The sequence below is a fragment of the Qipengyuania sp. SM2507 genome, from assembly GCF_053714505.1.
Window position 1 is genome coordinate 1,477,098 of the sequence record NZ_CM132307.1, and the last position, 56,813, is coordinate 1,533,910.

Annotated in this window: 55 protein-coding genes, 1 tRNA gene and 1 pseudogene (2 of these 57 cut by a window edge); 20 read left to right on the plus strand and 37 right to left on the minus strand. The window is 64.0% G+C overall.

Annotated features, from left to right (window positions below):
* The 5 genes from ACWIKC_RS07200 to ACWIKC_RS07220 form a co-directional block, all read left to right on the plus strand.
* A protein-coding gene (locus ACWIKC_RS07200; protein ID WP_454596837.1) for a TonB-dependent receptor crosses the window boundary here: on the plus strand, positions 1 to 441 show its final stretch. The gene continues 2,061 nt to the left of window position 1, outside the view; the window shows 441 of its 2,502 coding nt (coding positions 2,062-2,502); its start codon lies beyond the left edge, outside the window; the stop codon is at positions 439 to 441.
* 10 nt (positions 442 to 451) lie between these two features.
* Positions 452 to 1,462, plus strand: a complete 1,011-nt coding sequence (locus ACWIKC_RS07205) for an alpha/beta hydrolase (protein WP_454596838.1) — start codon at positions 452 to 454, stop codon at positions 1,460 to 1,462.
* Positions 1,459 to 2,775 carry an MFS transporter gene (locus ACWIKC_RS07210; protein ID WP_454596839.1) on the plus strand — a complete coding sequence of 439 codons (1,317 nt, stop codon included), beginning with the start codon at positions 1,459 to 1,461 and terminating at the stop codon, positions 2,773 to 2,775. Before ACWIKC_RS07205 ends, ACWIKC_RS07210 begins: the two co-directional genes overlap by 4 nt.
* 496 nt (positions 2,776 to 3,271) lie before the next feature.
* Positions 3,272 to 3,733, plus strand: a complete 462-nt coding sequence (locus ACWIKC_RS07215; protein ID WP_454596840.1) for a hypothetical protein — start codon at positions 3,272 to 3,274, stop codon at positions 3,731 to 3,733.
* A 5-nt stretch (positions 3,734 to 3,738) separates the two neighbouring features.
* Positions 3,739 to 4,071, plus strand: coding sequence for a hypothetical protein (locus tag ACWIKC_RS07220; protein WP_454596841.1), 333 nt, complete (start codon positions 3,739 to 3,741; stop codon positions 4,069 to 4,071).
* Here the strand turns inward: ACWIKC_RS07220 and ACWIKC_RS07225 are convergent.
* The gene (locus ACWIKC_RS07225) at positions 4,065 to 5,795 is read right to left on the minus strand and encodes a hypothetical protein (protein WP_454596842.1); all 1,731 of its coding nucleotides are present in this window, start codon (positions 5,793 to 5,795) and stop codon (positions 4,065 to 4,067) included. The genes ACWIKC_RS07220 and ACWIKC_RS07225 overlap by 7 nt on opposite strands.
* A 381-nt stretch (positions 5,796 to 6,176) precedes the next feature.
* Here ACWIKC_RS07225 and ACWIKC_RS07230 point away from each other — a divergent pair.
* Positions 6,177 to 7,133 (plus strand): annotated as a pseudogene (locus ACWIKC_RS07230) (recombinase family protein); the annotation flags it as partial.
* A gap of 69 nt (positions 7,134 to 7,202) precedes the next feature.
* On the opposite strand, the gene ACWIKC_RS07235 reads toward ACWIKC_RS07230, so the two are convergent.
* From ACWIKC_RS07235 to grxC, 5 genes are all read right to left on the minus strand, one after another.
* Positions 7,203 to 7,409: a hypothetical protein gene (locus tag ACWIKC_RS07235; RefSeq protein WP_454596843.1), complete on the minus strand. Its 207-nt coding sequence runs from the start codon at positions 7,407 to 7,409 to the stop codon at positions 7,203 to 7,205.
* Positions 7,410 to 7,700: 291 nt separating this feature from the next.
* Positions 7,701 to 7,777 (minus strand) — tRNA-Arg (locus ACWIKC_RS07240).
* Positions 7,778 to 7,852: 75 nt separating this feature from the next.
* Positions 7,853 to 8,320, minus strand: coding sequence for a DUF1178 family protein (locus tag ACWIKC_RS07245; RefSeq protein WP_454596844.1), 468 nt, complete (start codon positions 8,318 to 8,320; stop codon positions 7,853 to 7,855).
* A 9-nt stretch (positions 8,321 to 8,329) separates the two neighbouring features.
* The gene (locus ACWIKC_RS07250; RefSeq protein WP_454596845.1) at positions 8,330 to 9,145 is read right to left on the minus strand and encodes a carbon-nitrogen hydrolase family protein; all 816 of its coding nucleotides are present in this window, start codon (positions 9,143 to 9,145) and stop codon (positions 8,330 to 8,332) included.
* A gap of 10 nt (positions 9,146 to 9,155) precedes the next feature.
* Entirely contained in the window at positions 9,156 to 9,419 is a 264-nt protein-coding gene (grxC, locus tag ACWIKC_RS07255; RefSeq protein ID WP_454596846.1) for a glutaredoxin 3, read from the minus strand.
* Between the two features lie 176 nt (positions 9,420 to 9,595).
* Here grxC and ACWIKC_RS07260 point away from each other — a divergent pair, with 176 nt between their 5' ends.
* Positions 9,596 to 10,072, plus strand: coding sequence for an Hsp20 family protein (locus ACWIKC_RS07260; protein WP_454596847.1), 477 nt, complete (start codon positions 9,596 to 9,598; stop codon positions 10,070 to 10,072).
* Between the two features lie 355 nt (positions 10,073 to 10,427).
* Here ACWIKC_RS07260 and ACWIKC_RS07265 read toward each other — a convergent pair whose 3' ends face one another.
* From ACWIKC_RS07265 to tpiA, 3 genes are all read right to left on the minus strand, one after another.
* Complete coding sequence (locus tag ACWIKC_RS07265; protein WP_454596848.1) at positions 10,428 to 12,062, minus strand: CTP synthase; 1,635 nt, start codon at positions 12,060 to 12,062, stop codon at positions 10,428 to 10,430.
* A 104-nt stretch (positions 12,063 to 12,166) separates the two neighbouring features.
* Positions 12,167 to 12,565: a preprotein translocase subunit SecG gene (secG, locus tag ACWIKC_RS07270; protein WP_454596849.1), complete on the minus strand. Its 399-nt coding sequence runs from the start codon at positions 12,563 to 12,565 to the stop codon at positions 12,167 to 12,169.
* A gap of 83 nt (positions 12,566 to 12,648) precedes the next feature.
* Positions 12,649 to 13,410: a triose-phosphate isomerase gene (gene tpiA, locus ACWIKC_RS07275; protein ID WP_454596850.1), complete on the minus strand. Its 762-nt coding sequence runs from the start codon at positions 13,408 to 13,410 to the stop codon at positions 12,649 to 12,651.
* Between the two features lie 201 nt (positions 13,411 to 13,611).
* Between tpiA and ACWIKC_RS07280 the strand changes: the two genes are divergently transcribed.
* The 9 genes from ACWIKC_RS07280 (at position 13,612) to lexA (ending at position 22,757) form a co-directional block, all read left to right on the plus strand.
* On the plus strand, positions 13,612 to 15,549 hold the full coding sequence (locus ACWIKC_RS07280; protein WP_454596851.1) for a peptidyl-prolyl cis-trans isomerase: 1,938 nt from the start codon (positions 13,612 to 13,614) through the stop codon (positions 15,547 to 15,549).
* A gap of 9 nt (positions 15,550 to 15,558) precedes the next feature.
* Positions 15,559 to 17,073 (plus strand): anthranilate synthase component I, encoded by a 1,515-nt coding sequence (trpE, locus tag ACWIKC_RS07285; protein WP_454599461.1) that lies wholly within the window; start codon positions 15,559 to 15,561, stop codon positions 17,071 to 17,073.
* Positions 17,070 to 17,927 (plus strand): phosphodiester glycosidase family protein, encoded by an 858-nt coding sequence (locus ACWIKC_RS07290; RefSeq protein ID WP_454596852.1) that lies wholly within the window; start codon positions 17,070 to 17,072, stop codon positions 17,925 to 17,927. Before trpE ends, ACWIKC_RS07290 begins: the two co-directional genes overlap by 4 nt.
* A complete protein-coding gene (locus ACWIKC_RS07295; RefSeq protein ID WP_454596853.1) occupies positions 17,927 to 18,526 on the plus strand; it encodes an anthranilate synthase component II in 600 nt (199 codons plus the stop codon). The genes ACWIKC_RS07290 and ACWIKC_RS07295 overlap by 1 nt, the downstream gene beginning before the upstream one ends.
* Complete coding sequence (trpD, locus tag ACWIKC_RS07300; RefSeq protein ID WP_454596854.1) at positions 18,523 to 19,521, plus strand: anthranilate phosphoribosyltransferase; 999 nt, start codon at positions 18,523 to 18,525, stop codon at positions 19,519 to 19,521. The genes ACWIKC_RS07295 and trpD overlap by 4 nt, the downstream gene beginning before the upstream one ends.
* The gene (gene trpC / locus ACWIKC_RS07305; RefSeq protein WP_454596855.1) at positions 19,518 to 20,315 is read left to right on the plus strand and encodes an indole-3-glycerol phosphate synthase TrpC; all 798 of its coding nucleotides are present in this window, start codon (positions 19,518 to 19,520) and stop codon (positions 20,313 to 20,315) included. Before trpD ends, trpC begins: the two co-directional genes overlap by 4 nt.
* A complete protein-coding gene (moaC, locus tag ACWIKC_RS07310) occupies positions 20,312 to 20,788 on the plus strand; it encodes a cyclic pyranopterin monophosphate synthase MoaC (RefSeq protein WP_454596856.1) in 477 nt (158 codons plus the stop codon). The genes trpC and moaC overlap by 4 nt, the downstream gene beginning before the upstream one ends.
* A complete protein-coding gene (locus tag ACWIKC_RS07315) occupies positions 20,785 to 21,981 on the plus strand; it encodes a molybdopterin molybdotransferase MoeA (RefSeq protein WP_454596857.1) in 1,197 nt (398 codons plus the stop codon). Before moaC ends, ACWIKC_RS07315 begins: the two co-directional genes overlap by 4 nt.
* 86 nt (positions 21,982 to 22,067) lie before the next feature.
* Positions 22,068 to 22,757 (plus strand): transcriptional repressor LexA, encoded by a 690-nt coding sequence (lexA, locus tag ACWIKC_RS07320; protein ID WP_454596858.1) that lies wholly within the window; start codon positions 22,068 to 22,070, stop codon positions 22,755 to 22,757.
* A gap of 21 nt (positions 22,758 to 22,778) precedes the next feature.
* Here the strand turns inward: lexA and ACWIKC_RS07325 are convergent, their stop codons facing one another.
* Positions 22,779 to 24,959: a ComEC/Rec2 family competence protein gene (locus tag ACWIKC_RS07325; protein WP_454596859.1), complete on the minus strand. Its 2,181-nt coding sequence runs from the start codon at positions 24,957 to 24,959 to the stop codon at positions 22,779 to 22,781.
* A gap of 28 nt (positions 24,960 to 24,987) precedes the next feature.
* Between ACWIKC_RS07325 and gltX the strand changes: the two genes are divergently transcribed.
* Both gltX and ACWIKC_RS07335 read left to right on the plus strand, forming a co-directional pair.
* Positions 24,988 to 26,439: a glutamate--tRNA ligase gene (gene gltX, locus ACWIKC_RS07330; RefSeq protein WP_454596860.1), complete on the plus strand. Its 1,452-nt coding sequence runs from the start codon at positions 24,988 to 24,990 to the stop codon at positions 26,437 to 26,439.
* A gap of 17 nt (positions 26,440 to 26,456) precedes the next feature.
* A complete protein-coding gene (locus ACWIKC_RS07335) occupies positions 26,457 to 27,743 on the plus strand; it encodes a citrate synthase (protein WP_454596861.1) in 1,287 nt (428 codons plus the stop codon).
* Between the two features lie 54 nt (positions 27,744 to 27,797).
* Here the strand turns inward: ACWIKC_RS07335 and ACWIKC_RS07340 are convergent, their stop codons facing one another.
* The 4 genes from ACWIKC_RS07340 to ACWIKC_RS07355 all read right to left on the minus strand — a co-directional run bounded on the left by ACWIKC_RS07340 (position 27,798) and on the right by ACWIKC_RS07355 (position 31,859).
* Entirely contained in the window at positions 27,798 to 29,243 is a 1,446-nt protein-coding gene (locus ACWIKC_RS07340; protein WP_454596862.1) for a sensor histidine kinase, read from the minus strand.
* A gap of 3 nt (positions 29,244 to 29,246) precedes the next feature.
* Positions 29,247 to 30,203 (minus strand): hypothetical protein, encoded by a 957-nt coding sequence (locus tag ACWIKC_RS07345; protein ID WP_454596863.1) that lies wholly within the window; start codon positions 30,201 to 30,203, stop codon positions 29,247 to 29,249.
* A 41-nt stretch (positions 30,204 to 30,244) separates the two neighbouring features.
* Positions 30,245 to 31,468, minus strand: coding sequence for a hypothetical protein (locus ACWIKC_RS07350; RefSeq protein ID WP_454596864.1), 1,224 nt, complete (start codon positions 31,466 to 31,468; stop codon positions 30,245 to 30,247).
* Positions 31,469 to 31,547: 79 nt separating this feature from the next.
* Positions 31,548 to 31,859, minus strand: coding sequence for an Hpt domain-containing protein (locus tag ACWIKC_RS07355; protein ID WP_454596865.1), 312 nt, complete (start codon positions 31,857 to 31,859; stop codon positions 31,548 to 31,550).
* Between the two features lie 66 nt (positions 31,860 to 31,925).
* Between ACWIKC_RS07355 and ACWIKC_RS07360 the strand changes: the two genes are divergently transcribed.
* Positions 31,926 to 34,553 (plus strand): ATPase, encoded by a 2,628-nt coding sequence (locus tag ACWIKC_RS07360; RefSeq protein WP_454596866.1) that lies wholly within the window; start codon positions 31,926 to 31,928, stop codon positions 34,551 to 34,553.
* 1 nt (position 34,554) lies between these two features.
* Here ACWIKC_RS07360 and ACWIKC_RS07365 read toward each other — a convergent pair whose 3' ends face one another.
* From ACWIKC_RS07365 to ACWIKC_RS07475, 23 genes are all read right to left on the minus strand, one after another.
* Entirely contained in the window at positions 34,555 to 34,827 is a 273-nt protein-coding gene (locus ACWIKC_RS07365) for a DUF1467 family protein (protein WP_454596867.1), read from the minus strand.
* 4 nt (positions 34,828 to 34,831) lie between these two features.
* Positions 34,832 to 36,484, minus strand: coding sequence for a ribonuclease J (locus ACWIKC_RS07370; protein WP_454596868.1), 1,653 nt, complete (start codon positions 36,482 to 36,484; stop codon positions 34,832 to 34,834).
* Entirely contained in the window at positions 36,481 to 37,272 is a 792-nt protein-coding gene (locus ACWIKC_RS07375; RefSeq protein WP_454599462.1) for a type III pantothenate kinase, read from the minus strand. The genes ACWIKC_RS07370 and ACWIKC_RS07375 overlap by 4 nt, the downstream gene beginning before the upstream one ends.
* 9 nt (positions 37,273 to 37,281) lie before the next feature.
* Positions 37,282 to 37,995 (minus strand): biotin--[acetyl-CoA-carboxylase] ligase, encoded by a 714-nt coding sequence (locus ACWIKC_RS07380; protein WP_454596869.1) that lies wholly within the window; start codon positions 37,993 to 37,995, stop codon positions 37,282 to 37,284.
* Entirely contained in the window at positions 37,992 to 39,452 is a 1,461-nt protein-coding gene (gene nuoN, locus ACWIKC_RS07385; RefSeq protein WP_454596870.1) for an NADH-quinone oxidoreductase subunit NuoN, read from the minus strand. The genes ACWIKC_RS07380 and nuoN overlap by 4 nt, the downstream gene beginning before the upstream one ends.
* On the minus strand, positions 39,452 to 41,011 hold the full coding sequence (locus ACWIKC_RS07390; RefSeq protein WP_454596871.1) for an NADH-quinone oxidoreductase subunit M: 1,560 nt from the start codon (positions 41,009 to 41,011) through the stop codon (positions 39,452 to 39,454). The genes nuoN and ACWIKC_RS07390 overlap by 1 nt, the downstream gene beginning before the upstream one ends.
* Positions 41,011 to 43,071 (minus strand): NADH-quinone oxidoreductase subunit L, encoded by a 2,061-nt coding sequence (gene nuoL / locus ACWIKC_RS07395; protein ID WP_454596872.1) that lies wholly within the window; start codon positions 43,069 to 43,071, stop codon positions 41,011 to 41,013. Before nuoL ends, ACWIKC_RS07390 begins: the two co-directional genes overlap by 1 nt.
* Positions 43,072 to 43,077: 6 nt before the next feature.
* Positions 43,078 to 43,383: an NADH-quinone oxidoreductase subunit NuoK gene (gene nuoK, locus ACWIKC_RS07400; protein ID WP_454596873.1), complete on the minus strand. Its 306-nt coding sequence runs from the start codon at positions 43,381 to 43,383 to the stop codon at positions 43,078 to 43,080.
* Positions 43,380 to 44,003, minus strand: coding sequence for an NADH-quinone oxidoreductase subunit J (locus ACWIKC_RS07405; protein ID WP_454596874.1), 624 nt, complete (start codon positions 44,001 to 44,003; stop codon positions 43,380 to 43,382). Before ACWIKC_RS07405 ends, nuoK begins: the two co-directional genes overlap by 4 nt.
* 39 nt (positions 44,004 to 44,042) lie before the next feature.
* Complete coding sequence (gene nuoI, locus ACWIKC_RS07410; protein WP_067607882.1) at positions 44,043 to 44,528, minus strand: NADH-quinone oxidoreductase subunit NuoI; 486 nt, start codon at positions 44,526 to 44,528, stop codon at positions 44,043 to 44,045.
* Positions 44,525 to 45,571: an NADH-quinone oxidoreductase subunit NuoH gene (nuoH, locus tag ACWIKC_RS07415; RefSeq protein ID WP_454596875.1), complete on the minus strand. Its 1,047-nt coding sequence runs from the start codon at positions 45,569 to 45,571 to the stop codon at positions 44,525 to 44,527. Before nuoH ends, nuoI begins: the two co-directional genes overlap by 4 nt.
* Entirely contained in the window at positions 45,568 to 47,577 is a 2,010-nt protein-coding gene (gene nuoG, locus ACWIKC_RS07420; protein WP_454596876.1) for an NADH-quinone oxidoreductase subunit NuoG, read from the minus strand. The genes nuoH and nuoG overlap by 4 nt, the downstream gene beginning before the upstream one ends.
* The gene (locus ACWIKC_RS07425; protein WP_454596877.1) at positions 47,577 to 48,188 is read right to left on the minus strand and encodes a hypothetical protein; all 612 of its coding nucleotides are present in this window, start codon (positions 48,186 to 48,188) and stop codon (positions 47,577 to 47,579) included. The genes nuoG and ACWIKC_RS07425 overlap by 1 nt, the downstream gene beginning before the upstream one ends.
* Positions 48,189 to 48,217: 29 nt before the next feature.
* Positions 48,218 to 49,510 carry an NADH-quinone oxidoreductase subunit NuoF gene (gene nuoF, locus ACWIKC_RS07430; RefSeq protein ID WP_454596878.1) on the minus strand — a complete coding sequence of 431 codons (1,293 nt, stop codon included), beginning with the start codon at positions 49,508 to 49,510 and terminating at the stop codon, positions 48,218 to 48,220.
* A complete protein-coding gene (locus tag ACWIKC_RS07435; RefSeq protein ID WP_454596879.1) occupies positions 49,510 to 49,647 on the minus strand; it encodes a hypothetical protein in 138 nt (45 codons plus the stop codon). The genes nuoF and ACWIKC_RS07435 overlap by 1 nt, the downstream gene beginning before the upstream one ends.
* Positions 49,647 to 50,315 carry an NADH-quinone oxidoreductase subunit NuoE gene (nuoE, locus tag ACWIKC_RS07440; protein ID WP_454596880.1) on the minus strand — a complete coding sequence of 223 codons (669 nt, stop codon included), beginning with the start codon at positions 50,313 to 50,315 and terminating at the stop codon, positions 49,647 to 49,649. Before nuoE ends, ACWIKC_RS07435 begins: the two co-directional genes overlap by 1 nt.
* Positions 50,308 to 50,490, minus strand: coding sequence for a hypothetical protein (locus ACWIKC_RS07445; RefSeq protein ID WP_454596881.1), 183 nt, complete (start codon positions 50,488 to 50,490; stop codon positions 50,308 to 50,310). The genes nuoE and ACWIKC_RS07445 overlap by 8 nt, the downstream gene beginning before the upstream one ends.
* Positions 50,487 to 51,698: an NADH-quinone oxidoreductase subunit D gene (locus tag ACWIKC_RS07450; RefSeq protein ID WP_454596882.1), complete on the minus strand. Its 1,212-nt coding sequence runs from the start codon at positions 51,696 to 51,698 to the stop codon at positions 50,487 to 50,489. Before ACWIKC_RS07450 ends, ACWIKC_RS07445 begins: the two co-directional genes overlap by 4 nt.
* Entirely contained in the window at positions 51,695 to 52,216 is a 522-nt protein-coding gene (locus tag ACWIKC_RS07455; protein ID WP_454596883.1) for a hypothetical protein, read from the minus strand. The genes ACWIKC_RS07450 and ACWIKC_RS07455 overlap by 4 nt, the downstream gene beginning before the upstream one ends.
* A complete protein-coding gene (locus ACWIKC_RS07460) occupies positions 52,213 to 53,073 on the minus strand; it encodes an NADH-quinone oxidoreductase subunit C (protein ID WP_454596884.1) in 861 nt (286 codons plus the stop codon). The genes ACWIKC_RS07455 and ACWIKC_RS07460 overlap by 4 nt, the downstream gene beginning before the upstream one ends.
* Positions 53,074 to 53,081: 8 nt before the next feature.
* Positions 53,082 to 53,678, minus strand: a complete 597-nt coding sequence (locus ACWIKC_RS07465; protein WP_454596885.1) for a NuoB/complex I 20 kDa subunit family protein — start codon at positions 53,676 to 53,678, stop codon at positions 53,082 to 53,084.
* On the minus strand, positions 53,669 to 54,043 hold the full coding sequence (gene ndhC / locus ACWIKC_RS07470) for an NADH-quinone oxidoreductase subunit A (RefSeq protein ID WP_067607903.1): 375 nt from the start codon (positions 54,041 to 54,043) through the stop codon (positions 53,669 to 53,671). Before ndhC ends, ACWIKC_RS07465 begins: the two co-directional genes overlap by 10 nt.
* 105 nt (positions 54,044 to 54,148) lie before the next feature.
* Entirely contained in the window at positions 54,149 to 55,579 is a 1,431-nt protein-coding gene (locus tag ACWIKC_RS07475; RefSeq protein WP_454596886.1) for a coniferyl aldehyde dehydrogenase, read from the minus strand.
* A gap of 83 nt (positions 55,580 to 55,662) precedes the next feature.
* Here ACWIKC_RS07475 and ACWIKC_RS07480 point away from each other — a divergent pair, with 83 nt between their 5' ends.
* Positions 55,663 to 56,813: the 5' portion of a thiolase family protein gene (locus ACWIKC_RS07480; protein ID WP_454596887.1), read on the plus strand. 46 nt of this gene lie beyond the right edge of the window; 1,151 of the gene's 1,197 nt are visible here — the first part of the coding sequence; its start codon is at positions 55,663 to 55,665; its stop codon lies beyond the right edge, outside the window.

A 56,813-nucleotide genomic window follows, 5' to 3' on the forward strand; every position in this document is an offset into this window, starting at 1 on the left:
GCAACCGCCGTGCCGCCACCGAACTGCTCGTTCGTAAATTCGACAACACTCACGCTGCAGCAGGATTATGAAGGACGCGCGCCCGCCCGTTCGCCCGAGTGGGCTGGGAATGCCGGCTTTGCATTCGACATTCCCACTGGCGCCTACAAAGTCGGTGTGACCGGCGACGCCTTTTATAGCGGAAGCTACTTTGCCGCCGACACCTTGGCGCCGCCCAGCCGACAGGACGACTTCTTCCGCTTCAACGCAAGTGTCTCCTTCGGTCCCGAAGATGAGCGCTGGAGTGCAGCGCTGGTAGGACGCAATCTGAGCAACGAATATTACCTGCTGTATGCGGCGGATCGAACCGGTGGCGCCAGCGTACCCGGTGCGATCGGCGAGCAGCGCGGGGTAGTCAGTCGTGGGCGTGAGATAATGCTGCAGGTCGGTTTCCAGTTCTAATGGATTCGTGATGGCGGCAACCAGCGTGAAAGAGGAATACGGCTCAGGCAGCTCGCTCATTCTCGTTGACCCGGAGGTTCGGGCGCTGATCGATGCGTTGCCCTCCGGTGATTTGACACCTCAGTCGCTCGCCGAGACACGGGTGCGTGCACAGGTCGATCCGCGGCTATTCGACATGCGCCTGCAGCCTAGCAAGGTCGAGGTGGAGCGGCAGGATGGCTGTACAGTAAGCGCTCTTCTGTTCGACCCGCCACGCAGCGGGCAGAGACGAGGTGCTATCCTCCACCTCCATGGCGGCGGCATGGTTATGGGTTCGCCCGATATGGCGCGGGTTTCCGGACCGCAAATCGCGCTGGATCATGGCGTCGTCTTTCTTTCCCTCGATTACCGGCTCGCCCCGGAACATCCCTTTCCCGCGCAATTGGAAGACGCAGAGGCGGCTCTTGAGTGGCTGCTCGCCAATGCGAGCTCCCTCGACATTGATCCATCCGCCATCTTTCTCATGGGTGAAAGCGCCGGTGGCGGGCTTGCCGCCGGACTCGCCACCAAATTGCGGGATTGTGGAGGTCCAGGGATCGCAGGGCAAATCCTGACTTATCCGATGCTCGACCATCGCACTGGCGGCCCCTGCGATCCTTATGACCACGGGCCCGCTGGGGAATTTGTCTGGACGCGCGCGCAAAACACCTTTGGCTGGACTTCACTCGCCGGTGAAGCAGCCATCGAATGCGACGCTCTTGCTTGGTTTTCGCCCGCTCTCGCGCAGAAAACAGCCGGATTGCCACCGACCTTTATCGCCACAGGAGCGCTCGATCTTTTCGCCGCTGAAAATCTGCGCTTTGCCGAGCATCTGTGCGGGGGAGGGACGGCGTGCGAACTGCATCTTTACAGCGGGGCGATCCACGGCTTCGACATGCTGCACCGGAGCGCACTTGCCGGCAAATATCGGCATGATCGAGATAGGTGGATCAGCGGGATGTTGGCCAATCTGTGCGCGGACGATCAGAAGGCATCGGCATGACCCCTCAGCGTATCTTGGCGGAAAATCCGATGGGACGGCGGCAGTGGACCGCCGTCGCGCTTGCCATCTTCCTCAATGGTCTCGATGGATACGACGCGGCATCGATCAGCTTCGCCGCTCCTGGAATTGCTGAGAGCTGGGGGCTTGATCCGGCGGCGCTGGGATGGGTGCTATCAATGGAGCTGATTGGCATGGCGGTTGGTTCGCTCGCCTTCGGCATGGCGGCTGACCGCTTCGGGCGCAGACCGTGCATTCTCACCTGTCTTATTCTGATGGCATCCGGCATGCTCGGCGCAACCTTTTCGCAAGACGTGTTGCAGCTATCGACCGCTCGCATTCTCACCGGCCTCGGCATTGGCGGGATGCTCGCATCGCTTACTGCCATCGTCAGCGAATATGCCAATGATCGTTGGCGCCCAGTGGTCATCTCCACCATGATTGTCGGTTATCCGCTTGGATCGGTGCTCGGGGGGTTGGTCGCTCGCCACCTGCTCGTGGTGGGCGAATGGCACGACGTCTTTTTATTCGGCGCAATTGTGACCATCATAGCGCTGCCGCTAGCGATCGCTCTTATACCGGAATCGCCGATTTGGGCCGGCCGGCAGTCGGTAGGAGAAGGACTTGGAAAGGCCAACAAAATCCTAAAAAAGTTTGGCCTTCCCTCTGCCGAAGAGGCGGAAGCAGGAGGCACAACCGGTGGTTCGGCTTCCCTCGCCGCGCTTTTCCGCGGACCGCTCGCCCGCGTCACCATTCTTCTGACCCTCGCCTATGTCGGGCATATGACTTGCTATTACTTCATCCTGAAGTGGATGCCCAAGCTGGTTGTCGATTTCGGATATGAAGCGCAGATCGGGGCCGACATGCTGATCGTGGCCATGCTGGCAGGCTCGTTCGCCGGGCCCGTCTTTGGCTTTGTTGCGAGCCGCATTACCCTTCCCCTGGCATCGATCATCGTGTTGCTTGGCGCAGCATTAGCTGTGAACGTCTTTGCTCAGGTAGGAACCGATCGCCTCGCGCTGATCGGGGCAGCAGCCCTGGTTGGCGTATTCTTCAATTCGGGCGGTGTCGCGTTTTACGCGCTCCTCGCCGAAGCTTTTCCTGCGGAACTGCGCGGACGTGGTATCGGCTTCGGAGTGGGCGTGGGAAGAGCGGGCGCAGCTTTCGGACCCGCTGGTGCGGGGGCGCTCTTTGCTGCAGGCTTCGACCTATCGTCGACCGCTTTCATCATGAGTCTCGGTTCATTCGTTTCGGCACTTATCCTAATGTGGCTTTTTTATCAGAAGAAGCGAACGCCGGAGATGCCGCTCGTTTAACGCTTTCGGGATGGTTTGTACTGGCCCGCTGGCTCCGTCAGAGCAAATGCACATGTTGGTTAAGAGTGTGCGGGCAGAGAGCCTATATGCGTCACGCCGACGAAGATCTTGACCCCGCGAATACCTTTCACCGCATGTGGCTGTTTTGCAACCAAACCACAGCTAAGGGCATCCGCCGTCATATTTAAGAGATGGCAGCTACTTGGCTTGCACAGGTACGGCCGTCCGACCGATTATAGGTTGCTTTGTCTGCCGGCTGCTCCGCGCAGCCTGATCGGCAGCTTCGGTCAGAACCGGACGTTCACCGACGCTAAAACCAACGACTAGGTCTGGGTCGGGAAAGGACCCGGACATTGCCACAGTCGAATGGCAGCTTCGCTCAATCCATCGACCAAGACCGGACAGTCTGAAAGCGGCCCAGAAGCCGTCTTATTGGGTTGTTGGTTTCGCCCAAGCTTTATCGCTTAAATCGCATCGAAAGGAGATTTCGATGTCGATGAACGAGCGCCTCTATGCCTGTGCGAGCCTTGCCGGACCGCTGGTAGACGGCAACCTCGGACACGCCGATGCCAATGCATTTCATGGCCTTCTGACGTTCGAGGCCGCAGAATTCGCCGAGCGCATTTCGCTCGTTCCCGGATGGTCCAAGATGTCCGTGCTCGATCTGATCATCGGCCTAGTGAAGGAAGATCACAGCGATCTTGCGGCTCGCTTCGCCGTCGCGCGATGGGCTAAGCGCAAGGCGGCCTATGATGACGAATGCGCTTCGTGGAAAGCCGCAGCCGACGAAAAAAGTGACGACTGGCGAGCTCAGCCGATGTCTTCGGCACAGCGCTTCCTGATCGCCGACACGGCCAGACTGCTCGAGATCGAGATACCCGAAGCCATGAACAGGGGTGAAGCGGCCGATTGGCTCGATCGCAATGGCGCCCACCTCCTCTACAACCAGAAGGGATAAGTCCGATGAAAAATTACGAAATGTATCGCCCCACTGGCGGAAAAGTGTCGGTAGGAACGACGCTTATGGCGTCCCAGATCAGCCGTGAGTTTAAGGCGACGTCATTGCAGTGTATCGAAAATCTCGGGAAACCCGAACTGATTAGCGACGAATTCTTCGCGTCGTGCGATGCGCTGTTCGCGCGCTGGAACCACAACCACAAGATCATCGAACTGATGAACGCCGACCCCGAATTTCAGGAAGAGAATAGGAGGTCGTCCTACGCTCTGCGCCTCCTCCAGATCGCCGATATGGCGGGCAAGTGCGAGGAAGAAGGTCCGCCGCTCGCCGATCAGTGACGGACGCCGCGCGAGAAGCGTAGAAATGGCGGATCGAGCAGCGCCATCAATTCGCCGATCGTCTTGGGACCGGGTCCGATCATCCCGGCCCTCGCATGCTTTCCCTGTTTCCCCGTAAGGGTGATACCGACCAGTGAACGGGTTCGCTCTTGAATCCGAATCCAGATCGGATCGGTGGAAAGTAAGCTCATGCTGTGGGCGAGATGGCAGAAAATGCGCGTCGAGCGCTCGAGTTTGCCGAGACGGTGAACTTCATGCGTCAGCGAATAGAGATACCGCCGCCCTTCGAGGAACATGCGAGCATTAGGGTCGCGGCTCCAATTCGACGTGACCAGCAGGTTCCACAAGGGTTTGTCTTGTTCAAGATCCCACCAAGTCGAGGCAGCGAAACCAGCACCGTGCCCGAAGTCCCGGCGCTTGCCAAAAGCGAGACGAATGACATGATCCGCGTAAAGGACATGGTGGACACGGCGGTTGGCTTCGCCAGGCTCACAGTAATTCGTCGCCTCGAGCAGGACGTTGGCGAAGTTGGCCAGCCTGTCCGGCATGATCTTTCGCCCAGCAAGCTCGGCGACAGCCTTTGCGACATGAACGGCGATGTCCCTCCCTTCCAGTCCATAGAAGCATGCGAGCTCATCCCTGCGCAGTCCACCCCTTAAGTCGATGCGATTAACAACGGTTGCACTTGATGACGGCCAGAGGATGGGCGGTCGCCCTCCGATCGGTAATCCGAGCCTAGCCTGATCGATGAAATCCTCAACGACGGTCCCCGAATACTCGGTGTCCGGACCGCTTAATCTGGAGAAAGCTGCGAGCGTGCGAAGGTCGCTGTTCTGTTTTTCGAAACGGAAAGCGCTTGGACGTCTTCCCTGCCCATCCGTGTGATAGTCGAGATCAGTGAAAGCGATTTTCCGCAACGCATAAACCGTGTGGTTGGCCCGGCGCAGCAACGCGCACTTTTGATCTGACGAGCGCGCGGCCTTCAGATCCGAAGCGGTGGTCTTCATGACCGACAGTCTGAAGAGATCGCGGGCGGCCAGAACCTTGAGAATGGCGCAGCCGCGGCGGAGGACGCGAAGAATACGAAAAACCGAAGCGATCGAACAGGCGAGATCCGGAAAGTAGTCGGATCGCCAATGGGCTGTCAGGCTCTTTGTGCCCTTCGCATAGTCGAGCGAGGGCAATTTCTCGATCGCAAGATCAAGCTCTTCGCTAAGAAGCAGCAGGAACAGGGCGGGGTGCGTGCCGCGAATATCTGTAAGGAATGTAGCAATTGAGTCGATGTCCACACCAGCGACCAGCCTGAACAGCCGCTCGCCGTAAAACGCGTCCGCCATCGTCGAATGAAGATAGGCAGCAATCTCTCGCTTGGTTTTCGGCAAATGCGGGAGCCGACGATCCTGCCCATACTGCCTCTCGACCTTCGTCAGCTTTCCCTCGTAGAAATGATAGAGGGGCGAGAAATACAGGAGCGGAAGCTTCACGCCGATTGGTGCCGCCTCTTTTCCTGGCTCCAAAGGCGCTCCGATGGTCCGGGCGATATATCGCCCTCGCGCGACGTGGTGGGGTTCAAGGTCGATCGACGAGAGCGCGATCTTGCCGTCCTGCCAATCCATCAGCTGCTGGGCGTAATCTTGAATGTCCGCACGAGCACGGTCGCGATCGCGTATGCGCAGCCGCCGATCTATGTTGATCGCATCCTTAGCAAGGTCGTCATACATCATCGGATCGTCCAGGTCGTTGGGTTCTCGACCTATTTTATGATGAATGACAATTTACGCCAACTTGTGCGTAGTCACTCAGTCGATATTGGGTTGCTGGTTTCGATCTCAGGCTTCGTCGCATACCGGCACCATGAGCCGGAGCGATCCATCTTTCGATGACTGTCAGGCCGCACATGATTCATCGCGGGACGGTTTTGTCGTGCACGATGAACTACTCGCTGACCTGCCTATATTGGATGAGGAACTGCTGTGGCTCAGCGATCTGTTCGCCTCGATCCTTTCGCGCTGCCCCAAGGACACTGACGTACAATGACCGACCTTCTGCCTGCCGCCGGATACATCCGGGTTTCCACCCGCAAGCAGGCAGAAGCCGGAACATCGATGGACGAGCAACAGAACGGCATCGCGCGCAGCGCTGAGCGGCATGGCTACACCATCGTCCAATGGTATATCGATGGCGGCATCAGCGGTCGCTCCGCCAACCGTCCGGAGTTTCAGCGCCTCATTGCCGATAGCTGCTCGAGAACGCGGCCTTACAACGCAGTGTTCATCTACAACTTCTCGCGCTTTTTCCGGGATGATTATGAGACCGAAGGCTACCGCCGCAAGCTGGAGAAGAACGGCGTGGATCTGCTCAGTGCCACGCAGCATATCACCCCCGGCCCCCATGCGCGACTGCAACGGGCGATCATCACGGCAATGGATGCCGCAGCCAGCGATATCAATGCCGAGCAAGTGACGGCGGTCATGCGCCGTAATGCCGAAGACGGCTTCTGGAACGGATCGCAGCCTCCGCTCGGTTACGAAACATACACGGCGGAGATCAGAGGTAAAAAGCACAAGAAGAAGATCAGGGTCGTCCCGTCCGAGGCCGCTACGGTCGAGTATGTCTACGGCGCTTACGTCGGTGCCGGTGGCAAGGCATCGATGGGCATCGGCAAGCTTTCCCAGCACCTCAATGAAAAGGGATTGAGTTACCGTGGTCGCAAGTTCACGCCCGCGCTGGTCCATACGATATTGACGCGCGAGACCTATGTCGGTCGCCACTATTACAACACGAAGGACAGCCGCACTAATACGAAGCGTCCGCGCGAGGAATGGATCGAGGTCGAAGTTCCCGCGATCATCGCGGAGAAAATGTTCGAGAAGGTCCAGGCAATCCTTAAGTCACGCGACCCCAAGATGACGCCTGCGCGCTCGCATTCTAGTCCTGTTCTGCTGTCCGGGCTTGGTCGCTGCGGAAATCCGGGATGCGGCGGCACGATGATGCTCATGACCGGCAAGGGCGGGCAATATCGCTATTATGCTTGCTCCAATGTGCGCAGGAAGAAGGACCGATCCTGCGGCGGCAACAATGTGCCGATGGAGCAGGTCGATGCCGCGGTTCTGAGTGTGCTCGAGAAGCGATTACTCGATCCTTCCCGCCTCGAGAACCTGCTCGCGCAACTTCTCGAACGATCGGCCGGAGCCGACGCCAAGCGAAAGCGCGACATCGTCACGCTGCGCAACGAACGCACTGCCGCCGAAACCGCCATCCAGCGGCTCTTCGAAACGATCGAGGCTGGACTGGTCGATCCGACCGACAAGGATCTCAAGAAGCGTCTCGTGGGCCACCAGTCGAGGCGCGCCGCCCTCGATGAGGAGATCAATCTGCTCGAACGCCAGTGTGGCGACAAGCGGGGACGCATCGACAGCGAAACCATTGCCGCTTTCGCTACTGGGTTTCGGAAGAAGCTCACTGATCCCAGCGATCCCGCGCTCCGAAAAAGCTACGTGCAGGCCTTCGTCAGCGAGGTCGTGATGACCAAGGAACGTCTCACCGTTCGCGGTCCGCTGGCTAGCTTGGTTCAGGCGGTTAGCACGCCCAACGCAATCGATGCGCCGGTGCGTACTTCCATGGTAAATTGGCGCGCCCGACAGGATTCGAACCTGTGGCCCCCAGATTAGGAATCTGATGCTCTATCCTGCTGAGCTACGGGCGCGCCAGCTTCGCCAATAAGCGAGCCTCGGGCGGCTGACAACGGGCGATCAGCGTGTCGCGGTTGATCCGTGGCGGATCAGTTGAGCTTGTCGGGTTCCGCGATCGGAAAGGGCAGCGGGGCCACCGCGATGCCCTCCTCGATCAGCTCCTTGGCTTCGCGCACCGTGGCCTTGCCGTGGATCGCTTCGACCTCTTTCTCGCCATAGTGCATCGCGCGCGATTCCTCGGCGAAACCGTCGCCGACATAGGTGCTCTTGCGCAGCGCCTTGGCCTGCGCCTCGGCGAGAGCGCGCATCGCCTGATGCACTTCGGGCGGGATCTCGCGATTGGTGACCGGCTTGCCGGGCTTTTTGACGATAGCGCCTGTTCGTTGGTTGCCCTTGGCGGAAACGGCGGGAGCCATCGGCGCCTTGCCGACGTCCTGCGAACCGCATTCGGGGCATTCGACCAGTCCGTTTTCACGCTGGTCGGCGTAGTCCGCCGAGGAGCCGAACCAGCCTTCGAAACGGTGCCCTTCGGCACAATGGAGGTCGAAGACGATCATGCGAGCTGGCTAGTTGGCGATTTCGCGGCGATTGGCAAGGCTGGGAACCTGCCGACGCACTTCGGCAATGCGGCCAAGGTCGATATCGGCGAAACCCAGTCCGGGCTTTTCGCCGCCCATGTCGAGCAGCACCTCCCCCCAGGGGTCGACCACCAGGCTGTGACCATAAGTCCGCCGGCCATCCTCGTGTTGGCCGACCTGCGCCGCGGCGACGACATAGGCGCTCGCCTCGATCGCGCGGGCGCGCTGGAGGACATGCCAATGCGCTTCGCCGGTAGGAACGGTAAAGGCGGCGGGGATGGCGATGACATCGCAGCGTGCGCGGCCGAGCGCCTCGAACAGCGCCGGGAAGCGCAGATCGTAGCACACCGTCAGTCCAAGCCGGCCGGCGGGGCTTTCGACCGTCACGACCTCGGAGCCCGCGCGATAGGTGCGCGATTCGCGCCAGCTTTCACCGCTGTCGAGATCGACATCGAACATGTGCATCTTGTCGTAGCGCGCGACGATATCGCCCTGCGCGTCGATCACCAGCGAGCGGTTGGCCCAGCTGCCGTCGCCATTGTCGAGCGCCAGCGAGCCAAGCGCGACCCACAGCCCCTCGCGCGCCGCTGCCTCGCGCACGCGTTTTAGGACCGGATCGTCGGCCTCCGACGAGATCGATTGCGCGGCACGGGTTCGGTTGCGGTCGAGCATCCCGCTCATCTCTGGGGTAAACAGCATTGTCGCGCCACCGGCCTTCGCCTCGACGACGGCGCGCTCGATGGCTGCGGCGTTGGCATCGGGATCGATCCCTGCGGTCATCTGCAGGACGGCGATGCGGGTCATGTGTGCGAGTTCAACCTGCCAGCAGCTTGTCGAGCTTGCCCTGGCGCTCGAGCGAAGCGAGCTCATCCGAGCCGCCGACATGGGTGTCGCCGACGAAGATCTGCGGCACGGTGCGCGCTCCGGGCGCCCGCGCCTGCATTTCGTCGCGCTTGGGGCCGCCCATGGTGATGTCGTGCTCGGTGTATTCGACGCCCTTTTCGTCCAGCAGATGCTTGGCGCGGACGCAGAAACCGCAGGCGAATTTGGTGTAGATGGTGACTTCGGGCTGGGACATATCGAACCTTTAAAAATTGAAATCGCGGGTGCCATACCCGTCTTGACATGGGTCTGCACGAAACTATCTCAAATGTGTTCACAACGGCCCGAACGGGCGTGGTGAACGATCGAGGGGGCGCTGCCGAGCGCAGGCTTCTTCAGTGTATCAAATTGCTCACAGGAGGATTTGTTTCTATGAACCGTATCGATTTGACCCCCTATCGTCGCTCGACCGTCGGCTTCGACCGGCTTTTCGACCTGCTCGAAAGCCAGGCGCGTAACAGTTCGAGCGAGAACTACCCCCCCTTCAACATCGAACGCCGCGACGAGGACTCCTACCGCATCACCCTGGCGGTGGCGGGCTTTCGCAGCGCGGATCTCGATATCGTCGCGCAACAGAACCTGCTCACCGTGCAGGGCCGCAAGCGCGACGAACAACCCGATGGCGAGATGCTGCATGTCGGCATCGCCAACCGCGGGTTCGAGCGTCGGTTCGAACTGGCCGATTTCGTCCGGGTCGCGAACGCAGACCTCGCCGACGGAATGCTGACCATCGATCTGGTGCGCGAAGTGCCCGAGGCGATGAAGCCCAAGAAGATCGCCATTGGCGGCAAGGCCACGCTGGAAGTGGTGCAGGACGACGAAACGGACGACAGCGCCGCAGCGGCGTGATCCCCTGCGCTTGCAAACCAAACTGACCTGAAACGAATAGGGGGCGGAGCTTGCGCTCCGCCCCCGCGACGCTGACGCCGCCAAGCCCCGATGTCGATCGTCCGGGTCGCAGAAGACAACCAACGTCGAAGCAAGCCCCCGCTCGCGCAACAATCTGTCGCGCGGCGCGCAATTCGTTCGCGATGCCGAAAGGCAATGCGGATGCAGGTATTGCAACAACTATGTCAAAAGATAAAGGGGCGATGAACGGCTCGGCGTTGTCGCGCAGCCGGGAGCAGACAGCAGTCGCCCCGCATTGCGTCCCTTTTCAGAATGTTAGAACCGAATTGGGCGGATGGTCCGCCAGCAAAAAAATTCAGACCAGCCGCGCCTGTTCGAGCGCCGCGCCCACGAATCCCGCGAACAGCGGATGCGGATCGAAGGGTTTGGACTTCAGTTCGGGGTGGAATTGCACCCCGACGAACCACGGATGGTCGGGCCGTTCGACGATCTCGGGCAGCAGTCCGTCGGGCGACATTCCGGAGAACACCAGCCCCTGCTTCTCGAGCGGTTCGATATAGGCGCTGTTGACCTCGTAGCGGTGGCGATGCCTTTCCGAGATCGTGGTCGCGCCGTGATAGAGCCGCGAGACATGGCTGTTGCCAGTCAGCACCGCGTCATAGGCGCCCAGCCGCATGGTCCCGCCCAGATCGCCGTCCTCGGCGCGTTGCTGCAGACCCGCCTCGCTCATCCATTCGGTGATGATGCCCACCACGGGTTCGCTGGTGGTACCGAATTCGGTCGAGGAGGCGGCGTCGAAGCCCGCCTCGCGCGCGCCCTCGATGCAAGCCATCTGCATGCCCAGGCAGATGCCGAAGAACGGCACCTTGCGCTGGCGGGCGAAGCGCACCGCAGCGATCTTGCCCTCCGAGCCGCGCTCCCCGAAGCCGCCGGGGACGAGGATGGCGTGCAAGGGTTCGAGCTGCGCGGCGATATCGCCGTCGTCCTGCTCGAACACCTCGGCGTCGATCCAGCGGATGTTGACCTTGACGCGGTGCGCCATCCCGCCGTGGACCAGCGCCTCGTTGAGCGATTTGTAGGCATCGGGCAGGCCGACATATTTGCCCACCACGCCGATCGTGACCTCGCCCTCGGGGTTGGAATAGCGATCGACCACATCGTACCAGCGCGACAGGTCGGGCTCGGGCGCATCGGTGATGCCGAAGCCGCGCAGGACCTCGCGATCGAGCCCCTCGCCGTGATATTGCAGCGGCACCGAATAGATCGAGGGCGCATCGAGCGCGGGGATCACCGCTTCGGCGCGGACGTTGCAGAATTGCGCGATCTTGCGCCGGTCGCTCTCGGGAATGGGGCGCTCGGCGCGGCACAGCAGCATGTCGGGCTTGATGCCCAGGCTCGCCAGCTCGCGGACCGAATGCTGCGTCGGCTTGGTCTTCAGCTCGCCCGCCGCGGCGATATAGGGCACCAGCGTGACATGGATCGACAGCGTTTGCAGCGGCTCGAGCTCGTTCCGCATCTGGCGGATCGCCTCCATGAACGGCAGGCTCTCGATATCGCCGACCGTCCCGCCGATTTCACAGAGGATGAAATCATGGTCGCCCTGGTCGGCCAGCGCGAACTCCTTGATCGCGTCGGTGACGTGCGGGATCACCTGGACGGTGGCGCCGAGATAGTCGCCCCGGCGCTCCCTGGCGATGATCTGCTGATAGATCCGCCCCGAGGTCACATTGTCCGACTGCCGCGCGGAAACGCCGGTGAAGCGCTCGTAATGGCCCAGATCGAGATCGGTCTCGGCCCCGTCGTCGGTCACATAGACCTCTCCGTGCTGATAGGGGCTCATCGTCCCCGGATCGACGTTCAGATAGGGATCGAATTTGCGAATGCGGACCTTGTAGCCGCGCGCCTGCAGCAAAGCTGCAAGCGATGCGGCCATAAGACCTTTGCCGAGCGAGGAGACCACGCCGCCGGTGATGAAAATGTACCGCGCCATGGGAGGTGGCTGTTAGTCGTGCATCGGGAGTCGGCGCAAGCGCATTCGGCAGGTCGTGCGCACCACAGCGCGTTCAATCCACAGAAGTTTGCGCGCCGACAGCCTTACTGCGCGAGCGGATCGCTTGCCGGCGCGGGCGCAGGCTCGACCGGCTGAGCGGGCGCAGCCGGACCGGTTGCCGGAGCGCGAGCGCCTCCGAGCGGGTCGTTGCCAAGCGGATCGCTCCGTTCCACCGGCGCCACATCGCGGTCGAGTGTCGTTTCCAGCGTGTCCGAACCGCCCGAGCTGGCGGCGACGGCGGCCAGCGCGATCGAGAGCGCCACGAACAGCACGGCGAGCCAGCGGGTCGAGCGGGTCAGGAAATCCGCCGCGCCGCGCGCGCTGAGCATTCCGGTCGGGCTGCCGCCGATACCGAGGCCGCCGCCCTCCGAACGCTGCATCAGGATGACGCCGACGAGGGCTGCGGCGACGATCGCCTGGATGATGGTAAGGAAAAGAAACATGGAAATTCCGTATCAGGATGTGCCGTGCGCATCTAGGCGCAGCCGCGCCCCGCGACAAGACCGCGACAAGGGACCGGCGGTTTTTACGCCTCTTCGGCTTCCGAGGCTGCCACCGCGATACCGAGGAAGCTTTCGGCCGAGAGGCTTGCACCGCCCACCAGCGCCCCGTCGACATTGGGAAGCGCGAGGATCTCGCGGGCGTTCTCGGGCTTGACCGAACCGCCATAGAGGATGCGCACCGCCGGGCCCGCCTCTTCGCCATAGGTCTCGACCAGCAGCGCGCGAATCGCGCCATGCATCGCCTCGATATCGTCGAGGCTTGCAGTCTTGCCGGTGCCGATCGCCCAGATCGGTTCGTAGGCGATTGTGACCTTCTCGGCGGCATTGTCGGTTTCGGGAAGGCTCGCCCGAAGCTGGCCAAGGACGAAGGCTTCGGCCTCGCCCGCGTCGCGGGTCGCTTCGCTTTCGCCGCAGCACAGGATGATTCGCAGGCCCGCATCGAGCGCCGAGCCGACCTTGGCCGCGACCATCGCGTCGGTCTCGCCATGCGCGCTGCGCCGTTCGCTGTGGCCGAGGATGACGAATTTCGCGCCCGAATCGGCGACCATCGTCGCGGAGATATCGCCGGTGTGCGCGCCGTCGGGATCGCAGCTGCAATCCTGCGCGCCGACGCCGATCTGCTCGGCTTCGCGATGGACGGCGTGGATCAACGTGAAAGGCGGCGCGATCGCCACCTCCACTTTCATGTTGCGCTGCGCGGCCCGATCGATCGCCCGTGCCTCGGGAAGCATGGCGCGGGTGCCGTTCATCTTCCAGTTTCCAACGATATAGGGCCGTTCGGCCATGCGTTCATCCTGCTGTGGTGTGAGTGGTCCGCCGATATGGGCGTGGCGGGCCGGCTCCGCTAGCCGACCCGGCGTTCCGCGTCAAAACCTTCGCCACCTGTTGCGGCAAGGTCGCAGCGCGGATAAAGCGAGCGGCAACGGCCCCGCCCGGGACCGGCGGTTTCGCCTGCACCTTTGCATTTTTCGGATAGCCTCCCTGTCATGCTTCTTTTTTTCCGCAGTTTCTTCAAGTCGAAATTCGGCCTCGCGATCACCTTCGCCTTCCTTGGCCTGATCGCTTTCGCCTTTGCCAGCAGCGATGTCGCCAATACGGGGATGTTCGGCGGGGTCGCCGGCGGCGATCGCGTGGCCGTGGTGGGCGACGCGCGGATCGACAGCGCCGAGCTGGCGCAATCGGCGACTTCCGCACTGGATCGCCTGCGACAGGAAGATTCCACCCTGTCGATGTCGGCCTTCATCGCGCAGGGCGGGTTGGAGGAAGTGGTCGATCAGCTGATCGCGCGCTATTCGATCTCGACCTATGCCGAAAAATTCGGGCTGCGCGCCGGCGACAATCTGATCAACAGCGAGATCCGGCAGATCGGCGCCTTCCGCGGCGCCGACGGCAATTTCAGCGCCGATGCCTACAATCAGGCGCTCGCCGCGCAGGGTCTGACCGATGCCATCGTTCGCGAGGATATCGGTTCGGGCCTGCTCGGACAGCAGATCCTGATCCCCGCCACCTTCGGCGCGACCATCCCGCGCTCGGTGGCGACCCGCTATGCCCGATTGTTCAAGGAACGCCGAGAGGGCGCGATCGGCTTCCTGCCCTCGGGCGCCTTCTTCCCCGAAGGCGATCCCAGCGCGGCGCAATTGCAGGCCTATTATCAGGAAAATCGTGGCGATTTCATCCGCCCCGAACGGCGCGTGATCCGTTATGCGCTGTTCGGCGAAGACGCCATCGCGGATGCGATCGCCCCGACCGATGCCGAGATCGCGGCGCGCTACCAGGAAAACCGCGCCCAATATGCGGCCAGCGAGACCCGCAGCTTCACCCAGCTCATCGTACCGACGCAAGCGGCCGCGCAATCCATTCGCCAGCGCGTCGCCGGCGGTGCGTCGTTCGAGGCGGTGGCGCAGGAAGCCGGCTTCCGTGCCTCCACCCTCGAGGAACAGTCGCGCGCCGATGTCGCCGACGATGCCTCGCCCGCGGTTGCGCAGGCCTATTTCGGCGCGGCCGATGGTGCGATCACCGAGCCCACGCGCAGTGCGCTGGGCTGGCATGTCGCGCGGGTCGATGCGGTCGAGACGACGCAGGGGCGCAGCCTCGCGCAGGTCCGCGAAGAGCTGGCCACCACGATCCGCGAGGAGAAGCGCGTCCGCGCGCTGGTCGATCTTGCGGCTGAGATCGAAGAGCGGATCGACGATGGCGAGACGCTGACCGCGATCGCGCAGGATCTCGATCTCGAAGTCCGGAACACCCGTCCCGTCACCGCCGATGGCGGTATCTACGGGACGCAGGGCGAGACCATCGCCGAGGAGATCGCACCGGTGCTCGCGACCGCCTTCCAGATGGAAGAAAGCCAGCCGCAGGTCGGCGAGGTGGCGCGCGGCGAAACCTTTGCCGTCTTCGAAGCCGCCGCGATCACCGCTTCGGCCGCCGCGCCGCTGGCGGAGATCCGCGAGGATGTGGTGACCAGCTGGAAGCTCTCCCGGGGTTCGCAGGCTGCCCGCGCTGCCGCTGACCGGGTGCTGGCGCGGCTGCGCGGCGGCACCACGATGGCCAGTGCGCTGGCAGCCGAAGACGTGGCCCTGCCCGCTGCCGAGCAGATCGGCCTGACCCGCGAAGACCTCGCCCGACGCGGCGACCAGCGGATCCCGCCGCCGCTCGCGCTGCTGTTCAGCATGGCGCAGGGGACCAGCAAGCGGCTCGAAGCGGCCAATGATCTCGGCTGGTTCGTGGTCGATCTCGACGATATCGAACTCGGCGAGATGGCCAATGACGATCCGCTGATCGCACAGGCGCAGACCCAGCTTGGCCAGACCGTGGGTCAGGAATACGGCGACCAGCTGGTTGTCGCGATGCGCGAAGCGATGGGGGTCGAGCGCAACCAGACCGCCATCGACGCGGTCGGCCGCCAATTGACCGGCGAGCGCTAGGAGGCGACGCTGACCCAGACGCAAGGCGCAACGCACGCCGCCGCCGAACTGAGCGCCGGACGCCCGGCGCTGGTCTGGCGGAGGGTGCTCGCCGATACCCAGACCCCGGTGGGCGCGGCGCTCAAATTGTTCGAGCCCGAGCGCGGCGATTTCCTGCTCGAATCGGTCGAGGGCGGCGAGGTCCGCGGGCGCTACAGCCTGCTCGGCCTCGCGCCGGACCTCGTGTTCCGGGCCGATGGCAACGGAGCGACGATCAACCGCGACTGGGCGAGGGACCGCGAGGGTTTTGCGCCCTGCGGTTCGGATACGCTCGCCACCTTGCGCGAACTGGTGGCGGAATGCCGGATCGAGGTCCCTGAGGAGCTCCCGCCGGTATTGTCCTGCCTGGTCGGCTATTTCGGCTACGAGACCATCGCGCTGGTCGAGGATCTGCCGAGCGCCACCGCTGGTGGGCTCGACCTGCCCGACATGATGTTCGTCCGCCCGACGCTTATTCTCGTGTTCGACACTCTGACCGACATGCTGTTCTGTGTCGCGCCGCTGTGGTCGAATGTCGATTCGACTATTGCCGAGCAGATAGTGTCGGTCGAAAAGCGCATCGACGAGGCGCTCGAGCGCCTGGCGCAAACGGTTCCGGCTTCTGTGCCGGTCGCGGATATTCCAACCCAGGCGGTTCTAGATCCCCAGCTCGAAGCCTCCAGATACAAGGCTATGGTGCTCAAAGCGCAGGACTATATCGTCGCCGGCGATATCTTTCAGGTCGTCCTCGCCCAACGCTTCTCCTGCCCCTTCCCGCTCCCTCCCATCGAACTCTACCGCGCCTTGCGCCGGGTGAACCCCTCCCCCTTCCTCTATTTCCTCGACCTCCCCGGATTCGCCGTCGTCGGCTCGAGCCCCGAGATCCTTGTCCGGGTCCGCGATGGCGAGGTCACCGTGCGCCCGATCGCCGGGACCCGTCCGCGCGGCGCCACCCCGCAGGCCGATCGCGATGCCGAGCATTCGCTGCTGGCCGACGCGAAAGAACGCGCAGAACACTTGATGCTGCTCGATCTTGGGCGCAACGACGTCGGCCGCGTCGCGGCGGCCGGCAGCGTTGCCGTGACCGACAGTTTCACGATCGAGCGCTACAGCCATGTCATGCATATCGTGAGCAATGTCGTCGGCCGGCTCGATCCTGCGAAGGACGCGCTCGACGCGCTGTTTGCGGGCTTTCCCGCCGGCACGGTCAGCGGGGCGCCCAAGCTGCGCGCCTGCGAAATCATCGCCGAGCTCGAACCCGAAGCGCGCGGCCCCTATGCCGGCGGCGTGGGCTATTTCGCGCCAGACGGCTCGCTCGACAGCTGCATCGTGCTGCGCACCGCGGTGCTGAAAGACGGAATAATGCATGTCCAGGCCGGCGCCGGGATCACCGCCGACAGCGATCCGGACTATGAATTGAACGAATGCATGGCCAAGGCAGGCGCGCTGCGCGCCGCAGCCGACGAAGCCTTTCGCATCGCTAGAGAGAATGGAGACAGCAAGTGAAGCGAAGCCTCTTCGCACTGGCGCTTGCCGCCTGTTCGCTCGTCGGCTGCGAGCAGCAACCCGAAGGCGAGCCGATCGCCCGCGCCGAGATCGGACGCGGCAATTCGACCGGCACCGCAGCGGAGGATACCACTGCCGGGGATGCCGAGGCGACCATTGCCAGCCAGGTCGAATCAGCCTGTCGTTCGGTTATCTTCGAGGACACATCGCTAACCCATTGCCTTGCGGTTCCCTCGCGTCATCGCATCGCCACCGACCTCGCCGGAGCAGATGGCGACATTTACCGCAGCCTCTCAGCTCTTGCCGGCGTCCGCGACCCCGAGACCATCGCCTTCGCGATGAACGCGGGCATGTTCGACGACGAGGGCGATCCGATCGGTTACTACGTCGAGGATTCCGAGCGGTTGAAGACGCTCAACACCCAGGATGGCGAGGGCAATTTCCACCTCAATCCCAATGGCGTGTTCTTCGGCAGCGGCGAGAGCTGGGAAATCCGCACTACCTCCGATTTCCTCGCCAATGTCAGCGAGCGCCCCGAATTCGGGACGCAGTCGGGCCCGATGCTGGTGATCGATGGCAAGTTGCACCCTGAGATTTCAACGGATGGCGAGTCTCGCCTGATCCGCAACGGCGTGGGCGTCGATGCCAAGGGTCGTGCCCATTTCGTGATCTCCAACGCGCCGATTTCCTTCGGCAAGCTGGCGCGATTCTATCGCGACGAATTGTCGGTGTCCGATGCGCTCTACCTCGACGGCAACGTCTCGGCGCTGTGGAATCCTGCGACCGGCCGGCTCGATACCGGCGCGGCGATCGGCCCCTTGATCGTGGTCGAGAAAAGGGCCAGCGCCGAGTAATGATCTTCGTCGTCGACAATTACGACAGCTTCACCTTCAACCTAGTCCATTATCTGATGGAGCTGGGTGCCGAGGTGCGGGTCGAGCGCAATGATGCGCTGAGTGCACGCGAGGTGATCGCGAGCGGCGCACAAGGCGTGCTCATCTCGCCTGGCCCCTGCACCCCCAACGAAGCGGGCATCAGTCTCGATCTGGTCGGCGCCTGCGCGGATGCGCGCCTGCCGCTGCTCGGAGTCTGCCTGGGCCATCAGGCGATCGGCCAGTATTTCGGCGGGCGCGTTGTCCAGGGCGGGTTGATGCATGGCAAGACCAGCGCGGTAACGCATGACGGCTCGGGCGTATTCGCTGGCCTGCCCTCGCCCTTTATCGCCACCCGCTATCACTCGCTGGTGGTCGAGGACATTCCCGCTGCGCTCGAGGTCAATGCGACCAGCGAGACACCCGGCCTCGACGGCACCAGTGCGATGGGCTTTCGCCACCGCGATCTGCCGATCCACGGCGTCCAGTTCCATCCCGAAAGCATCGCCACCGAGCATGGCCATGCGCTGCTCGCCAATTTCCTGCACCTCTGCGGCATGGATGCGAAGGTACCGGCATGAAGCAGCTTCCCTCCGCCGAGGCACGGTTGAACGAGACCGAAGCGGAAGAAATCTTCGGCTGGATCCTCGACGGCGAAGTCGGGGACGACGACATCGCGCGTTTTCTGGTCGCGATGACCGAGCGCAGCGAGACCAGCGACGAAATCGCCGGCGCAGCCCGGGCTCTCCGCGCTCGCCTGGCTCCCATTAGGGCGCCGAAAGATGCGGTCGATTGCTGCGGCACCGGCGGCGACGGCCACCACACGCTCAACGTCTCGACCGCGGTGAGCCTGGTCGTCGCCGCAACCGGGGTACCGGTCGCCAAACACGGCAATCGCGCCGCCAGCAGCAAGTCGGGCGCGGCGGATACGCTGGAGGCGCTCGGGCTCGATATGGAAGCCGCCGGGCGCACCGCGGAAAAAACACTCGCCGAACTCGGTATCTGTTTCCTCTTCGCCAAGAACCATCACCCGGCGATGGCCCGCATCCAGCCGATCCGCCAGCGGCTCGGCAAGCGGACAATTTTCAACCTGATGGGCCCGCTCTCCAATCCAGCGGGCGTCCAGCGCCAGCTGATCGGGATCGCCCGTCCGGGCTACGTGCCGATTTACGCCGCAGCCAAGGCGCGGCTGGGCACCGAGCGTACCTTCATCGCTTCGGGCGACGAGGGGATCGACGAACTGAGCCTGGCGGGCGGAAACGAACTCGCCGACGTTCGCGGCGACGGATTCGAGATGCGCCGGGTGGATGCGAGTATGGCGCAGCTACCCCACGCGCCAGTCGAGGCGATCCGGGGCGGCGACGCGATCCACAATGCCAAGGCGCTTCAGGCGCTGCTGGCGGGTGCGCCAGGGCCCTATCGCGATGCGGTACTGTTCAACGCCGCCGCCACGCTGATTGTCGCGGGCAAGGCCGCCGACTGGCTCGATGGTGCAGAGATCGCGCGTGAGGCGCTCGACAGCGGTGCTGCCGAGAGATTGCTCGACCGCTGGATCGCTTTGGCGGCGGCAGCGTGAACAAGCTGCAGGAAATCTGCGCGGTCAAGCGCGAGGAGGTTGCCAAAAGGCGACAGCAGCACTCGCGTGCCGATCTCGACCGCATGGCCCGCGAACAAACCGCGTCGCGCGGTTTTGCCAAGGCGCTCACGCAGGCGCAGCAGACTGGCTTCGGGCTGATCGCCGAGATCAAGCGCGCCAGCCCATCCAAGGGTCTGATCCGCGCGGATTTCGATCCCGCCGCACACGCCGCCGCCTATCAGGCGGGCGGTGCCGCCTGCCTCTCGGTGCTCACCGATGTGCCCTATTTTCAGGGTCACGATGATTTTCTGGTGGCGGCGCGCGCCGCTTGCGCCCTGCCCTGCCTGCGCAAGGACTTCATGGTCGATGTCTGGCAGGTCGCCGAAAGCCGCGCGCTCGGCGCTGATGCGGTGCTGATCATCGTCGCAGCGCTCGACGATGACGCCATGGCCGATATCGAAAGCGCCGCGCTCGATCATGGCATGGACGTGCTGATCGAGGTGCATGACGAGGCCGAGCTCGAGCGCGCTCTCAAGCTGAACTCGCCTCTGATCGGGATCAACAACCGCGACCTCCGCAGCTTCGAGATCGATCTTGCCACTACCGAACGGCTCGCGGAGCTGGTCCCCGAAGGCGATCTGCTGGTCTGCGAGAGCGGCATCTTCACGTATGACGACTGCCAGCGGATGGCGCGGCACGGGGTGCGCAGCTTTCTGGTCGGCGAGGCTCTTATGCGGCAGGACGATATCGAACTCGCCACCCGCCAGTTGCTGACGGGATCAACCGCGCAATGAACGAGCTCAGCCATCTCGACGCGCAGGGCGCAGCGCAGATGGTCGATGTCTCGGGCAAGAGCGACAGCGTGCGCGAGGCGGTGGCCGAAGGATTCGTGACGATGACACCCGAGGTGATCGCCGCGATCCGCGCGGGCGACATCAAGAAAGGTGACGTCCTGGGCACCGCGCGCATCGGGGGCATCATGGCGGCCAAGCGCACCAGTAATCTGATCCCGCTCTGCCACCCGCTGCCGATCGCCAGCGTCAGCATCGAATTCGACTATGTCGATACCGGCATCCGCGTCGAAACCCGGGTGCGCACCACCGGCAAGACCGGGGTCGAGATGGAAGCGTTGACCGCCGCGAGCGTCGCCCTGCTCACGATCTATGACATGGCCAAGGCGCTCGACAAGGGCATGGCCATCGGCCCGGTTCGGCTGCTCGCCAAGAGCGGCGGCAAGTCGGGTGACTGGGTGGCAGACACGCCGTGAGCGGCTCGGGCCTGCTCCCGCTCGCCGAGGCGCAGCAGCGGCTGCTCGCCCTCGCCCGGCCTGGGCCGATCGTCGATCTACCGCTTGAACGCTGCGTCGGCCATTATCTCGCGCAGCCATTGACCGCCCAGCGCAACCAGCCCGCCGCCGATCTGTCGGCGATGGACGGCTATGCGATACGCTGGGCGGACTTGCCCGGCCCCTGGCGTATCATCGGCGATAGCGCGGCGGGGCAGCCGTTCGACGGGTTGCTCGGTAAAGGTGAGGCCGCGCGCATATCGACTGGCGCGATTGTGCCGGCCGGTGCCGACACGATCCTCGTCCAGGAAGATGCCCAGCGCAGCGGCGACACGCTGCGGCTCATCGGCGACGGACCGCCGCAGCAAGGCACTCATATCCGCCCCGCCGGGCATGATTTCAGCGCAGGCACACCGCTTGCTTCTGCAGGCGCTAAAATAGACGCGCGGCTGATCGCGCTCGCCGCAATGGCAGGGCATTGCACGCTGCCGGTCCACCAGCGAGTGCGTATAGCGATCCTCGACACCGGCAACGAGCTCGTGCCGCCGGGCGCGCCGCTTCCCAGCCCTGCGCATATACCAGCAAGCAATGGCGTGATGCTCTCGGCTATGTTGGCCCATTCGCCGGTCAATGCCACGCGACCGCCCATCGTCCCCGACCGGCTCGGTGCGGTCGCCGAGGCGCTGGCGGGACAGGCGGACGCGGATGTCATCATCACGACGGGCGGCGCCTCGGTGGGAGATCACGATCTGATCCGGCCAGCGCTGACGCAGCTCGGCGGTCGCGTCGATTTCTGGCGGATCGCGATGCGACCGGGCAAGCCGGTGATGGTGGCGCGGCTCGGGCGATCCCTCGTCATCGGGCTGCCGGGCAATCCGGTTTCTGCGTACGTCACCGCCCACATGCTCGTGCTGCCGCTGCTGCGCACCCTCCTGGGCGCGACCGAGGCGCTTCCACGAACCGCTCGGCTGCCCGCTGGCGCACCCTTCCCCGCTGTCGGCAGCCGCCAGGAGTTCGTCCGCGTAAAGGTCGTCGAGGGGGCGGTCCGTCCCCTGGCCAATCAGGACAGCGGCGCTCTCCATGCGCTGTGGCAGGCCGACGCGCTCGCGATCCGCCCCGCCCAAGCCCCCGCTGCCACGCTCGGGGATCCGATCGACTGCATGATGCTTGCCTGAGCAGGCTTGACGACGCCATGTTTGTTTCGTAATTGTTCCGTGTTCGTTCGCCCGTTCCACCGGGCATCTGGCACAAGGACTATGCGATGCTGACCCGCAAACAACACGAGCTGATCCGCTTCATCCAGCTGCGGCTGGAAGAAAACGGCATCTCGCCCTCGTTCGAGGAAATGAAGGAAGCGCTCGATCTGAAGTCGAAATCTGGCGTCCATCGCTTGATAAGTGCCTTGGAAGAGCGTGGCTTCATCCGCCGCCTGCCCAATCGGGCCCGCGCGCTCGAGGTCATCCGGACGCCCGAGGACGCGGTTCCAGCCGGTCGCAGTCCGAAGCCGGCCAATGATACGGTCATCCCGGCGCTTGCCACCAAGACCGTAGCACGCGAACCGGCCAACGACGTGATCGAGCTACCGCTGCACGGGCGGATCGCCGCAGGCGCGCCGATCGAGGCGATCGAGGGACAGTCGAGCCTTCCCGTCCCCGCCGCACTGCTCGGCCCCGGCGATCACTATGCGCTCGAGGTCTCGGGCGATTCCATGATCGAGGCCGGGATATTCGATGGCGATTTCGCGCTCATCCGCCGCACCGACACCGCGCGGGATGGCGAAATCGTCGTGGCGCTGGTCGACAATGAGGAAGCAACGCTCAAATACCTGCGCCGTGCGGATGGGCGGATCACGCTCGACCCGGCCAATCCCGCCTACGAACCGCAGGTCTACCGCGCCGACCAGGTGCAGGTGCAGGGCAAGCTCGCTGGGCTGTTGCGCCGCTACCACTGAGCGCGCTTCGGAGCAGCCGCGTCAATCGCCTTGCCCGCGCCACCAGCCGTGTTCGCCTTGTCCTTGCGCGACGGTGCGGACTTCACCGTCTTCGAGATAGACAAGCGCCCCGCCCTCGCGCTCGAGAAACCGCCGATCTGCCTTGAGCCACAGTGGACGGCAACTGCGCGGCAGAAACCGGTCGGCGACGACGATATGCGCGCGGTCGCAAGCCGCGGCCAGCGCGCGCTCCTCCACCATCTCGCGACCGCGCGCCATCAGCACGTGCCAGTCGCGTTCTCCGCGCCGCAAAGTGATTGCGCAGAATTCGGGCGTGCAGCGCGCGCCCGGCCAGCGTTCGAGCGGAATGACCTCCCCGTCCGATCCGGCCATTTCGAGAAGATTGTCGCGCGCGTAGGAGCTGCGGCTTTCGCGCAAGACCAGCAACCGCTCGTCCTCGCCGACGATCCCGACATGGCGCCCGTCACGGGTGATCAAGAGGTCGGCCTTGGGCGTCGAGAGAAACATCGCCGCTCCCAGAGCCACCGGCACGAGGCCCCAGAGTCGCGCCCGGCCCTGCCAAAGCGCCAGCCAGGCCAGACCCGCCAGAATCGTAATGAGGGTACCGAGCAGCATTTGCGGCATCAGCTTCACGGAACCGGGTTGCTCGGCCACGCCATGCGCCAGTGCGAGGAGCAGGTCGAGCGACCGTCCGACCAGCCACCAGACCGGTGCCCCAAGACCGACAAGGTCGAGCGCCAATGCCAGCGCCAGCAGCGGCATGGTCACAAAGGTCACCAGCGGGATTCCCACCACATTGGCGAAAGCACCGTAAATGCCCGCGCGATGGAAATGGAACAGCACAACCGGCATCAACGCAAATTCGATCAGCAACCCGGTCAGGAACAGGATCGCGGCGCGGCGCCCCGTTCTTGCGACCCAGCTTTCCTCGCGCGCGGCGAGAAAGCGTTTCACCCAGGCGGCACCGCTTAGCGCGACGATGGCGATCACCGCGGAAAAGCTCATCTGGAAGCTCGGCCCGACCAGCGCCTCCGGCCACATGAGCAACACCACGAAGGCCGCCACCGCCACCATCCGCATGGAGAGCGGCTCCCGCCCCAGGCCGATTGCCACCAGCACCAGCAATGCCCCGATGCAGCTGCGTACCGTCGGGACCTCTGCGCCGGTGAGCAGCGTATAGCCGATTCCTGCCAGCGCCCCGATTGCCGCCGCAACCAACGGCAGTCGCACCCGCAGCACCAGCCATGGCCACAGCGCGAGCAGTTTCATCGTGAGAAAATAGGCTGCGGCGATTACCGCGCTGACATGCACGCCACTGATCGATAGCAGATGGTAGAGTCCGGAATCTCGCATCGCGATATCGTCTTCTTCGGCGATCGAGCCGCGGTCGCCGCTCGCAAAGGCTGCGGCAATCGTCCCCGGAGATCCGTCGAGCTTCTCGCGAACATGTGCGCTGAGCCGTCTCTGCGCGACCGCCAGCGCATCCTCTTCAATCGCGGGCTCCACCAGTTCGATATCGCCGACCAGCGCACCCGTCGCCGCAAAGCCTTCGAACCAGGCGGCGCGGGCAAAATCATAGGTTCCCGGCAGGATCGGCGAAGCCGGCGGCATCAGCCGCGCACGTAGTCGGATTCGTGCGCCCTCCTTGAACCCGGACGAATCCTTCGCCAGCGGGACGTTGATCCGCACCTTGATCGCCCGCGCCAATTCTGCATCGCGAACTGCGATTACCAGGCGCACCCGATCCTCTGCGGGCTGCTCATCGCGTTCAAGAACGCGCGCGTCGAGCTGCATCATCTGCGGATAATCGATGGGCTGTGCCCCCACCATCTCCGAGCGGGTCCAGATCACGGCGAGCCCCGTAGCCAGCATGATGCAAATGGAAATCACGGTCACCAGCAGACGAATGCGATCGTCGCGCCCGCGCCATACGGCCAGCGCTGCCATTGCCACAAGCAGACAAAGCGCGGCAAAGCCAGCCCACTGCCAGGCGGTGTCGAGCAGGAACCACGTCCCGATCCCGCTTGCGAAGGCCACGGCTAGCCAAGGTCCGCGGTCGAATCCTGCGCTGGTGAGGAAAGCTTCTCCGGCATCCCCCACGCTGGACAAGCGGAACCGCTTGCGCCATGGGCGCTGCACTGCAGCATCGCTCGGCCCCCCGGCCCCCGGATGCGGCACCTCCGGCGCTGTCTGCGTCGCCATGCAGCCACTTGAAGGGAAACGCGAGACGATGGCAAGCGATAGCATTGCGACAAGAGAACAGGTCGTGACGCGCTTCGCTCCCTCGCCCACCGGGTTCCTGCATATCGGCGGCGCGCGCACCGCCCTGTTTAACTGGCTGTTCGCCCGCCACCACGGCGGCAAGGCTCTGTTGCGGATCGAGGACACCGACGCCAAGCGTTCGACCCAGGACGCTATCGACAAGATCCTCGAGGGTCTCGACTGGCTCGGCCTCGACTACGATGAACCCCCGGTTTTCCAGTCGCAACGCGCCGATCGCCACCGCGAAGTGGCCTTGACGCTGCTCGAGGCGGGCCACGCCTACAAATGCTTCGCCACGCCCGAGGATCTGGAAGCGATGCGCGCCGAGCAGCGCGCCGCCAAGCAGCCGATGCGGTACGACGGCCGCTGGCGCGACCGCGACCCCTCGGAGGCTCCCCAAGGCGCGCCCTACACCGTTCGGCTCAAGACCCCGGCCGATGGCGAGACCGCGATCGACGACGCCGTCCAGGGCCGCGTGACAGTGCAGAATGTCGAGATCGACGATTACATCCTGCTGCGCGCCGACGGCACCCCGACCTATATGCTCGCAGTGGTGGTCGACGATCACGACATGGGGGTCACCCATGTCATCCGCGGCGACGACCATCTCAACAACGCGTTCCGCCAGCTGCCGATCTATCATGCAATGGATGCGATCGAAGGCGGCTGGCCCCAGCCTGTCTATGCACATGTGCCGCTGATTCACGGCGCCGATGGCGCCAAGCTCTCCAAGCGCCACGGAGCGGTGGGCGTCGAAGCCTATCGCGACGAAGAAGGTGTCCTTCCCGAAGCCCTGTTCAACTATCTGTTGCGACTGGGCTGGGGTCATGGCGATCGCGAGGAAATCACGCGCGACGAAGCGGTCGAGCTGTTCGACCTCGCTGGCGTCGGCAAGAGCGCCTCGCGTTTCGACATCAAGAAGCTGCAGAACCTCAACGGCCATTACATCCGCGAGGCCGACGACGCGCGGCTGGCAGCGCTGGTCGCCGAGCGGATCGGGGCCCAGGCCGACCGTGAGTTGCTCACACAAGCGATGCCGGTGCTGAAGCCGCGCGCGAAGCATCTGGACGAACTGGCCGAGGGCGCCGCCTTCCTGTTCGCCACCCGTCCGCTCGCCATGACCGAGAAGGCGGCGGCGCTGCTGGACGACGAGGGACGCGAACGATTGGGGCATATTTCCGCGGCTTTGCACGAGGAAAATGACTGGACAATCGAGACCCTCGAGGCCACTACCAAAGCTCTTGCGGAACGCCTCGAACTCGGGCTCGGCAAGCTCGCCCAACCCATGCGCGCCGCGCTTACCGGGACGACCACATCCCCGGGCATCTTCGACGTATTGGTCCTGCTGGGTAAGGACGAGGCGCTGGCGCGTATCGACGCGCAGGCCGCCCAACCCGCAGGCACAAATAACAACAGCTAACAGCCAAGGAGGCAGCCATGACCGACAAGCAGGCAAAACTCGAAATCGGCAGCGACAGCGTGGATTTCCCCGTGCTTCAGGGCAGTTGCGGACCCGATGTGGTCGATATCCGCAAGCTCTACGGATCGACCGGCAAGTTCACTTTCGATCCCGGCTACAAATCGACTGCCAGCTGCGAAAGCGCGCTGACCTTCATCGATGGCGAGGAAGGCGTTCTGCTCCATCGCGGCTACCCCATCGGACAGCTGGCCGAGAGTTCCAGCTTCATGGAAGTCTCCTACCTTCTGCTCAACGGCGAACTGCCCAACCAGACCGAGCTCGACGAATTCGACTACACGATCACGCGGCACACCATGCTGCACGATCAGCTGCGCCAGTTCTATCAGGGCTTCCGGCGCGACGCGCACCCGATGGCGATCATGTGCGGCGTCGTCGGCGCGCTTTCGGCTTTCTATCACGACAGCACCGATATTTCGGATCCCGAGCATCGCAAGATCAGCTCGCATCGCCTGATCGCCAAGATGCCGACCATCGCGGCCTGGGCGTATAAATATTCGATCGGGCAGCCTTTCCTGCAGCCCGACAATTCCCTCAGCTACACTGGCAATTTCATGCGCATGACCTTCGGCGTTCCTGCCGAGGAATATGAGCTCCACCCGGCGGTGGAAAAGGCGATGGACCGGATTTTCATCCTCCATGCCGATCACGAGCAGAACGCCTCGACCTCGACCGTGCGGCTTGCCGGCTCTTCGGGTGCCAACCCGTTTGCGTGCATCGCGGCAGGCATCGCCTGCTTGTGGGGCCCCGCGCATGGCGGTGCCAACGAGGCGGCGCTCAACATGCTCAAGGAAATCGGTACCCCCGACCGCATCCCGCACTACATCGAGCGCGCCAAGGACAAGAACGATCCGTTCCGCCTGATGGGTTTCGGTCACCGCGTGTACAAGAATTACGATCCCCGCGCGACGGTGATGCAGAAGACCGTGCGCGAGGTGTTCGAAGCGCTCAACGTCACCGACCCGGTGTTCGAGACGGCGATGCAGCTGGAAGAAATCGCGCTCAACGACGATTACTTCCGCGAGAAGAAGCTGTTCCCCAATGTCGATTTTTACTCGGGGATCATCCTTTCGGCGATCGGCTTCCCGACCACGATGTTCACCGCGCTGTTTGCACTGGCGCGCACCGTTGGCTGGGTGTCGCAGTGGAACGAGATGATCTCCGATCCAGGCCAGGTCATCGGTCGCCCGCGTCAGCTCTACACCGGCCCGACCGAGCGGGATTACGTGTCGATCGACAGGCGCTGAGCGTCGACTCAATTTTTGTAAGGGAAAGGGGCGCTTCAGCGCCCCTTTTTCGTGTCACTTGCCCTCGGGCGGTTCGACCGCATCCGCCCCAGGCCCTCCGCGCGGTCGGCTGCGCAATTCCTCCGCTGCGGGCACGGACAGAGTAAAGCGGGCGCCCTGCCCCGGCGCGCTCTCGACGGTCAGATCGCCATCCATCGCGCGGGCGATCCGGCGCGAGATATAGAGGCCCAGCCCAGACCCACCATCGCCACTCCGGCCCAGACGCTCGAACTTCTCGAACACCTTTTCCTGCTGGTCCTCGGGAATGCCGTGCCCCTGGTCGGCCACGGTGATCAGCGCGCGCTGGCCGATCCGGTCGAGCCGGACCCAGACCTGGCTGCCTTCGGGGGAATAGCGGATCGCATTGTTTATCAGGTTGATAAGTATCTGCAGCACACGGCGAAACTCGGCGATCGCCAGCTGGCTCTCGCCCTTTACCGGCGGGACCAGCGTGGTGCCCTTCTCGCGCGCACGAACCCCCAGAATGCCACAGGCCTGTCGCGCCACATCGCCCAGATCGATCCTGTCGGGGGCGGTGACGAAGTCTTCCGATTCGACCACCTCGAGATCCGACAGATCGTCGATCAGCGAGAGCAGATGCTGGCCCGCAGTGGCGATATCGGCGGCGTAGTCGCTGTATTCCTCGGCCAGCGGCCCGGCGAGCTTGGTGCGGATGGTTTCGGCATTGGCGATGATGCGGTTGATCGGCTGGCGCAGCACCGGCGAAATGTCGCGGCCCAGCGAGGGGGCCTCGGGGGTCGTCGTCTGGCCGAGTTCCAGCTCCTGCAAGCCGAGCGGTTTGTTGGCCGAAAGATGCAGCACGAAGCCCGAGCTCCCGGGATCGGGCTGGCCAAGCGGTTCGAGATGCGCAGTCCAGCTGCGCTTGGATCCCTCGACCGTGCATTCCGCGCCATCTAGCAGGCGCCAGTGCAGCGGCTGCCGGCGGCTGTTGCCGGGAAAATCGACGAAATCCGTCCAGGGTCGTCCGATCCCCGCCTGCATCGACAACTCGAGCCGGGTGAGATCGGGTGCTTCGACCTCGACCGATAGCACCTGCTGATCGGGATCGAGCCGCGCGGTGAGATCGGACAGGTTGCGCGCGATCTCGCTGCGCCGCCGGGCCGCTTCGACTTCATCCTCGGGCGGAATTTCCTCGGTCTGCCAAGAGACGACCGCCAATTCACAACCGGTGACGGTGCCATCTGACGCGGTGGCTGGCTCGATTTCCACCCAGGCGGTGATCCGCTCCTCGCCGTCGATGGCGCGGAACTGGCGCGCCAGCCTGAGGCCGTAGCGCTGGGCCTTGGTGACCAGTGCGAGAAGTTCGGGGATGGCGACCGTTGCGCCGATTTCTCCGCCACAGGCGTGCTGCAACCCCGCGAGGGGCTCATCGGCCATGGTCAGCCGTCCTTCGTCATCGACCGTGCCATGCGCCAGATAGCGTGTCCCCACCGTTGCCATCGCTCAGACTCCGCCCCGGCTCGTGCCAAGTGTCGTACCCTGCGCGAGCAATTGTGCGGCTTCGCGCGTGCCGATCTGTTCCAGACCTTGCGGTGGCAATTCGTGCGGATGGATGCGCAGCAGTTGCGCTTCGACATCCTGGGGCTTGAGGCCGGCCGCGCGCAAACTCAGCGCCAGCCGCGCCGCCTGCTGCTCATTGGTCGCAAGCGCGGCAATATCGCGGCTTTGCCCCGAGCGCAGCGCCAGCGCGGAGAGGAATAGCGCCACCCCCCCATGGTCGATCGCCAGCGCCGCATTGGCGCCCGATCCCAGCGTGGTGACAACGCGGTCGAGCAGCGACAGCCGCCCCGCCCCCTCGTCGAAATCCGCGCGCAGCTTGCCTTCGGCGCGGGTCAGCGCATCGGAGCGTTCGTTGCGGTTGAAGGCGCGCCAGGCCAGCAGCGCCTCATGCAGCAGGTCGCCCGGCAGCTCTGCGATGGGCAGCTCCATCCGCCGCTGGGCCTGCGCGAAGCGGGCCTGCGCGGCGAGCGCGGCCATGCCGGCGCTGGCGATCTGCGTGTCCTCATGCCCGATCAGCGTCTGCATCAGAGGCGACAGTACCGGGTCGAGCGCGCCTTCCTCTTCAAGACCCGAGGCCAGCCGCCATTCCAGCGCGAGCGCATGGCAATGCGCCACCAGCAGCGGGCTGGCAAAGAAATGCTCGGCCAGCGCCTCGCCATGTTCGGCGGCGAATTGCTCGCGTCCCTTCTGCCCGGTTGCCTCGGCCTGGACGCGCAGGACCTGCCAGGCGAGGTGGATCAGCATGCCGCGCACCCGCGCCACGATGGCATCGCTGAACAGCGACTGGTCGCGCGCCGACAACAGATGTCCGAGGATCGGACCGATACGGCCCAGCGCCCGGTCGCCCCGTGCCAGCGCGATGCGCAGCGCGTCGCCTTCGGGCCATTCGGTTTCAGCCATTTGTTTGGGCTCGATCATGGTTTGCGCGTAGCATGGCGTGGTTAATCCGCCGTTAGTCCGCGCACCCCCGCGTCGCGGACGAAAAGCGAACCGAGCACGAGCAGCGAAAGGACCGCGCAGGCGAGCTGGACGATCCCGAAAAATGCGGACGGCAGCAGCAAGGCGAGGAGCACGATCCGGTCGGCATAGAGCGCCCGCAAGCTGACCGAGCTTCCCGGCGCGTCAGGATCGAGGGTGAACTGCTCGCCGAGCCGCAGCAGGCCGAACAGGATCGCGGGCACGAACAGCCGCAGCCAGGCGGGGCCTTCAATCGGAATGGTCAGTGCGATCAGCGAGATGAGCAACAAGTCGGCGCCTGCGCGCAGCGTCGTATCGACTCCGAATCGCTTCGTGCGATTGCGCGGCATGCGCCCAAGCCGCTGGATGATCCCGGCAATTGGCAGCAGCACGGCCATCGCCGTCCCGAGCGATAGCGCCACGAGCGGTTTGCCGAGAGTCGCCATCAATGCGGCAAGCACGCCCGCAGCGACAGCGGCGAGCAGCGGGATTCGCTCGAATCGGGTTCCTACGATGTCGCGCGCCAAGCGGCTGCCGATCCGCTCCGCCGTGGCCAGACCGGGGGCCGCGAAGGATACGGGCGGGACCCGTCCGGCGATCCAGCGTTTCTCGCGCGCCAGCAGCGTCGGTGGATCAGCGCGCAAAAGCCAGTCACCATTCGCAAGCAGTGCCGGGTCGAGCGGCGTCTGCCGTGTCCCCGTCTGCAAGGCGATCCGCAGCAGTGCCGAGGCGGCTTCGGCGTCGGGTGGCAGATCGGACAGGCGTTCGACGGACTGGCCCCGCGTTCGCAGCATCCCCGCCCAGGCACGCTCGCCATCGATCCGCTCGAACCCGAAGCCCAGCGCCGGGTCGGCCGTAAAGGTCAGCACCACCGGTCGTTCGGCCAGCAGGCGGACTGCCTCCTCGACGGCGGGCAGCAGGCCATCGGCAAGCACGAAAACATCGTCATCCGCCTTGACCAGGCCCGACAGGCGGCGAAGATCCTCGATCGCCTGAAAGCGCACGCCTGCGGCTTCCGCACGGTGCTGGCAGGCGATGACATCCTGCCCCAGCCCGCCAACCAGGCAGACCACGCTTTCGCAGCCCAGATCGATCGCGCAATCGAGCTGATGCGACAGGATCGAGCGCCCCGCGAAGCTCCGGAACGCGCGCTTGCGTCCCTTGTGGTCGGGATCGTCGGCAAGAGCAGTCAGGATGGCGATGCGCAAAGGTGGCGGGTTTCCGAGATTGGTATGAGTTCGCAAAGGATAGAGACAAGCGCACCACCTGCCAAATCCCAAAGCGCCTTCAGCCGGTAGTCCGGCCCCGGATTTCGCCAAGATGCGTCTCGATTTCGCGCAAGGCCGCGGGATCGCCGGGCACCCCGCCAAGCGCCACTTGGGCCATCTCCATCAATTGCGTCGCATGAAAGCCGCCGGCCAGCGCGTGCAGCCGAAGCGCAGCCATCTGCCAGTTCGCATCGCAGCGCGAACGGCGCATGAGATCGAGCTGGCGTTCGGCGCTTTCAAGGAAACCTGCCTTGAGTTCGCGCTGGAGAAAACCGTCCTCACCGGCGGCGGTTGCCAGTGCGGCTTCGAAGGGCCCGGATTGGAATGCCATGCCCCCCCTTGGCAGGCCTTGGTTAAAACAGGGTTTAACCGGGACGCAGTTGTGATAGTTTCACGTATGAACACAGGACCGCATATCCGCGCCGTGGAGGGAGACGAGACCGACCCGTCTTCCGAAACGCTTGTTGACGGCGAGGCCCAAAACTCCGCCCTTGCGGAAGAATACGTCGTCGACGAAGAGCTAGAATGGGTCGAGGCTACGCCGCCAAAGCTGGGTTTTTCCTGGGTTACTCCCGCCTTCGCCATGCTGGTCATTCTGGGCTGGACGGGCTTCTTCGGCTGGGCCAACCGCGGTGATATCCTCGCAGGTGGCACGCCGCAGCAGTGGATCGGTTGGATTACCGCTTGGGCCGTTCCCGTGTTGCTGGTGGTTGGTATCTGGCTGCTGGCGATGCGCAACTCCTCCCGCGAAGCCCACCGCTTCGGCAATGCCGCACGCGTGCTCTCGCTTGAATCGGAGCGGCTCGAGGAGCGGCTGCACCATATCAACCGCGAGCTCAGCATGGCGCGCGAATTTCTCACCACGCAGAGCCGCGAGCTGGAATTCCTCGGTCGTTCGGCGAGCGAGCGGATTTCCGAGCATGCGGGCCGGTTGCAGGAACTGGTGCACGACAATGGGGCGCAGGTCGATGCGATCGCCAGCGTCAGCACCACAGCCGTGGAGAATATGTCCAAACTCCGCGACAATCTGCCCGTGATCGCCACTTCGGCGCGCGATGTTTCCAACCAGATCGGCAGCGCCGGTCGTACCGCCAAGGCACAGCTCGACGAGCTGGCGTCGGGCTTCGCGCGCCTCAACGAATTCGGCGAAGCGAGCGAGCGCCAGGTGGGATCGCTGCGCGAGCGGATCGATGGCACACTCGACGAGCTTGGCGCGCGGCTCGACCAGATCGACGCCGCGGCGTCCGATCGCTTCGCGGCGCTGCGCGCCGACAGCGAAGCCTTCCGCACCGAACTCGACGGGCGCGAGATTGATGCGCTCGCCCATATCCGGACGCGCGCAGAGGCATTGCGAAACGAGATGAACGAATTGGCGCAGGCGCACCGCGAGGACGAAAACGCCGCGCTGGTGGATCTGCGCTCGCGGATCAGTGCGCTGCGCGACGACGCTGCGGCCACCGCTCAAGCGGTCCGCGATGGCGAGGAAGCGGCACTGTCCGCGTGGCGCAGCCAGATCGAAGCTCTGCACGAGCGGCTGACGGCCGTGCTCAAGGAAGTCACGCGACTCGATTCACAGTCTCTCGATGCGTCCAACCGGAAACTGCACGCGCTTATCGCCGAAGCCGAGGGCGTCGATCTCAGGCTCGCGCAGCGCGAGGAGACGTTCAACACCCACATCGCCGAGCGCCGCGAGGAATTCGCCGCTCTCGAGGACGGTGCACTTGCGGCGCTGGAGGACCGGCTCGCAGCACTCGACAGCGATTTGGCCGAACGGCGCGATACGCAGGCAATCCATATCCGCTCACTGGCCGAACAGGGCGAGGCACTGGCCGAGCGGGTCGCCGAACTCGGGGCGCAGATGGGAGTCGTTTCCGATCAGGGCCGCGAGACGGGCGACGCGCTGGCAGCCGCCGTCGCCAATCTGCGCGATACGCTCGCGCAGAGCCGTGGCTCACTCGACGGGACCGACGAAGCCGTTGCCGGTCTCACCGATGCCAGCGTGCGCTTGCTTGAGTTGATCCAGGCCAGTGCCCGGCATGCCAAGGACGATTTGCCCGTCGCGATCGCCGATTTCGAGCATCGCCTCGCCGATGCCGAGGGGCGCACCGGCCGCCTGCGCGCGACCATGGACGAAGCCCGAGAGGCCGGGACCGCGCTCACCGAAACCGTCGATCTGGCCGGGGACCACAGCCGCGCCGCCATCGCCACGATCGGCGAATTCCGCGAGACCCTTTCCGGCACGATCGCCGAGCAGGCCGAAGCGCTCGACGGATTGCGCGATCGTCTGGACGCGGTCGATTTGCAGAACGTCGCGGTCGCCGAACGGGCCCGCGAGGACCTGACCGCCGCAATAGCCGAACTGGAAGAGCGCGCCCGCAGCGCGCTGACTTCAATCGAGGGGGACCACGCCGCCCGCATCCGCAAGCTTGCCGACCGCGTGGGCGAGGCCAGCGCCGCAGCGATCGACCGCGCGGTGGAAGAACGGGCCAGCGAGGCGATCGGCTCGCTCGACGAGGCCAGCGACCGCGCGACCGCGGCGAGCCGCGAGGCAGCGCTGTTCCTGCGCGACCAACTGGCCAAGGTGAACGAGCTGGCGAGCAATCTGGAAAGCCGGGTAAGCCGCGCGCGCGAGATGGCCGAGGAACAGGTCGACAATGACTTCAGCCGCCGGGTCGCGCTGATCACCGAATCGCTCAATTCCAACGCGATCGATATCGGCAAGGCGCTGTCGACCGATGTCACCGACCGGGCCTGGACCTCGTATTTGCGCGGCGATCGCGGTATCTTCACCCGCCGCGCGGTACGCCTGCTCGACAACACCGAAGCCCGCGAGATTGCCGAAATCTACGACGCCGATCCGGATTTCCGCGAGCATGTCAGCCGCTACATCCACGATTTCGAGGCGATGCTGCGGACGTTGCTCTCGACGCGCGACGGCCATGCGTTGGGCGTAACAGTGCTCAGCTCGGATATCGGCAAGCTCTATGTCGCGCTGGCGCAGGCCATCGAACGCCTGCGCGAATAGCTCAGTCCTCGCCCAGCCCGACGAGGTCGAGGTCTTGTGCGGTAATCCACCCGAACTCGTAATTGGCCATATAGAGCGCGGTCAGTACCGCTGCGATCACTGTTGCCCGCAACACCAATTGACCGGGCCGGAAATTCGCCGGTGCGCTGTCGGCCTGGCCCGGAATCTTCTCCAGACCGAGCTCGTCATGCGTCCGCACCCCGAAGGGGAGCATGACGAAGGCCGTCATCACCCAGACCAGAAAATAGATCGCGAGAATTGATGTCCACTGCATCGCGTCACCCCTCGCGCGGCATGAGCACGCGGACCTGCGGCTTTTTGCCGGACCAGCGCTGGGCGGCTCGGCGGGCGGCGAGCCGGGCGGCCTCGTGGATTTCGCCGCGGTTCTGGCGCGACTTGCCCTTGAGGCGGGCAATCGCTTTCACCACATCGGCCTCCGCTTCGGCGACGAAAGCGTCGTAATCCTCGTCGAGCGGAAGGCCGACCCCTTCGACACGGGGCAGGAGGCGATCGTCGAGTGCTACAATCAACACTCCGTCGAGCGCGATCCGGCGACGCATTGTGATCGCGTCACCATTTGCGGGCAGTATGATGTCGCCATCAAGCACCAGCCTGCCGGAGCGAACCTCGCCGATCTTGCCGGGCTTGCCGGGGGCGAGCCGGACCATGTCGCCGTTCTTCTGATAGACCGAATGCGGGATCCCGCGCGAGCGGCCAAGCCGGACCTGTTCCTGCATATGGCGCACCTCGCCATGGACCGGCACCAGGATCTCGGGCTGGAGCCATTCGTAGAGCGCCTCGAGCTCGGGGCGACCGGGATGGCCGGAAACGTGGATATCGCCCTCGCGGCCGCTGACCAGTACGATGCCGCTTTCAGCGAGCTTGTTCTGGATCGCGCCGATCGCGACTTCATTGCCCGGAATCTGTCGGCTGGAGAACAGGATCACGTCGCCCGCAGTCAGCTCGATCTGATGGTTGCCCTCGGCGATGCGGGCCAGCGCGGCGCGCGGTTCGCCCTGCCCGCCGGTGGCGATGATCAGCACTTCACCGCGGGGCAGACCCATGGCGGTTTTGAAGTCGATCGGCTTGGGCATATCCTGCAGATAGCCATTGTCCTGCGCAACCTCGATGATGCGATCGAGCGAACGCCCGGCGACGCAGAGCTGGCGTCCGGTTTCGCGCGCCACTTCGCCCAGCGTGTGCAGCCGCGCGACATTGCTTGCGAAGGTGGTGACCAGAACGCGGCGGCCGGAATGCTTGCGCACTTCCTCGAGCAACCCGCGATATACTCCGCCTTCCGAGCCGCTCGGCTGCGGGTTGAAGACGTTGGTACTGTCGCAGACCATTGCGAGGATGCCCTCGTCGCCGATCTCGCGCAGCTCTTCCTCGGTGGTCGGCTCGCCGACGATCGGGTCTTCGTCAAGCTTCCAGTCGCCGGTGTGGAACACGGTGCCATGCGGCGTTTCGATCAGCAGCGCGTGCCCTTCCGCGATGGAGTGAGCCAGCGGGATATAGGTCACATCGAAAGCGCCGACCGAGAACTGGCCGTGATCGTGGTCGATGATGTTGAGTTCGACATCGTCGACCAGCCCCGCCTCCTGCAGCTTGCGGCGAATCAGGTCGGCAGTGAAAGGCGTGGCGTAGAGCGGGACGCCCAGTTCGGAGGCGAAATAGGGGATCGCGCCGATATGGTCTTCATGCGCATGGGTCAGCACGATGCCGTCCAGCATGTCGGCTCGCTCCTCGATGAAGTCGAGATCGGCGAACACCAGATCGACGCCGGGGTATTGCCCGCCGGAAAAGGTCATTCCCAGATCGACCATCAGCCAGCGACCGCGGCAGCCGTAGAGATTGACGTTCATGCCAATTTCGCCGGAACCGCCGAGCGCGAGGAACAGCAATTCGTCTTCGGGGGTGAAATCCTTTTTCAAGAGCTGTGCCGATCCGCCAGAATGGCCAGGCCCTCGAGCGTCAGCTCGCTGTCGACATGGTCGAACAGCCCAGTATGCTCGTCGAACAATACGGCGAGCCCGCCGGTGGCGACCACTTTGCAGGGTCTTCCGATTTCCGCTTTCATGCGCGTAACAAGTCCTTCGATCATGGCAATGTAGCCCCAGAATACGCCGATCAGCATTTGATCTTCGGTGTTGCGTCCTATGACGCTGTCACTGCGTGGCTTCTCTATGGCAATGCGCGGGAGCTTGGCAGTGTTCCCCACCAGTGCGTCCAGCGAGAGATTGATGCCGGGCGCGATGATGCCGCCCTTGTACGCACCGGTGAAGTCCACCGCATCGACGGTGGTCGCAGTGCCGAAGTCGATCAGGATGAGATCGCCCTCGTATCGCGCATGAGCGGCGATGGCGTTGAGCGCGCGGTCGGCGCCGAGCGAGCGCGGCTCCTCGACATCGACCTCGAACCCCCAACCGTCTTCTCCCGCCCCGGCGACGATCGCTTCGACGTCGAAATACTTGCGCGCGAACAGCGTGAGATTGTGGACCGCGCGCGGCACCACCGAGCCGATGATGAACTGGTTGACGTCGTCGCGGCTGTAGCCTTCGATCTGGAGCAGCTGGAGCAGCCAGACCGCGTATTCGTCGCCCGTCCGGCGCGGATCGGTGGCGATCCGCCAGCGGGTGCGGATCGTGCGCCCGCCCTTCCCGTCCTTTTCGAACAGGGCAAAGACGACATTCGTGTTTCCGACATCGGCGACGAGCAACATTGTCATGTCCTAATTTGCGAGCATCACGTCGCCGGCGTGAATGACACGCTCCGACCCGTTGTCCAAGCGCAGCCTGAGCGAGCCTTCGGGCGAGAGCCCTGCGAAGCATCCGCAGATCGCAGTCTCCCCGGGCGGATTGACGGTCAGAGCAGTCCCCAATCGGTGCGCCGCAGCTTCCCAGCGCCGGATCAGCGGTTCCAGCCCGTAGGTCCGCCAGCGATCGAGCTCCGCGGCAAAATGCGTGGCGAGGCTTTGGGCGAAAAAATCGCGGGAGGGCACCGGGCCAAGCTCTGCGAGTGCGATCGTCGCGCGATCGGGCAGTTTCGGCGCGGCGGCTAGGTTGACCCCGATACCGACGACGATGGCATCATCCTGCCGCTCGAGCAGGATGCCCGCCAGCTTGGCGCCGGCGTAGAGCAGATCGTTGGGCCATTTGAGCGTCAGCGCCGAAGCTTCGGCGAGCAGCGGCAGCACTGCCTCGTGGACCGCCACCCCCGTTACCAGCGCCAGCGTTGCGGGCGAGGGATCGCGCGGGCTCAGCCTGACGATGGTCGAACCCATGAAATTGCCCGTGCCGTCGAACCAGTCGCGCCCCTGACGGCCGCGCCCGGCGCTCTGGCGGTCGGCTACCAGCCAGTCGCCCTCGCCCACGCGCTCGCCGGAACGCAGCGCGGCGAGCAGGTCGGCGTTAGTCGAGCCGGTTTGCGATACGGTGCGGATCAAACGACGGTGAAGAGCGCGGCGGCGGCGCCGTCGGCAACCGCGCCCAGCCAGGGCGTGAGCAGATAACCGAGCGGCGAAACGATCAGCACGCAGATTCCGAGCACGACCCAATGGCCGAGGGGGCTCTGCGTCTCGGCCTCGCGGACGGGCTCGTCGAAGAACATCACCTTGACGAACTTGATGTAGTAGAAAGCGCCGATCACGCTGGCGGCGATGCCGATCGCGGCGAGAATGATCATGTCGGCCTGAACCGCGGCCTGGAAGACCACGAACTTGCCCCAGAAGCCGAACAGCGGCGGGATACCCGCCAGGCTGAACATCAGCAGCAGCACACCCCAGGCGAGCGCGGGCCGTACCGTGGAGAGCCCGGCGATATCGGTAAAGGTCTCGAGCTGCTCGCCATCGCGATCACGCAGCATGAGGACAGCCGCGAAGGCACCGATGGTCATGGCGACATAGATGGTAAGGTAGACCAGCACCGCGCTCACGCCCGAAGGCGTTGCCGTGGCGAGGCCGATCAGGATAAACCCGACATTGTTGATCGAACTGTAGGCGAGCACCCGCTTGAGGTTCTCCTGCCCGATAGCACCCAGCGCACCGACCACAATCGAAGCCATTGCCGCGAAGATCACGATCTGCTGCCAGGCCTCCACCTGCGCGCCGAAGGCGTCGATCGCCATCCGCACCAGCATCGCCACCGCCGCCACCTTGGGTGCGCTGGCAAAGAAGGCTGTAACCGGTGTCGGCGCGCCTTCGTAGACGTCCGGGGTCCACATGTGGAACGGAACCGCGGCGATCTTGAACGCGAGACCGGCCAGAACGAAGACAACGCCGAACAGCGCCCCGGTAGAGAGACCATCGGCGAAGGCGATGCGGATGCCGACATACTGGGTGGTGCCGGAGAACCCGTAGACAAGGCTCATGCCGTAAAGGATGATGCCCGAGGCGAGCGCGCCGAGAATGAAGTATTTGAGCCCCGCCTCGCTCGATTTGGTGTCATCGCGCAGGAATGCGGCGAGGACGTAGGACGAAAGGCTCGAAAGCTCGAGACCGATATAGAGCGTCATCAGGTCAACGGCGGAGACCATCATCCCCATGCCGACCGCGTTGAGCAGCAGCAGCACCGGGTACTCGGCGCGGTAGGCGCCGCGGCGTTCGAAATAGCGCGGGGTCAGGACCAGACAGGCGATGGTCGCGAGATAGATCAGCAGTTTGGCGACGCTGCCGAAATCGTCCATCCGATAGAGCCCGCCAAAGGCATCGGCACCCATCTCGAAAGAGGGATCGAGCAGCAGGTGCCCGGTCCAGAAGGTCGCGCCGAACAGCGCCGTGATCGCGACCACCGTGGCGAGTTTGGCCGCATCGCGCATCCATGCCGCAAACAGCAGCAGGACCAGCGCTGCGCCCGTCAGGATCAGCTCGGGTGCAATGATGTAGAAGGAGCTTGCGTAATCCATCAATGGGCGCCCTCGCTTGCGCCTGTGGCGGCGCCATGGGCGCCTTCGATATAATTGGCTTCATGCGCGCGCGGCGTGCCGACCTGGGGACGCGAGTCCCCTTCGGGCGCGGCTCGGGCGAGCCGCGCGTCGAGCGCGGCGATGTCGGCGCGCATCGGCGCGAGGAAGCTTTCGGGATAGACCCCCATCCACAGCACCGCCGCTACGATCGGGCCGAGCATGACCCATTCGCGCAAGCTCAGGTCGGACATGGCAGCGGCATCGGCATTCTTCTGCACCCCGAAAGCCACCCGGCGGTAGAGGTAGAGCATGTAGGCAGCGCCAAGGATGATGCCCGTCGTCAGCACCAGCGTGGCCCAGGTCGAGACCTGATAGACGCCCGCCAGCGCCAGGAATTCGGCGACAAAGCCGCTGGTCCCGGGAAGGCCGATGCTGGCCATGGTGAAGAACAGGAAGAACAGCGCGTAGCGCGGCATGTTGATGGCTAGTCCGCCGTAGCGGTCGATCTCGCGGGTGTGCAGCCGGTCGTAGATCACCCCGACGCAGAGGAACAGCGCGCCCGATACCAGCCCGTGGCTGAGCATCATAACCATCGCGCCCTCGAGGCCCTGGACATTGAAGGCGAACAAGCCGGCAGTGACGATCGCCATATGCGCAACGCTCGAATAGGCGATCAGCTTCTTCATGTCGTGCTGCACCAGCGCGACCAGCGACGTGTAGATCACCGCGATCATCGACAGCGCGAACACCAGCCACAGGAATTGCGCCGAGGCCTCTGGGAACATCGGCAGGCTGAAACGGATGAAACCGTAGCCGCCCAGCTTGAGCAGAACGCCCGCCAGGATGACCGAGCCCGCCGTGGGCGCCTGGACGTGCGCGTCGGGCAGCCAGGTGTGCACCGGCCACATCGGCATCTTCACCGCGAAGCTGGCGAAGAAGGCCAGCCACAGCCAGGTCTGCGCGCTGGGCGCGAAATCATACTGCATCAGCACCGGGATGCTGCTGGTGCCCGCGACGTTCACCATCCACAGCATCGCGATCAGCATCAGCACCGAGCCGAGCAGCGTGTAGAGGAAGAATTTGTAGCTCGCGTAGATGCGGTTGTCCCCGCCCCAGACGCCGATGATCAGATACATCGGGATCAGGCCGGCTTCGAAGAAGATGTAGAACAGGAACATATCCTGCGCCGCGAACACGCCGATCATCAGCAGTTCCATGAACAGGAAAGCGGCCATGTATTCGCCGACCCGGCGCGTGATCCCCTGCCAGCTGGCGAGGATGCAGATCGGCATCAGGAAGACGCTCAGCATGATCAGCATCAGCGCGATGCCGTCGATCCCCAGCGCATAGTCGAACCCTGCGAACAGCTCGGCGCGCTCGGTGAACTGCCATTGCGCGCCGCCGATATCGTAATTGACCCACAGCAGCACGCCGAGCGCCAGGTCGATCAGCGTCGCCACCAGCGCCACCATCCGGGCCGTCGGCGCAGTCAGGAACAGGCAGGCGATGCCGGCAACCAGAGGGACCAGCAGCATTAGCGAAAGGATCGGGAAATCCATCAGAACAGCACCCAGGTAATCGCGGCAATCAGGCCCAGGAGCATGACCAGAGCATAGCTATAGACGAGCCCGTTCTGCGCCCGCTTGGCGAGCACGCTGCCGCGCTGGACAACCCAGGCCGCGCCATCGGGACCGAAGCGGTCGATCGTGCCGACATCGCCGATTTTCCAGAACTGGCGCCCGAGCCAGAAGGCGGGCTTGACGAAGATGGCGTGGTAGAGCTCGTCGAAATACCACTTGTTGTAGAAGAAGCGGTATACCGGGCCGAGCTGCTCGGCCGCCTTGGCAGGGATAGAGGTATCCTTCACATAGGCCAGCCAGGCGATCGCGAGACCGATCAGCATCACGATCGACGCGGCCAGTTTCACCAGCAGCGGCACCGCGTGCATCTCATGGATCAGCGCCTCGTTGTAGAAGATCGAACCCTGCCAGAACCCGGCACCGTCTAGGAAGGCATGGCTGAACACCCAGCCTGCAAAGATCGCACCCAGCGTCAGCGCGCCCAGCGGCACCAGCATGGTGAGCGGGCTTTCGTGCGGATGATAGCCCGCGGTCCCCGCCTCGTAGTTGGGCGAAGGAACGGTGTGGCGGACGTCGTGGCCTGCATCTTCCTGCGCCGCCGGGTTGTGATCCTCGGAATCCTCGTGCCCGGCATGGACGGCGTGCTGGATATGCTCGCTGTCGGCCCAGCGCGGCTTGCCCCAGAAGGTCAGGAACATCAGCCGCCAGCTGTAGAAGCTGGTCAGCAGCGCGGCGAAGGTACCCATCCAGAAGGCAAAGGTGCCCATCTCGGTGCCGCGCGCGAAGGCCACTTCCAGAATTGCGTCCTTGGAATGGAAGCCCGCGAAGCCCGCGCCGAGCCAGTAGATCCCGACCCCGGTGATGGCCAGCGTTCCTGCCAGCATCGCCCAGAAGGTGAAGGGGATTTCCTTACGCAATGCACCGTAATAGCGCATGTCCTGCTCGTGATGCATGGCATGGATCACGCTGCCAGCGCCGAGGAACAGCAACGCCTTGAAGAAGGCGTGGGTGAACAGGTGGAACATCGCCGCGCCATAGGCGCCGACACCTGCGGCGAAGAACATGTAACCAAGCTGCGAACAGGTCGAATAGGCGATCACCCGCTTGATGTCCCACTGCGTGGTCCCGACCGTGGCGGCAAAGATGCAGGTCGCCGCGCCGATGAAGGTGACGACGCCGAGCGCGATCGGAGCGGTCTCGAACATCGGGCTTAGGCGGCAGACCATGAACACGCCCGCGGTCACCATCGTGGCGGCATGGATCAGCGCGGAGACGGGCGTGGGCCCCTCCATCGCATCGGGCAGCCAGGTGTGGAGGCCCAGCTGCGCCGATTTGCCCATCGCCCCGATGAACAGCAGGATGCACAGCACATCCATCGTCGAGACGCGGTAGCCGAGGAAGCCGATGGTCGCACCGCTCATGCCTGGAGCCGCAGCGAGGATCTCCGGGATCGAGGTGGTGCCGAACACCACGAAGGTGCCGAAGATGCCGAGCATGAAGCCCAGATCGCCCACGCGGTTGACCACGAAGGCTTTTATGGCCGCGGCGTTGGCCGACGGCTTCTTGAACCAGAAGCCGATGAGAAGGTAGCTCGCGAGGCCCACCCCTTCCCAGCCGAAGAACATCTGGACGAGGTTGTCGGCGGTCACCAGCATCAGCATCGCGAAGGTGAACAGCGAGAGATAGGCGAAGAAGCGCGGCTGGTCCGGATCCTCGTCCATATAGCCCCAGCTGTAGAGGTGGACGAGCGCGGAGACGGTGGTGATCACCACCAGCATCACCGCGGTAAGCGTATCGACCCGCAGCGCCCAGTCGAACGACAGATCGCCCGATTGGACCCATTGCAGCACGGGAACGACCCCCGGCTCGGCACCGCCCGCGACGAAGGCCAGGAAAATCGGCCAGCTCAGCGCGCAGGATAGGAACAGCGCGCCGGTCGTGATCAGCTTGACCAGCGTGTTGCCAAGCGCGCGATTGCCCAGCCCGCCCACGATGGCGGCCAGCAGCGGCAGGAAGACGATGAACAGGATCGATTGCACGCGTGCTTACCCCTTGAGCCGGTCGACACTGTCGACCGCAATCGTGCCGCGGCCGCGGAAATAGATCACCAGGATCGCCAGCCCGATCGCGGCTTCGGATGCGGCCACGGCGAGCACGAACATCGCGAAGATCTGGCCAGTCAGATCGCCCAGAAAGGCGCTGAAGGCGACCATGTTGATGTTTACCGCCAGCAGGATCAGTTCGATCGCCATCAGGATGATGATGATGTTCTTGCGGTTGAGGAATATCCCCAGCACGCCGAGCACGAACAGGATCGCGCTGACGACGATGTAATGTTCGATCCCGATCACAGCTCGATCCCTTCGCCGATGGTGGGCCGTTTCATAACGGTCGCCTCGTCGGGGTTGCGGCGAACCTGCTTACCGATGTTCTGATGGCCGCGATGCGCGCTGTCGCGCTCGCGCAGGGTCAGGACGATCGCCCCGACCATGGCAACCAGCAGCACCAGACCGGTCGCCTCGAACAGGAACAGGTATTCGCTGTAAAGCAGCGCACCCAGGCTCTCGGTGTTTCCGGCCCCGATGATGGGGGCCACGGTCCCGCTCGGTGTTCCGAGCACGATCTCGCCCGCGCGATATGCCCCGATGCCGAGCACCAGCTCGGCCAGCAGCACCAGTGCGACGGCGATGCCGAGCGGGAAATTGCGGATGAAGCCTGCGCGCAGCTCAGCGAAATCGATGTCGAGCATCATCACCACGAACAGGAACAGCACCGCGACCGCGCCGACATAGACGATCACCAGCAGCATCGCGATGAACTCGGCCCCTACCAGCACCATCAGCCCCGCCGCGTTGAAGAAAGCGAGGATCAGCCAGAGCACCGAATGCACCGGGTTGCGCGCGGATATCACCATGACCGCCGAGGCGATCACGAGCACGGCAAAGAGGTAGAAGGCGAAAGTTTGGATCATCGAAGTATCTTGGGAGCCCCAGGTTCGGTTGCGCGGCGGTTAGCGGTAGGGGGCGTCGGCTTCAAGGTTGGCGGCGATCGCTCGCTCCCACTTGTCCCCGTTCGCCAGCAGTTTGGCCTTGTCGTAGAGCAGCTCTTCGCGCGTTTCGGTCGAATATTCGAAGTTCGGACCCTCGACCACGGCATCCACCGGGCAGGCTTCCTGGCAGAAGCCGCAGTAGATACACTTCGTCATGTCGATGTCGTAGCGCGTGGTCCGGCGGCTGCCGTCCTCGCGCGGTTCGCTCTCGATGGTGATCGCCTGCGCCGGGCAGACCGCCTCGCACAATTTGCAGGCGATGCAGCGCTCTTCGCCATTGGGATAGCGGCGCAGGACATGCTCGCCCCGAAAGCGCGCGCTGATCGGGTTCTTCTCGTGCGGGTAGTTGATCGTCACCTTGGGCTTGAAGAAATACTTCAACGTGAGGGCATGCGCCTTCACGATCTCCCACAGGGTGAACGATTTGATCAGATGGGCGATAGTCATGAATAATGCCCCGTGGCCATCAGATAGCCGGAAATGACGACGACGAACCCGAGGCTCATCGGCAGGAACACCTTCCAGCCCAGCCGCATCAGCTGGTCGTAGCGGTAGCGCGGCACGGTCGCCATCACCCAGCTGAACAGGAAGAAGAAGAAGAAGGTCTTGAGCAGGAACCAGACGATGCCCGGCACCACGTAGAGCGGCGCCCAGTCGATCGGCGGCAACCAGCCGCCGAAAAACAGCAGCGTGTTGAGCGAGCACATCAGCAGGATGTTGGCGTATTCGCCGAGCCAGAACAGCGCGAAGGCCATGCTGGAATATTCGGTCTGGTAGCCTGCCACCAGCTCGCTCTCGGCCTCGGTGAGATCGAAGGGAACGCGCTGGGTCTCGGCCAGGCTCGAGATGAAGAACACCACCCACATCGGGAACAGCAGCAGGTTGAACCAGTAGCCGTTGACGATCCCGAAACCGTGGCCGCGCTGCGCCATGACGATTTCGGTCAGGTTGAAGCTCCCCGCCCACAGCACGACGCAGACCAGGATGAAGCCGATCGAGACCTCGTAGCTGATCATCTGCGCGGCGGCGCGCATCGCGGAGAAGAACGGATATTTGGAGTTCGACGCCCAGCCGCTCATGACGATGCCGTAAACCGATAGCGAGCTGATCGCGAGAATGTAGAGCAGCCCGACGTTGATATCGGCCAGCACCACGCCCGCGTCGAAGGGGATCACCGCCCAGGCGGCGAGCGCCACGGTGAAGGTGACGATCGGCGCGAGCAGGAAGATGCCCTTGTTCGCGGCGCTGGGGATGATGGTTTCCTGCAGGAACACCTTCAACCCGTCGGCGAAGCTCTGCAGCAGGCCGAACGGGCCGACCACATTGGGGCCGCGGCGCAGGTTGATGGAGGCCCAGACCTTGCGGTCGACATAGATCACCATGGCCACCGCAAACATCAGCGGAAAGGCAATCAGCAGCACGCCGGAAACGGTGGCGACGCCCCAGGCCCATTCGTAGCTCATCCCGAGCGATTGGAAGAAACCGGTCATTCCGCTGCCTCCAGGATCTCTTCGCCGTGCAGCAGTTCGGCCGAGCAGCGCTGCATCACCGCGCTGGCGCGGGCGATCGGATTGGTGAGGTAGAAATCCTTGATCGGATAGCCACTGATCGAGCCCTGCGCTTTCGCCTTCGCATCGGGCTTGGGCAGCTTGCCGAAATCGGCCAGCCCTTCCTCACCCAGCGCCGGAACCTGTTCGACCATTTTCGACTGCAGCTGCCCGAAAGTGTCGAATTCGAGTTCGACACCAAGCGCATCGGCCAGCGCGCGCAGGATCGTCCAGTCCTCGCGCGCATCGCCGGGGGCGAACACTGCCTTTTCGGCGAACTGCACCCGGCCCTCGGTGTTGACGTAGGTCCCGTCCTTCTCGGCATAGGAGGCGGCGGGAAGGATGATATCCGCCGCATGCGCGCCCTTGTCGCCATGATGGCCGATATAGACCTTCAGACTGTCGCCGAAGCAGGTGAAGTCCACCTCGTCCGCACCGAGCGCGAGCAGCACCTTGGGCTTCGCATCGGCAATGTCGGCGATGCCGCCAGCTTGCGCGTAATCGAGCATCAGCCCGCCCATGCGGCTGGCCGCCATATGCAACACGTTGAAGCCGTTCCAATCGTCCTTGATCAGGCCGAACTGCCCGACCAGCTTGAGCGCCGGGGCGAGTGCGCCCGCCGCCAGGCCCGCGCCGCCGAGGATGACAGCGGGCCGCTCGGCCCCCACCATCGCTTCGCTCAGGCCTTCGGGAAGATCGTTGAGGAAACCGAGGTCCTCGCCCAGGAATTCGGCCGGGAAGGTGGTTTCCCATTGCGGGCCGGCGATGAAGATCTTCGCGCCGCGCTTGGCCGCCTTGCGCAGCCGGACATTCACCAGCGGCGCTTCCCAGCGGATGTGGCTGCCCACGATCAGGATCGCATCGGCTGTTTCGATCCCGGAGAAGGTCGAATTGAAATTCACCGCGGCGAGATTGCCGGTGTCGTAGGCCATCCCGGTCTGGCGGCCTTCGAGCAGGTCCGAACCCAGCGCACTCAGCAGCGATCTGGCGGCGAACATCGTCTCGCAATCGACCAGATCGCCCGCGACCGCGGCAATGCTCTTGCCGGGCTGCGCTGCGGCGATCGCGGAGAAGGCCTCGTCCCAGCCCGCCTTCTGCAGCGTCCCGCCCTTGCGGATCCACACGCTGTCGAGCCGGCGATGTTGCAGACCGTCGACCTGGTAGCGCGCCTTGTCCGAAATCCACTCCTCGTTCACCGCGTCGTTGTTGCGCGGCAGCGCGCGCATCACTTCGCGCCCGCGGCTATCGAGGCGGATATTGGCGCCGACCGCGTCGGAGACGTCGATCGAGAGCGTCTTCTTGAGCTCCCATGGCCGTGCCTCGAAGGCATAGGGACGCGAAGTCAGCGCGCCGACCGGGCACAGGTCGATCACATTGGCACTGAGCTCATGCTCGGCGGCCTGCTCGAGATAGGTGGTGATCTGCATATCCTCGCCGCGCCCGAGCGCGCCGATCTCGTCGACCCCTGCGATTTCCTCGGAGAAGCGCACGCAGCGGGTGCAATGGATACAGCGGGTCATGATCGTCTTGATCAGGGGGCCCATGTATTTTTCGGACACTGCGCGCTTGTCGGCGGTGTAGCGCGTCGCGCCCCGGCCATACATCATCGACTGGTCCTGCAGATCGCATTCGCCGCCCTGGTCGCAGATCGGGCAGTCGAGCGGGTGGTTGATGAGCAGAAACTCCATCACCCCCTCGCGCGCGCTCTTGACCATCGGTGTGTCGGTGCGAATTTCCTGGCCTTCGGTGGCCGGCAGCGCGCAGGAGGCCTGCGGCTTGGGCGGCCCGGGCTTCACCTCGACCAGGCACATCCGGCAATTGCCGGCGATGCTCAGCCGCTCGTGATAGCAGAAACGCGGGATCTCCTTGCCCGCCAACTCGCAGGCCTGCAGCACGGTGGCGCCATCGGGAACCTCGAGTTCCTGGCCGTCTACGGTGACTTTAGGCATCAGCTTTGACCTTCGGCAGGCAGGGTGGTGCGGTACATGGCCTCTGCAATCGCCAGTCGGATGTCGATCGGTTTGATCTCGATTTCGGTGCCTTCAGGAAGGCAGGGGCCGAAACCCGAAGCCATGTCGCGAACAAGATTTCGCTCGGCATCAGTCGCCAGGCGCGACCCCTCCAGCAACGAACTTGCGCTGTCGAACTCCAGCGCGACATAGCATGCGGCGAAGTCATGCAGGGAGTTCACCACGTCCGGTTCTGCAAATCGGGGCACGAATGCGTCGGCCATTTTCTGCCGTCGAGTGCGATAAAGACTTTCGGCCAGAGACCCGCGCAAATGAGCGCGGACAAAGGACGCGCTGACGAAGGTTTTCATGCAATTGTTATACGACCTGTTGAACAGCTTGCCGACGGCTTGCGTCTCGGCCTCGGAGCCGGGTGTCGCAGCAAGCATAGCGGCTGACTGGTCTGCTTTGGAGTCTGCGAGACAATCGCCCATCTGCCGTATCAGATACCAATAGTCATTTTCGTTGCCCCTGACCGGCGCGCTCGATGTGCCCGAAGCGCCGGGCGAAAGCTGGGCGTGCGCGACATCGGGGACCATGAATACGGCCATGATCGATACAATTGCTAAAGGAAGGCTTCTCATTCTGCCGCCTCCGCAAATTGCGCATTGTGCTCGGCGATCCGGCGTTCCAGCTCGGGGCGGAAGTGGCGGATCAGGCCCTGGATCGGCCAGGCGGCGGCATCGCCCAGCGCGCAAATGGTATGGCCTTCGACCTGCTTGGTGACCTGCTGCAGCATGTCGATTTCCTCGATCGCGGCATCGCCGGTGCGCAGGCGCTCCATCATCCGCCACATCCAGCCGGTGCCTTCGCGGCAGGGGGTGCACTGGCCGCAGCTCTCGTGCTTGTAGAAATAGCTCAACCGGCTGATCGCACGGACGATGTCGGTGGACTTGTCCATCACGATCACCGCCGCGGTGCCGAGACCCGAGCCAAGCTCCTTGAGCCCGTCGAAATCCATCGGCGCGTCCATGATCTGCTCGGCCGGAACCAGCGGCACCGAGGAGCCGCCCGGGATCACCGCGAGCAGATTGTCCCATCCGCCGCGGATGCCGCCGCAATGCTTCTCGATCAGCTCGCGGAAGGGAATGCTCATCGCTTCCTCGACCACGCAGGGTTTTTCGACATGCCCGCTGATCTGGAACAGCTTGGTGCCGGCATTGCCTTCGCGCCCGATCGAACTGAACCAGCTCGCCCCGCGGCGCAGGATCGTCGGGACCACCGCTATACTTTCGACATTGTTGACCGTCGTCGGGCAGCCATACAGCCCCGCCCCTGCAGGGAACGGCGGCTTGAGCCGCGGCTGGCCCTTCTTGCCTTCGAGGCTCTCGATCATCGCGGTCTCTTCGCCGCAGATATAGGCACCCGCCCCGCGATGCAGGAAGACGTCGAAATCATAGCCGGATTTGGCGGCATTCTTGCCCAGCAGCCCGGCCGCATAGGCTTCGTCGATCGCGGCCTGCAGCGTTTCGGCCTCGCGAATATATTCGCCGCGGATGTAGATATAGGCGGCGCGCGCGCGCATCGCGTAGCCCGCGACCAGAGCGCCCTCGATCAGCTTGTGCGGATCGTGGCGGAGAATCTCGCGATCCTTGCATGAACCGGGTTCGGACTCGTCGGCGTTGATGACGAGGAAGCTCGGGCGCCCGTCCTTGGATTCCTTGGGCATGAACGACCATTTGAGTCCGGTCGGGAAACCCGCCCCGCCCCGGCCGCGCAAGCCGCTGCCCTTCATCTCGTCGATGATGGCGTCGTGCCCGCGTGCGATCAGCGATTTGGTATCGTCCCAGTCCCCGCGCTGCTGCGCCGCCTTCAGCCCCCAGTCCTGGAAGCCGTAGAGATTGGTGAAGATGCGGTCCTTGTCGGCGAGCATCAGATGCCTCCGCCGAATACGACGAAGGCCGCGACTGCGAGGATCACGAGCAGGACCAGCGTCTTGGCCAGCCCCGCGAGTACCTTCCAGGCGATCACGATGGCGACGAGCGCGACAACGATGGTGACGATATCCATTACCATTCGCTCCGATAATCGTGATTGGCGTCGACCATTTCCTTGAGCGTCGACGGTCCGCCGCTGGGTTCGCTGGTGTGACGCCCCGGTTCCTGCGTACCAGCCTTGGGGCTCTCGCCCGCAGCCAGCGCATCGAGCACGGCATCGAGCCGTTCGGGGGTCAGATCCTCGAAATTGTCGTCGTTGATCTGGACCATCGGCGCGGTCGCGCAATTGCCCATGCATTCGACTTCGGTGAGCGTCCAGAGCCCGTCTTGCGACACGTGGCCCTTGCTCATCCCGCGCTTCTTGCAGGTTTCGAACAGGGCATCCGATCCGCGCAGCATGCAGGGCGTCGTGCCGCAGACCTGCACGTGGTGTTTCCCGACCGGCTTCATGTTGTACATGAAATAGAAGGTTGCGACCTCAAGCACACGGATCACCGGCATACCAAGATAATCGGCCACATATTCGATTACCGGCAGCGGGAGCCAGCCTTGGGTATCCGTTTCCTCGCCGACCTGCCGCTGGGCATAGTCGAGCAGCGGCATCACCGCGGATTTCTGCCGTCCCTCGGGATAGCGCGCGATCGCCTTGTCGGCCTTCGCCTTGGTGTCGCTCGAGAATTCGAACGAACCCCAGCGCGCGCGCAGTTCGGGAGAATCGGGTTGGGGAGAGCGGTCAGCCATTGATCAACCTGCGTTCGACATAACGGCCGATGTAGAGGCCGACGACGGCGGCAAACGCCGTCGAGAGAATTTCCTTGAGCGGCGCCTCGCCATGGAAGGCGGCCAGATAGGCAGCCACCGCGGAAGCGAATGCGACGAAGGCGAGAACCAGGATACCGATTTCGCGCAAGATCACCGGTCGCACTCCCCGAACACCACGTCGATCGCGCCGAGGATGGCGGTCGCGTCGGGGAGCATGTGCCCCTTGGCCATGAAGTCCATCGCCTGAAGGTGCGAAAACGCGGTCGGGCGAATCTTGCAGCGATAGGGTTTGTTCGACCCGTCGCTGACCAGATAGACCCCGAACTCGCCCTTGGGGCTCTCGGTCGCGACATAGACCTCGCCCGCGGGCACGTGAAAGCCCTCGGTGTAGAGCTTGAAGTGATGGATCAGCGCTTCCATCGACTGCTTCATCTCGCCGCGCTTGGGAGGCGAAACCTTGCGGTCGTCGCTCGCCACCGGCCCTTCGGGCATCTCGGCAAGACATTGCTTGATGATCCTCGCGCTCTCGTAGACTTCTTTGACCCGGACCATGAAGCGGTCGTAGCAATCGGAATTGGTGCCCACGGGCACGTCGAACTCCATGCGGTCATAAACGTCGTAGGGCTGCGACTTGCGCAGGTCCCAGGGGATTCCGGCCGCGCGGATCATCGGGCCCGAGAAGCCCCAGGCGATTGCGTCTTCCTTGCTCACAACCGCGATATCGACATTGCGCTGCTTGAATATGCGGTTGTCCATGACCAGGCTCATCGCATCGCCGAACAGTTCGGGTAGGCGCTTGTCGACCCAGTCGCCGATGTCCGTCAGCAGCTTGAGCGGAACGTCCTGATGGACGCCGCCGGGCCGGAAATAGGCCGCGTGCATCCGCGCCCCCGATGCGCGCTCGTAGAAATTCATGCAGTCTTCGCGCAGCTCGAACACCCACAGGTTCGGCGTCATCGCGCCGACATCCATGACATGCGCGCCGATGTTGAGCAAGTGGTTCTTGATCCGGGTCAACTCGGCGAACAGCACCCGCAGATATTGCGCGCGGATCGGCACTTCGATGTTGAGCAGCTTCTCGATCGCGAGCACCCAGGAGTGCTCCATGCACATCGGCGAGCAGTAATCGAGCCGGTCGAAATAGGGCAGCGCCTGCAGGTAGGTCTTGTGCTCGATCAGCTTCTCGGTGCCGCGGTGGAGCAGACCGATATGCGGATCGATCCGCTCGATGATCTCGCCGTCGAGCTCCATCACCATGCGCAGCACGCCGTGCGCCGCGGGGTGCTGCGGCCCGAAGTTGATCGTGTAGTTGGAGATGACCTCGTCGCCAGTGGTCGGCGAGGCTTCGAGTTGCAGGCTCATGAGCAGACCCAGTTTCCGGCGAACGCCTTTTGCGTGCCCGCCGCATCGACGATCGTCAGCGACGCCTGATCGGGCGCGGTGCGCGTGACCAGCGCCGAAAAGCCCTCGCCTGTGAAGGTAGTACCCGAACGGACCTGCTCGATGCCACCCGGAGGCGCGTCGAGCAGCAGCAGCTTGCCCCCGATCCGCACGGTGGCCTTGCCTGGAAGCGCACGGTCGGCGGGCGCCGCGGCGATCAGCATTTCCTGGCCCTGGACGCTGAAGGTGCAGCCGCCCGCACGCGGACCAAGATCGACGCCGCCGATATTGCCCAGCTTCTCGAGCCGGAACACGTCGGCATTGGCCGGGGGGGCGGCCTTGACCGCAGTGGTCTCGACCGGTGCAGGTGCGCCGCCTTCGGCCACGGTGCCTGGGGCACCGACGCGATTGGCGAAATCGTCGGCGGATTCGCTGTTGGCGGGCTCTTGCGAGCAAGCGGCGACGAGGAGTGCGGCTCCGATGATCAGCGCTGTCTTCACTTGCCATCCTCCTTTTTGTCGTCGGTCTCGGTCGCGGCGCCGGTTTCGGTGGTCGTGCCTTCGCGCTCGGGGCGGTCGGCACGGTCTTCTGTGGGTTCGGGCGCGCCGGGTTCTTCGACCGCAGAATCCTCTTCGGTCGGCGCACCCTCGCTTACATGCTCTGCCGCTTCCTTGTCGGTCTTGGCGCCAGCCCCGGTCTGCTTGGGGCTTTCGGTGGTCTTGGGCTCGTCCACCGGCGACGTCGCGGCCTTCTCATCGCCCGGCAGCACGTAATCCGCGCCTTCCCATGGCGAGAGGAAATCGAACTGGCGCAGATCCTGCGCGAGCTCGACCGGCTCATATACCACGCGCTTTTCGTCTTCGGAGTAGCGCAGTTCCTGGTAGCCGGTGAGCGGAAAATCCTTGCGGAAGGGATGCCCTTCGAAGCCGTAATCGGTGAGGATCCTGCGCAGATCGGTGTTGCCGTCGAACAGCACCCCGAACATGTCGAACACCTCGCGCTCGAGCCAGCCGGCGACCGGCCACAGCGTGGTGACGGTGGGAACGGGTATCTCTTCGCTGGTCGTGACCTTCACCATGATCCGGCTGTTGAGGGTCAGGCTGAGCAGCATATAGACCACCTCGAACCGCTCGGGCCGCGAGGGATAGTCGACCCCGGCGATCTCCATCAGCTGCTGATAGGCGTGATCGTCGCGCAGCAAGCGCAGCACATCCTCGATGCTGTCGCGCCTGACGGTGAACAGCAGCTCGCCATGCTCCTCATGCGCTTCGAGCAAATGATCGCCAAGCGCACGCGACAGCGTATCCTTGAGGCCCTCGATCCGGGTGAAACGGGGCGCGGAGTGAAGTACAGCCATCGCTCGTCCTACCGTTCGATCGTGCCGCTGCGGCGGATCTTGCGCTGCAACTGCATCACGCCATAGAGCAGCGCTTCGGCGGTGGGCGGACAGCCGGGGACGTAGATATCGACCGGCACGATCCGGTCGCAGCCGCGCACCACCGAATAGCTGTAATGGTAGTAGCCGCCGCCATTGGCGCAGCTCCCCATGCTGATGACGTATTTCGGGTCCGACATCTGATCGTAGACCTTGCGCAGCGCCGGGGCCATCTTGTTACACAGCGTACCCGCCACGATCATCACATCCGACTGGCGCGGACTGGCACGCGGGGCGACGCCGAAGCGCTCCATGTCGTAGCGCGGCATGTTGACGTGGATCATCTCCACCGCGCAGCAGGCGAGCCCGAAGGTCATCCACCATAGCGAACCGGTGCGCGCCCATTGGAACAAATCCTCGGTGCTGGCGACGAGGAAGCCCTTGTCGTTCACCTCGGTCTGGAGCGCGTTGAAATATTCGGCGTCGGGCTGGCGCAATTCGCCACCCTGCGCGGTCGGCAGCTCGCCGGGACGCTGGCCCAATTGCGACGCACCAAGCGCCGCGTCGTTTGCGGAAGTCACTCCCATTCGAGCGCTCCTTTCTTCCATTCATAGGCGAGGCCGATCGCCAGAATCCCGAGAAACACCATCATCCCGATCCAGCCTTCCCAGCCGGTGTGCTCGAGGCTTACCGCCCATGGGAACAGGAACGCCGCTTCGAGATCGAAGATGATGAACAGCAACGCGACGAGATAGAAGCGCACGTCGAACTGGGTGCGCGGTTCCTCGAAGGCGGGGAAACCGCACTCGTATTCACTCAGCTTCTCCGCATCGGGATTGTGCACCCCGGTCAGACGCGACACGCCCATCGGCAGGAACACGAAAGCTGCCGACAGGGCAGCCGCGATGAACAGAAATATGAGGATCGGCAGGTACTGCTCGAGATCGACCACGCGTGATTCCTAAGCCTTGAGGCACAAGTTGCGCCCGCCTCTAGGCCCCCCGCAGCGCGGGTGCAAGGGTATGACCCTTGCAACCCGCGCATGGGTGCGTGACGCTTATTTCATCATCGACTTCACCGTCTTGAGTGTCTTGGCGCCATAGGGCGGCTTAAGGCCGCTGAGCTTGGCGACATCGACCTTGGTCTGAGTATAGACGCTGCGCGCGTGGCTGAATTCGCGGAAGCCCTCGACCCCGTGATAGCTGCCCATCCCCGAGGGTCCGACCCCGCCGAATGGAAGGTCGTCCATCGAAACGTGGAAGATCACGTCGTTGACGGTCACGCCGCCCGAAATCGTCCGGTTTAGCACCTTTTCCTGCTCGCTCCGGTCGCCGCCGAAATAATAGAGCCCGAGCGGACGGTCGTTCGCGTTCACATAGTCGATCGCTTCGTCGATCTCGCGATAGGTCTTCACCGGCAGAATCGGACCGAAAATCTCCTCCTGCATCGCCTGCATGTCGTCGGTAACGTTCTTGAGGATGGTCAGCGGCATCTTGCGGGTGTTGGTGCTGGAGAAGTCCTCATTTCCGGGATTGACCTCGATCACCTCGGCACCCTTGTCGCGCGCGTCGGCGACCATGGCCTGTAGCCGGTCGAAATGCCGGTCGGTGACGACGCTGGCGTAATCGTCGTTCTCGAGCAGCGTTGGATACATGTTCGCGGTGCCCTGCCAGACACCATGGATCGCCTCGTCCTGCTTGTCCTCTGGGACATAGAGATAATCGGGTGCGAGGCAGATCTGCCCGGCGTTGAGCATCTTGCCCAGCGCGACTCGCTCGCCCGCCTTGGCGAAATCGGCGCTGCGGCCCATGACCACCGGGCTCTTGCCGCCCAGTTCGAGCGTGACGGGCACCAGATTGGCGGACGCCGCCTCCATCACCTTGCGCCCGGTCGCGGTCGATCCGGTGAAGACGAGATGATCGAAGGGCAGCGAACTGAAAGCCGCCGCGACTTCGGGCGGACCGGTGAATACCGCGCATTCGTCAGGGGTGAAGACTTTCGCTACCAGTTCGCGCATCAGCATGCTGGTCCGCTCGGTGAATTCGCTGGGCTTGATCATCGCGCGATTGCCCGCGGCGAAGACCTGCATCAGCGGGGCGAAGGTCAGGTTGACCGGGAAATTCCACGGGCTGAGTATGCCGACTACGCCCTTGGGCTCGTACCGCACCTCGGCCCTGGCCCCCAGCAACCCGAGCGGGAACTGGACGTGGCGCTTGTCGGGCTTGGCCCAGCCATCCATCTGCTTGAGACAGTAGCGGCCGAAAGCGATCGTGCCGGCGATGTCGGTGACCATCGACTGCTGCGGCGAGCGGCTGCCGAAATCGGCGCTCATCACTTTGCACAAATCCTCGGAATTGTCCTTGAGCAGCGCGATCGCGCGTTCGATGCGGTCCTTGCGGAGCGCCATCGGTTCGGGTCGGGTCTGGTTGTGAGCCGAGCGCTGCCTGCGCAGGACATCTTCCATCTCGCTCTTGCGGTCGTTGGTCATATCCGTCTCCGTTTGAAATTGTTGCGATGCAGCACTAGATCGCTTGCCTGACACCATTCCAGAACAGAAGGACCAGCACAAGCATGACCCAGTTCAGCGCCGCCGACCCCGTCGTCATTCTCTCCTACGCCCGCACCCCGATGGGCGGGATGCAGGGCGCGCTGGCTGAGGCCTCCGCGACAGATCTGGGCGCGACCGCGGTCAAGGCGGCGGTGGAGCGCTCGGGTGTGCCCGGAGACAGGTTCGACCGCGCCTATATGGGCTGCGTGCTCCCGGCGGGGCTTGGCCAGGCGCCCGCGCGACAGGCGGCGATCAAGGCGGGCCTGCCCAAATCGGTTCAGGCAACCACTGTGAACAAGGTCTGCGGCAGCGGCATGCAGACCGTCATCATGGGCGCCGAGGCGCTGGCCAGCGGATCGATCGACTATGTTGTCGCGGGCGGGATGGAGAGCATGACCAATGCGCCCTATCTGCTGAAGAAGCACCGCTCGGGTGCGCGGTTGGGCCACGACACCGCTTACGATCACATGTTCCTCGACGGGCTGGAAGATGCCTATGAGGAAGGCCGCGCGATGGGCACTTTCGCACAGGACACCGCCGACGAATATCAGATGACCCGCGAGGAGATGGACGATTATTCCATCGAGTCGCTGCGCCGCGCCAATGCCGCGATCGAATCCGGCGCTTTCGCAGACGAGGTCGTGCCGGTGACGATCACTACCCGCAAGGGCGAACACACGGTCGAGCACGACGAGCAGCCCGGCAAGGGCCTGCCCGACAAGATCCCGACCCTGCGCCCGGCCTTCGCCAAGGACGGCACGATCACCGCTGCAACCTCGAGCTCGATTTCCGACGGCGCGGCAGCCGTGGTGCTGACGCGTGAAAGTGTCGCCAAGGAGAACGGCCAGCAGCCGGTCGCGCGGATCGTTGCCATGGCCGCCCATGCGCAGGAGCCGGCGAAATTCACCGTCGCGCCGATCGGCGCGATCGAGAAAGTGTTGAAAAAGGCCGGGTGGGAAGCCGGCGATGTCGAGCTGTGGGAGATCAACGAGGCCTTCGCCTGCGTTGCCATGTTCGCCATGCGCGACATCGGGATCCCACACGACAGGATCAACATCAACGGCGGCGGCACAGCGCTGGGCCATCCGATCGGCGCCAGCGGCACGCGCATCATCGTGACCTTGCTCAACGCGCTCAAGCGCCAGGGCAAGACGCGCGGCATCGCGAGCCTGTG

Coding starts and splice junctions, on each gene's coding strand:
- ACWIKC_RS07205 (WP_454596838.1), top strand. CDS start 452: ATGGCGGCAACCAGCGTGAAAGAGGAATACGGCTCAGGCAGCTCGCTC.
- ACWIKC_RS07210 (WP_454596839.1), top strand. CDS start 1,459: ATGACCCCTCAGCGTATCTTGGCGGAAAATCCGATGGGACGGCGGCAG.
- ACWIKC_RS07215 (WP_454596840.1), top strand. CDS start 3,272: ATGAACGAGCGCCTCTATGCCTGTGCGAGCCTTGCCGGACCGCTGGTA.
- ACWIKC_RS07220 (WP_454596841.1), top strand. CDS start 3,739: ATGAAAAATTACGAAATGTATCGCCCCACTGGCGGAAAAGTGTCGGTA.
- ACWIKC_RS07225 (WP_454596842.1), bottom strand. CDS start 5,795: ATGATGTATGACGACCTTGCTAAGGATGCGATCAACATAGATCGGCGG.
- ACWIKC_RS07245 (WP_454596844.1), bottom strand. CDS start 8,320: ATGATCGTCTTCGACCTCCATTGTGCCGAAGGGCACCGTTTCGAAGGC.
- ACWIKC_RS07250 (WP_454596845.1), bottom strand. CDS start 9,145: ATGACCCGCATCGCCGTCCTGCAGATGACCGCAGGGATCGATCCCGAT.
- grxC (WP_454596846.1), bottom strand. CDS start 9,419: ATGTCCCAGCCCGAAGTCACCATCTACACCAAATTCGCCTGCGGTTTC.
- ACWIKC_RS07260 (WP_454596847.1), top strand. CDS start 9,596: ATGAACCGTATCGATTTGACCCCCTATCGTCGCTCGACCGTCGGCTTC.
- ACWIKC_RS07265 (WP_454596848.1), bottom strand. CDS start 12,062: ATGGCGCGGTACATTTTCATCACCGGCGGCGTGGTCTCCTCGCTCGGC.
- secG (WP_454596849.1), bottom strand. CDS start 12,565: ATGTTTCTTTTCCTTACCATCATCCAGGCGATCGTCGCCGCAGCCCTC.
- tpiA (WP_454596850.1), bottom strand. CDS start 13,410: ATGGCCGAACGGCCCTATATCGTTGGAAACTGGAAGATGAACGGCACC.
- ACWIKC_RS07280 (WP_454596851.1), top strand. CDS start 13,612: ATGCTTCTTTTTTTCCGCAGTTTCTTCAAGTCGAAATTCGGCCTCGCG.
- ACWIKC_RS07295 (WP_454596853.1), top strand. CDS start 17,927: ATGATCTTCGTCGTCGACAATTACGACAGCTTCACCTTCAACCTAGTC.
- trpD (WP_454596854.1), top strand. CDS start 18,523: ATGAAGCAGCTTCCCTCCGCCGAGGCACGGTTGAACGAGACCGAAGCG.
- moaC (WP_454596856.1), top strand. CDS start 20,312: ATGAACGAGCTCAGCCATCTCGACGCGCAGGGCGCAGCGCAGATGGTC.
- lexA (WP_454596858.1), top strand. CDS start 22,068: ATGCTGACCCGCAAACAACACGAGCTGATCCGCTTCATCCAGCTGCGG.
- ACWIKC_RS07325 (WP_454596859.1), bottom strand. CDS start 24,959: ATGGCGACGCAGACAGCGCCGGAGGTGCCGCATCCGGGGGCCGGGGGG.
- gltX (WP_454596860.1), top strand. CDS start 24,988: ATGGCAAGCGATAGCATTGCGACAAGAGAACAGGTCGTGACGCGCTTC.
- ACWIKC_RS07335 (WP_454596861.1), top strand. CDS start 26,457: ATGACCGACAAGCAGGCAAAACTCGAAATCGGCAGCGACAGCGTGGAT.
- ACWIKC_RS07340 (WP_454596862.1), bottom strand. CDS start 29,243: ATGGCAACGGTGGGGACACGCTATCTGGCGCATGGCACGGTCGATGAC.
- ACWIKC_RS07345 (WP_454596863.1), bottom strand. CDS start 30,203: ATGGCTGAAACCGAATGGCCCGAAGGCGACGCGCTGCGCATCGCGCTG.
- ACWIKC_RS07355 (WP_454596865.1), bottom strand. CDS start 31,859: ATGGCATTCCAATCCGGGCCCTTCGAAGCCGCACTGGCAACCGCCGCC.
- ACWIKC_RS07360 (WP_454596866.1), top strand. CDS start 31,926: ATGAACACAGGACCGCATATCCGCGCCGTGGAGGGAGACGAGACCGAC.
- ACWIKC_RS07365 (WP_454596867.1), bottom strand. CDS start 34,827: ATGCAGTGGACATCAATTCTCGCGATCTATTTTCTGGTCTGGGTGATG.
- ACWIKC_RS07375 (WP_454599462.1), bottom strand. CDS start 37,272: ATGTTGCTCGTCGCCGATGTCGGAAACACGAATGTCGTCTTTGCCCTG.
- nuoN (WP_454596870.1), bottom strand. CDS start 39,452: ATGGATTACGCAAGCTCCTTCTACATCATTGCACCCGAGCTGATCCTG.
- ACWIKC_RS07390 (WP_454596871.1), bottom strand. CDS start 41,011: ATGGATTTCCCGATCCTTTCGCTAATGCTGCTGGTCCCTCTGGTTGCC.
- ACWIKC_RS07405 (WP_454596874.1), bottom strand. CDS start 44,003: ATGATCCAAACTTTCGCCTTCTACCTCTTTGCCGTGCTCGTGATCGCC.
- nuoI (WP_067607882.1), bottom strand. CDS start 44,528: ATGACTATCGCCCATCTGATCAAATCGTTCACCCTGTGGGAGATCGTG.
- nuoH (WP_454596875.1), bottom strand. CDS start 45,571: ATGACCGGTTTCTTCCAATCGCTCGGGATGAGCTACGAATGGGCCTGG.
- nuoG (WP_454596876.1), bottom strand. CDS start 47,577: ATGCCTAAAGTCACCGTAGACGGCCAGGAACTCGAGGTTCCCGATGGC.
- ACWIKC_RS07425 (WP_454596877.1), bottom strand. CDS start 48,188: ATGGCCGTATTCATGGTCCCCGATGTCGCGCACGCCCAGCTTTCGCCC.
- nuoF (WP_454596878.1), bottom strand. CDS start 49,510: ATGCTCGCCGACAAGGACCGCATCTTCACCAATCTCTACGGCTTCCAG.
- ACWIKC_RS07435 (WP_454596879.1), bottom strand. CDS start 49,647: ATGGATATCGTCACCATCGTTGTCGCGCTCGTCGCCATCGTGATCGCC.
- nuoE (WP_454596880.1), bottom strand. CDS start 50,315: ATGGCTGACCGCTCTCCCCAACCCGATTCTCCCGAACTGCGCGCGCGC.
- ACWIKC_RS07450 (WP_454596882.1), bottom strand. CDS start 51,698: ATGAGCCTGCAACTCGAAGCCTCGCCGACCACTGGCGACGAGGTCATC.
- ACWIKC_RS07460 (WP_454596884.1), bottom strand. CDS start 53,073: ATGGCTGTACTTCACTCCGCGCCCCGTTTCACCCGGATCGAGGGCCTC.
- ACWIKC_RS07465 (WP_454596885.1), bottom strand. CDS start 53,678: ATGGGAGTGACTTCCGCAAACGACGCGGCGCTTGGTGCGTCGCAATTG.
- ACWIKC_RS07475 (WP_454596886.1), bottom strand. CDS start 55,579: ATGACCAACGACCGCAAGAGCGAGATGGAAGATGTCCTGCGCAGGCAG.